Here is a 49941-nt window from a genome sequence, read left to right as displayed (position 1 = left end):
GCGCGGCAGGTAGCAGACGCCCCAGGTGCCGCAGGCGCCCTCCCCGCGGGTCAGATCCGCCCTCAGGCGATCGCGCTCAGCGTGTCCGCCAGCCGTCGGCGGGTCGCCCGGTGGGCCGGGAGGGCGCTCAGGGCGACCGCGCCGAGCACCGTGGCCGTGCCCATGAGCAGCACCACCGGCCAGGACGGGCTGCGGGCGATGCCCGCCCCGATGCCGCTGGAGGTGCCCTGGGCGTCGATCAGCCAGTGGGCCAGGGGCAGCCCCAGAGCCGTGGCCAGCAGGGTCGCGGCCAGGGTGGTGCAGCCGGTCGCGGTGACGGTGACCGCGGTGATCTGCCGGGGCGAGAGGCCGATGGCCTTGAGGGCCGGCAGGTCCCGCTCGCCCTCGCGGACCGTCCCGCCGATCGCGGTGAGCAGCTCGATCAGCCCGATCAGGGCGAGCACCGCGATCAGACCGGCGGCGACCGCCCGCAGCGGTGAGAGACCGTCCGCGGGGTTGGCCACGGGGTGGACGTCCAGGTGGCCCCTTGCCGACTCCGTCAGCTCGGCGGCGACGCTGTCCGGGGCCGCGCCCGGCCGCAGCCGCAGCTGGTACAGGGTCGGCCCCAGACCGGGGTCGTTCTCGCGCAGGGTGTCCAGCGACGTGGAGATGACCCGGCCGGCGTTCTCCGGTTCGATGCTGCGGCCCACGATGTGCAGGATCTGCGGCTGGTCGCCGACCGTCATCCGCACCCAGTCGCCGACGCGCACGTCCAGCAGGTCCAGCAGACCCCGTCCGGCCACCGCCTCGTCCGGCCCGCTCGGCGCCCGGCCCTCGGCGACGGTGTGCGGGTAGGGCTCGTCGGTCGTGCCGAGGCCGCGCAGGGCTATCGTCGCGGTCTGCCCCGGGACCAGCGCCGCCACCTCCACACCGGGGTACACGGTGGCGACCTGCGGGGAGCCCTCCAGCAGGGCCCGGGTCTCCCGGGCGTCCAGTGTCCCGTCGGCGCGTGCGGTGAGCGCCGCGGGCATCCCCACCCGCTCGGGGCTGCTGTGGAAGCGGTCCAGGGTGGTCCACGCGCTCATCGCCACCACGATCAACAGCAGCGGCAGCGCCAGTCGCCCGATCGCGACGGCGCCGCGCGAGCGCCGAGGGAACGCCTTGTGCCAGCCCAGGACCAGCGCGGGCGGCAGCCCCAGCCCGAGGGCCCGGCGCGCCGCGCCCGACAGACGCCCGCCGGCCGGCGCGGCCGGCCGGGGCACCGGCACCGACGGCACCCGCCCCGCCCGCCAGGCCGCGAGCCCGGTCACCGCGCCGATGAACAGCACGGCGGCGACGGGCACCGCGACCAGCGCCGCGGTGTGCCCTGGCAGCCCCTGCCACACCCCGACGGCCTCGCCCAGCCGTCCCGGCAGCCGGGCGCCCAGACCGCGCAGGAGGGCGGCCGCGGCCAGGGCGCCGAGCAGCGCGTACGCCACGTGCTGGAGCAGGAAGATCCGTACCACCTGACCGGGGGTGAACCCGATCGCCTTCAGCACCGAGATGTCCCGCAGGTGTCCGCGGATCCGGGTGCCGATCGCCGCGTGCACGGCGAGACCGGCGGCGAGCAGCGCCCCCAGCCCGAACAGCCCGAGGACCTGGCCCAGCAGCCGGTTGTCGCCCTGCGCCTCGGCCCGCGCCTGCCGCCAGGTGGAGACTTCGCCGACGGTGCCCGCGCCGAGTACGGTGACCGCGCGCTGCACCGCGTAATCGGTGTCCCGGGGATCGGTCAGCCGCAGCCCGATGACCTGCCCTCCCGGGGCGCGCACGGCCGCCGGTGACGCCCAGGCCAGCCCCGGACGCTCGCCCGGGCGGTAGCGGGGTTCGGCGGAGTCGGCGACGCCCACCACGGTCAGTGCCCGGGCCGTGCCGGGAAGGTTCAGGGTGTCGCCGGGCTCGGCCAGCAGCGCCTGGGCCAGGCGGCGCTCCAGCACCACCGCGTCGGGGTCGGCGGCGTCCGGCCAGCGGCCGGAGACCAGCAGCGGCCGCGCGACGGAGGGCTGCCGGTCCGTGGCGCGCAGCTCGACCGCGGCGCGGGCGCCCCGGGAGGCGACGGTGACGGACTCGGTGGGAAAGGGACCGGCGACGGAGTCCACGCCGGCCAGGCCGGTCAGCCTGCCGGTGTCCGCGGACGCGCTGGTGTGCAGCCACACATGGGCGCCGCGGGCCTGGGTGAAGACCCGCTGCCAGGGGTTGGTCGCGTAGCCGAAGAGCGCGGTCGCCAGCAGCAGCGAGGCGACGATGCCCGCGGTGGCGAGCACGATGAACAGCGCCTCGCCACGGTGCGTTCGTAGATCGGAGTGCGCCCAGCGCAGCGTCGCCCGCATCGGTCAGTCCCTCAGCTCCAGCACACCGGAGAGCCCCGTGCCGCGGGTCGGTCTGCCGTCCAGGGCGGCGTCGTCCGCTATTCGCCCGTCGAAGAAGCTGATCACCCGGTCCGCGGCGCTCGCCAGCCGGGCGTCATGGGTGACCAGCAGGATCGTCTGACCGCGTCCGTGGAAGCGGGACAGCAGCCGCATCACCTCGCGGGTGCCCTTGCTGTCCAGGCTGCCGGCGGGCTCGTCGGCCAGCAGCAGCGAGGGGTGGTTGACCAGCGCGCGGGCGAGCGCGACCCGCTGCTGTTCACCGCCGGACAGCTCGCCCGGCATGCTGCGCCCCTTGCCCGTCAGCCCCAGCTCCGCCAGCAGTTCCTCCCGCTCGGCGCGGGCCTTCCTGGGGGAGACGCCGGCCAGCAGTGCGGGCAGCTCCACGTTGTCGGCGACGGACAGGTTGGAGACCAGGTTGAAGAACTGGAAGACGATCCCGATGCGCTTGCGGCGTTCCACGGCCCAGCGCGCCTCCGACCAGGAGTCCGCGCACTCGCCGTCCAGCGTGATCCGGCCCGCGTCCGGCGGCTGCAGCCCGCCGAGCAGGTGCAGCAGCGTGGACTTGCCGGCGCCGGACGGACCGGTCACGGCGACGAACTCGCCGCGCCGCACGCACAGGTCGACGCCCCGCACGGCGTGCGCGGGCGCGCCCTCGCCGTGGTGCGTCTTGACCAGGCCCTCCGCCCTGAGCGCGGGAGGGGCGCTGTCGCTCACTCCAGCTCCTCCAGTTCCTCCTGGCACCGCTCCAGCCAGTCGAGGTCGGCCTGCAGGTGCAGCATCGCGCCCTCGATCAGCAGATGGGCGATTCGGTTGTCCCGGTTCTCGGCCGCGGCCAGTTTCGACAGATCACGCATGGTGTTGAGGTACTGGCGCCGCTGGTGGTTGATCAGGGCGATCTGGTCGGCGAGGCCCGTGCGGGGGGCGAGGGCCAGCTTCATGAAGAACTCGTCCCGTACCCGCGGCTCGTCCGCCGTCTCGTCGAACCAGGCGCGCAGTTCGTCCCGCCCGGCGTCGGTGAGGTGGTAGATCTTCTTGTTGGGGCGGCCGGACTGCTCGATCTCCTCGCCCTCGATGAGCCCCGATTTCTCCAGGCGGCCGAGGGTCACATAGATCTGGCCGATATTGGGCTGAGGGTACGCGGAGCCCAGCAGTTGCTCAAGGTCCTGCTTCAGCTCGTAACCATGGGCGGGGCCACGGGCGAGCAGTGCCAGAAGGGACTGGCGCACTCGTGCTGTCCTCCTCCGGCCTCGTATGGTGCTGTCTGCTCCAGGCCCTAGTATCGCCCATACCTAACAGGTATACATTGCTCTGTCTCCCGGACAAGGGTGCCCGGCGCAGTGTGCTAAGGAGGAACCTATGCGGTGGATACGCGCCGCCGGTAGGGGCCTCCTCGTTCTGCTGGTCGTCCTGACCGGTCATGTGGCCTCCGGCGTACCGGCCGGGGAGGCCGACGACGCCGGCCGGGGCCCGCTGACGCTGGCCACCGCGGGCGATCTCACCGGATATCTCGGCCCCCTCCTGGAGGGCTGGAACCGCGCCCATCCCGACGAGCGGGTCACCCTCGTCGAACTGCCGGACTCCGCCGACGAGACCCATGCGCAGATGGTCACCGACCTGCGCGGCACCGACCGCGGCCGGTTCGACGTCCTCAACATCGACGTCGACTGGACCTCGGAGTTCGCCGCGGCCGGCTGGATCCGCCCGCTCGCGCGCGACCGCTTCCCGCTGGAGTCCTTCCTGCCGCCGGTCGTCGGCACGGCCACCTACGACGGGCGGCTGTACGCCGTGCCGTACGTCACCAACGCCGGGCTGCTGCTGTACCGCAAGGACGTCCTCGCGAAGGAGGGGGTGGCGCCGCCGCGGACCTGGGCGGAGCTGGAGCGGGACGCGAGGACCATCGCGCCGAAGTACGGGCTCGACGGCTACGCGGGCCAGTTCCTGCCCTACGAGGGCCTGACCGTGAACGCGGCCGAGGCGGTGTACTCGGCCGGCGGCAGCATCCTCGGCGACGAGGGCGAGCGCGTCACCGTGAACTCGGCGGCGGCCCGCGAGGGCATCCGGTTCCTGGCGGACGGGGTGCGCGAGGGCTGGATCCCGCGCGAGGCGCTGACGTACAAGGAGGAGGAGTCCAAGCAGGCCTTCCAGGACGGGCACCTGCTCTTCCTGCGCAACTGGCCCTACGCGTACGCCGTCGCCTCCGCCCCCGGATCCGAGGTCGCCGGCAAGATCGGTGCCGTGCCGCTGCCGGGGCCGGACGGGCCGGGCACCAGTGTCCTCGGCGGTTCCAACCTGGCCGTCGCCGAGCACGCCCGGCATCCGGAGTCCGCCGTGCGGCTGATCGCCTACCTCACCGGCGAGGACGTCCAGCGCCAGGTGCTCACCCGGGGCGCGCTGCCGCCCGTACGGGCGGAGCTGTACGAGGATCCGGAGCTGATCCGGGCGTTCCCCTACCTGCCGACCCTGCGCGCCGCCGTCCTGGCGGCCGCCCCGCGCCCCAAGAGCCCGCACTACGACCAGGTGAGCCTGGTGGTGCAGGCGGTGCTGCACGACGCGCTGACCGGGCGCGAGACGCCCGAGAGCGCGGTGCGGCGGCTGGCGCGTGAGCTGGCGGCCGTCGCGCACCGCTAGCGAGCGGTTCGCCGACGATCTTCCCCTAGTTACTTGTTAGGTAACGCGCCCGTCTCATTCATGGTTGATTTGCCCATCAATGACCCGATTCAAAAGGTAAACCGGTCGGTAGTGTACGGCGCACTCGTTGACACCCCCGTGAAACAGATACCTAACATGCATGCATGACAAGCAAGCACCACCCCTGGTGGCGCGACGCCGTGGTCTACCAGGTGTACGTCCGCAGCTTCCTGGACAGCACCGGCGACGGCGTCGGAGATCTGGCCGGCGTCCGGGCCGGGCTGCCGTACCTGAAGAAGCTCGGCGTCGACGGGATCTGGCTGAGCCCCTTCTATCCGTCGCCCCAGCACGACCACGGCTACGACGTCGCCGACTACTGCGACGTGGACCCGCTCTTCGGCGACCTCGCCGAGTTCGACCTGCTCATGGCCGCTGCCCGCCGGCTCGGCATCAGGGTGCTGCTGGACATCGTCCCCAACCACTGCTCCCACGCCCACCCGTGGTTCCGGCAGGCGCTGGCCTCGGCGCCCGGCAGCGCGGCCCGCGCCCGCTTCCACTTCGCCGACGGGCGCGGCCCCGACGGCGACGAGCCGCCCAACAACTGGCACGCCATGTTCGGCGGCCCGGCGTGGACCCGGGTGACCGAGCCGGACGGCCGGCCGGGCCAGTGGTACCTGCACATGTTCACGCCCGAGCAGCCCGACTGGAACTGGCGCGAGGCCGAGGTCCCCGCCGAGTTCGACCGCATCCTGCGCTTCTGGCTTGACCGGGGCGTCGACGGCTTCCGCATCGACGTCGCCGCCGGCCTCTACAAGCACCCCGAGCTGCCCGACTCGGACGACCCCGAGGCGGACGCCCGCACCCGCGACTCGGTCAACCCGCTCGCCTGGAACCAGCCCGAGGTGCACGGCATCTGGCGGCGGTGGCGCTCGATCTGCGAGGAGTACACCGTCCGCGACGGCCGGCAGCGCCTGCTCGTCGGCGAGGTCTCCGTCCCCACCGCCCGCGAGCACGCCCGGTACGTCCGCCCCGACGAACTCCACCAGGCGTTCTTCTTCGACCTGCTGAGCGCCCCCTGGGACGCCGACGCGTTCCGCAAGGTCATCACCGAGGCCATGCAGGACATCGCCGGCACCGGCTCCACGGTCACCTGGGTCCTCAACAACCACGACCAGGTCCGCACCGTCACCCGCTACGGCGAACCTACCCCCGAGGGCAGCGGACTCGGCCCCGCCCGCGCCCGGGCCGCCGCGCTGCTGATGCTGGCGCTGCCCGGAGCCGCGTACATCTACCAGGGCGAGGAACTGGGCCTGCCGGAGGTCGTCGACCTGCCCGACGACGTGCTCACCGACCCCATCTTCCGCCGCACCGGAAGCCGCGCCCGCATCCGCGACGGCTGCCGGGTGCCGCTGCCGTGGTCCGGGCAGGCGTCCCCGTTCGGCTTCACCTCCGGCGCCGAGGGGGCCAAGCCCTGGCTGCCGCAGCCGGACTACTTCGCCGAGTACGCCACCGACCGGGCCCTCGCCGACACCCGCTCCTTCTGGCACCTCTACCGCGACGGCCTGCACCTGCGCAGGGAACTCCCGCAGCTCGGCGAGGGCACCCTGCGCTGGCTGGACACCCCGCCCGGAGTGCTGGCCTTCGTCCGCGGCGACGGACTGGTCTGCGCCGTCAACTTCGGCGCGGCCCCCACGCCCGCGCCGGTCTCCGGCACCCCCCTGCTGTCCAGCGGCCCGTGCCCGCCCGGGGTCCTGCCCGGCGCCACGGCCGCCTGGTGGATCAGCGACGACGCCCACGGCGTCCACTGACCCGCCGACCCACCGATCCGACGTCAGTTCCACCCTCCGAAGGGACATCAACGATGATGCGACGACGTACCACCCTCCTCGCCGGCTGCACCACCCTGGTCCTCGCGCTCACCGCCACCGCGTGCGGCGGCGACGACGTCAGCGCCGGCGGCGGCGACAAGGCCCTCAGCGGCCAGACCGTCACAGTGGCCGGCGTCTGGACCGGCAGCGAGCAGGCCAACTTCCAGAAGGTGCTGGACGCGTTCAGCGAGCAGACCGGCGCCAAGACCCGGTTCGTGTCCACCGGCGACAACGTCTCCACCGTCGTCGGCAGCAAGATCGAGGGCGGCAACGCCCCCGACGTGGTCATGGTCCCGCAGGTCGGCGTGCTCCAGCAGTTCGCCGAGAAGGGCTGGCTCAAGCCGCTGTCCGACACCACCCGCAAGTCCGTGGACGCCAACTACTCCACCGCCTGGAAGACGTACGGCAGCGTCGACGGCACCCTCTACGGCCTCTACTTCAAGGCGGCCCACAAGTCGACCGTCTGGTACAGCCCCGACGCCTTCTCCCGGGCCGGCGTCACACCCCCGAAGACCTTCGACGAACTGGTCAAGGCCGGGCACACCGTCTCCGACTCCGGCCTCGCCGCCTTCGCGGTCGCCGGGCAGGACGGCTGGACCCTCACCGACTGGTTCGAGAACATCTACCTCTCCCAGGCCGGCCCCGAGAAGTACGACGCGCTCGCCGCCCACAAGCTGAAGTGGACCGACGCCAGCGTCGTCCAGGCGCTCACCACGCTGGGCACGGTCTTCAAGGACAAGCAGCTCCTCGCGGGCGGCCAGAAGGGCGCCCTGAACACCGACTTCCCCGGCTCGGTCGAGAAGGTCTTCGGTCCCAAGCCCGAGGCCGGCATGGTCTACGAGGGCGACTTCGTCGCCGGTGTCGCCAAGGACCAGTTCGGCCGGTCGATCGGCGAGGACGCCGACTTCTTCCCTTTCCCTCCGGTCGGCGAGGGCACGGCCCCGGTCGTCAGCGGCGGCGACGCCGCCGTCGTCCTCAAGGACGGCAAGAACAGCGACGCCGGCATGAAGCTCCTGGAGTACCTGGCCACCCCCGAGGCGGCCGCCGTGTGGGCCAAGGCGGGCGGCTTCCTGTCGCCCAACAAGAAGGTCAACCTCGCCTCCTACGGCGACACCGTCACCCGCGCCACCGCCAAGTCCCTGGTCGCGGCGGGCGACTCGGTCCGGTTCGACATGTCCGACCAGGCACCGGCCGCCTTCGGCGGCACCAAGGGCGCCGGCGAGTGGAAGATCCTCCAGGACTTCCTGCGCGACCCCTCCGACCCGGCCCGCACCGCGGCCGCGCTGGAGGACGCCGCGGCCAAGGCCTACCGGGGCTGATCCGCGATGACCGTCATCGAGTTCGCGCGGAAGGAGGGGGCGGGTCCGCCCCCGCCTCCCGACGCCCCCGCCCGGCGCCGGCGTTCCCGGCGCCGGGGCCGGACCACCGCGCTGCTGTTCGTGCTGCCCGCGCTGCTCCTGCTCGGCGCACTCGTCGTCTACCCCGTGCTGTTCTCCGTCGGCCGCAGCTTCTTCGACGCCTCCGGCGACCGCTTCGTCGGCGGCGACAACTACGCCGAGATGTTCCGCGACCCGGCGACCCTCACGGCCGTCCGCAACACCGCGATCTGGGTCGTCGTCGCCCCCACCCTGCTCACCGGGCTGGGCCTGATCCTCGCCGTCCTGGTGGAGAAGGTCCGCTGGGCCACCGCGTTCAAGCTGCTGCTGTTCATGCCGATGGCCGTGTCCTTCCTGGCCGCCGGCATCATCTTCCGCCTCGCCTACGACGAGGACCCCGACAAGGGCGTCCTCAACGCCGCCGTCGTCGCCGTGCACGACGCCGTCCAGGGCACCTCGCCCTATCCGACGGCACGCGCGCGTGAGGGCCAGGGCCTCACCCACCGGGACGACGGCTCGTACCGGACCGACACCACCTTCTCCCCGGGCGACTCCACCGCCCTCGGCCTGGTCGGCGTCGCCCCCGGCGAGCTGCCCCCGGGCGCCTCGCCCGCCGGCGCGGCCGCCACGGCCGAGGCCGGCCCGGACGAGGTCCGCGGCGTCGTCTACCTGGACTTCACCCCGGGCGGCGGCGGCCGCCCCGGCCGGGTCGACCCCCGGGAGAGCGGACTGCCCGCCATGAAGGTGACGGCGATCCGCGACGGCGACACCGTCGCGAGCACCACCACCGCAGCCGACGGCTCCTTCCGCTTCACCGGACTGCGAGCGGGGTCCTACACCCTCGCCCTGCCCGCCTCGAACTTCGCCCCGCCCTACGACGGCGTGTCCTGGCTCGGGCCCACCCTGGTCACCCCCGCGATCATCGGCGCCTACCTGTGGATCTGGACCGGCTTCGCGATGGTCCTGATCGGCGCCGGGCTCGCGACCCTGCCCCGGGACGCCCTGGAGGCGGCCCGGATGGACGGAGCCAACGAGTGGCAGATCTTCCGCCGCATCACCGTCCCCCTGCTCGCACCGGTGCTCACCGTCGTCTTCGTCACCCTGGTCATCAACGTGATGAAGGTCTTCGACCTGGTCTACGTCATCGCCCCCGGACCGGTGCAGCAGGACGCCACCGTGCTCGCCACCCAGATGTGGCTGGTGTCCTTCGGCGGCGGCAACAACCAGGGGCTCGGCAGCGCGCTCGGTGTCCTGCTGCTGCTCCTGGTGATCCCCGCGATGGTCTTCAACGTCCGCCGTTTCCGGAGGAGTCAGCGATGAGTTCAGCGATGAACGCGGTCCGCCGGGGACTGGGCAGCGCCGTGGTGCAGGCCTTCCTCGTGGTCGTCGGCCTGATCTGGCTGACGCCGCTGGCGGGACTGTTCCTCTCGTCCCTGCGGTCGGCCGAGGACACCGCGAAGGGCGGCTGGTGGACGGTGTTCTCCGCCCCCCGCCAGCTGTCCTTCGACAACTACTCGGCGCTGCTGGACAACGCCGGCATCACCCGCGCCTTCTGGAACACCGTGCTGATCTCGGTGCCCACGACCCTCCTGGTCGTCGTGATCGCAGCGCTCGCCGGATACGCCTTCGCCTGGCTGGAGTTCCCCCTGCGGGAGCCGCTGTTCCTGCTGGTGGTGGCCCTGCTGGTGGTGCCCGTGCAGATCGGGCTGCTGCCGGTGGCCAAACTCTTCGGACAGCTCGGCCTGTTCGGCACCATCCCGGGCGTCGTGCTGTTCCACGTGGCCTACGGACTGCCGTTCGCGGTGTTCCTGCTGCGGAACTACTTCGCGGAGATACCCCGGGAGATGCTGGAGGCCGCCCGGATGGACGGCGGCAGCGAGTGGCGCATCTTCACCCGCCTGGTGCTGCCGGTCGGCCGGCCGGCCCTCGCCAGCCTGGCCATCTTCCAGTTCCTGTGGGTGTGGAACGACATGCTGGTGGCACTGCTGTTCGCCGACAGCTCCTCCCAGCCGCTGACCGTGGAACTCCAGTCGCAGATACGGCAGTTCGGCAGCAACGTGGACGTGCTGGCACCCGGCGCGTTCGTGTCCCTGGTGGTGCCGGTCGTGGTGTTCTTCGCCTTCCAGCGCCACTTCGTCCAAGGAGTCATGGCCGGATCGGTCAAGTGACCCGTCCCGGACCGGGGCGGCGGCACCACGGGGGCCGCCGCCCCTTCGCTCAGGGCGACGCCGGCGGGTACAGCGACCGCGGCAGCTGTGCCGCCGCGGCCGTGTCCAGCAGCCACAGGGTGCGGGAGCGGCCGTACGCGCCCGCCGCAGGCGCCTGGATCTCACCGGCGCCCGACAGGGCCATGGCCGCGGCCCGCGCCTTGTCCTCGCCGGCCGCGAGCAGCCAGACCTCGCGGGCCGCGCGGATCGCCGGCAGGGTCAGGGTGATCCGCGTCGGCGGCGGCTTGGGCGCCCCGCGCACCCCCACCACCGTGCGGTCCGCCTCCCGGACCGCCGGGTGCTCGGGGAACAGGGACGCCACATGGGTGTCCGGACCGACGCCCAGCATCAGCACGTCGAAGGTGGGCACCGGGCCGTGGTTGTCGGGAGCGGCAGCCCGGGCCAGTTCCTCGGCGTAGGCCTCCGCCGCCGCCTCCACGTCCGTCCCGTACGGACCGTCCGACGCGGGCATCGCGTGCACCCGCTCCGGGGCCACGGGCACCGCGTCCAGCAGCGCCTCGCGGGCCTGCGTGACATTGCGCTCCGGGTCGCCCTCCGGCAGGAACCGCTCGTCGCCCCACCACAGGTCGATCCGGCCCCAGTCGACGGCGTCCCGGGCCGGCGCGGCGGCCAGGGCGGCCAGCAGGCCGTTGCCGTTGCGGCCACCGGTGAGGACCACCGACGCCCGGCCCCGGGAGGCCTGCGCGTCCACGATCTTCGTGATCAGCCGGGCCGCCGCGGCCCGGGCCATCAGTTCCTTGTCGCGGTGCACGACCAGTTGGGGTGCGTTCACTGCGCGGCCGCCTCCTTCACCGCTTCCGTCGCCGCCTGCGGTGCGGCAGCTTCCGTGGACTCCTCGGCCGGTTCTCCTTTGGCCACCGGTCCCTCCGCGGCGGCCCGCGCGCTCAGCCGCTCCACCCCGAACCGCAGCGCGGACGCGTACGTGTCGTCCGGGTCCAGCCGGCGCAGCTCCTCCGCGATCAGATCCGCCGTCTCGCGGCGCTTGAGCGCCACCGCCCGGTCCGGCTGGCCGTCGATGGACAGCGTCGCCAGCGAACCGTCCGGGCGGTGCAGCACGATCGGCCCGCAGTCGGTGGCCATCCGGACCGCGGTCAGACCGGGCCCGGCGGACGCCGAGCGCCGCACCGGCACACCCAGCCGGTCCGCGAGCCACATCGCCAGCAGCTCGCAGCTCGGGTTGAACGCCTCGCCCTCGACCTCGACCGAGCGCACCGTGCAGGCGACCTGGTCCAGGGCGGCGGCCAGCATCGAACGCCACGGGGTGATCCGGGTCCACGACAGGTCCGTGTCGCCGGGGGTGTACGTCGCGGCGCGCACGCCCAGCTCCCGCACCGGCTCCTCGGCCGCGTACGAGTCGGTGACCCGGCGCTGCGCCAGTGCGCCCAGCGGGTCGTTCGCCGGGTCGTGCGGGGCGCTCACCGGCCACCAGACGACCACCGGGGCGTCGGGCAGCAGCAGCGGCAGCACCACCGACTGGGCATGGTCGACCACCTCGCCGTACAGCCGCAGCACCACCGTCTCCCCGGTACCCGCCTCCGCGCCCACCCGCACCTCGGCGTCCAGCCGGGAGGACGTGCGGTCGCGCGGGCCGCGCGAGACGCGCCGGATGACCACCAGGGTGCGCGAGGGGTGCTCGTGGGAGGCGTCGTCGGCGGCCTTGAGCGCGTCGTACGCGTTCTCCTCGTCCGTGACGATGACCAGCGTCAGCACCATGCCGACGGCCGGCGTGCCGATGGCCCGGCGGCCCCGCACCAACGCCTTGTTGATCTTGCTGGCGGTGGTGTCCGTGAGGTCTATCTTCATGGCCGGCGCCAGCTCCGTCCGTCTCGCTCCAGCATCTCGTCCGCCTCGACCGGACCCCAGGTGCCTGCCGCGTACTGCGCGGGCCTGCCGTGCCGGTCCCAGTACTCCTCGATCGGGTCGAGGATCTTCCAGGACAGCTCGACCTCCTCGGTGCGCGGGAAGAGGTTGGCGTCGCCCAGCAGCACGTCCAGGATCAGCCGCTCGTACGCCTCCGGGCTGGACTCGGTGAACGACTCGCCGTAGGCGAAGTCCATCGACACGTCCCGGATCTCCATCGACGTGCCCGGCACCTTCGAGCCGAAGCGGACCGTGACGCCCTCGTCCGGCTGGACCCGGATGACGATCGCGTTGGAGCCCAGCTCCTCGGTGGCCGTCGTGTCGAACGGGGAGTGCGGGGCGCGCTGGAAGACCACCGCGATCTCCGTCACCCGCCGCCCGAGCCGCTTGCCGGTGCGCAGGTAGAACGGCACCCCGGCCCAGCGCCGGTTGTCGATCTGCAGCTTGATCGCCGCGTAGGTGTCGGTCTTCGACTGCGGGTCGATGCCGTCCTCTTCGAGGTAGCCGACGGCCTTCGCACCGCCCTGCCAGCCCGCCGTGTACTGGCCGCGCACGGTGTCCCGGCCCAGTTTCTTGGGCAGCCGGACCGCGCCGAGCACCTTGGTCTTCTCGGCCGCGAGCGCGTCCGCGTCGAAGGAGGCGGGCTCCTCCATGGCGGTCAGCGCCATCAGCTGCAGCAGGTGGTTCTGGATGACGTCCCGCGCGGAGCCGATGCCGTCGTAGTAGCCGGCCCGGCCGCCGATGCCGATGTCCTCGGCCATGGTGATCTGCACGTGGTCCACGAAGGACCGGTTCCAGATCGGCTCGAACATCGTGTTGGCGAAGCGCAGCGCCAGGATGTTCTGGACGGTCTCCTTGCCCAGGTAGTGGTCGATCCGGAACACCTGGTCCGGGTCGAACACCTCGTGCACGACCGCGTTCAGCTCCTCGGCCGACTTCAGGTCGTGCCCGAAGGGCTTCTCGATGACGGCCCGGCGCCACGACCCGCCACGCTGGTCGGCCAGACCGTGCTTCTTGAGCTGCTGGATGACCACCGGGAAGGCGCGCGGGGGCACCGACAGGTAGAAGGCGAAGTTGCCGCCCGTGCCCTGTGCCTTGTCCAGCTCCTCGATGGTGGAGCGCAGCCGCTCGAACGCCTCGTCGTCGTCGAAGGTGCCCTGCACGAAGCGCATCCCCTGGATGAGCTGCTGCCAGACCTCCTCGCGGAACGGCGTGCGGGCGTGCGCCTTGACGGCGTCGTGGACCTCCTGGGCGAAGTCCTCGTCCTCCCACTCGCGGCGGGCGAAGCCCACCAGCGAGAAGCCCGGCGGCAGCAGACCGCGGTTGGCGAGGTCGTACACCGCCGGCATCAGCTTCTTGCGCGACAGATCGCCCGTGACGCCGAAGATGACCAGGCCCGACGGCCCCGCGATACGCGGGAGCCGTCGGTCCGCCGGGTCACGCAGCGGGTTGCTGCCCGGGAGCAGCGCATTGCTGCTTGACAAGATGTCAGCCCTCCGAGGGGGCGAGGCGCTCCAGCTCCGCCTCGGTCGACTTCAGCAGGTCGTTCCAGGACGCCTCGAACTTCTCGACGCCCTCGTCCTCCAGGAGCTGCACCACGTCGTCGTACGCGATCCCGAGCTTCTCGACGGCGTCGAGGTCGGCGCGGGCCTGCTCGTAGGTGCCGGCGACGGTGTTCCCGGTGATCGAGCCGTGGTCCTCGGTGGCCAGCAGGGTCGCCTCCGGCATGGTGTTCACCGTGTTCGGCGCCACCAGGTCGTCGACGTACAGGGTGTCCTTGTACGCCGGGTCCTTCACGCCGGTGGAGGCCCACAGCGGGCGCTGCTTGTTGGCGCCCGCGGACTCCAGGGCCAGCCAGCGCTCGGAGCCGAACACCTCTTCGTACGCCTGGTAGGCGAGGCGCGCGTTGGCGAGGGCGGCCTTGCCGCGCGCCGCCTTCGCCTCGTCGGTGCCGAGCGCGTCCAGCCGCTTGTCGATCTCGGTGTCCACCCGGGACACGAAGAAGGACGCCACCGAGTGGATCAGCGACAGGTCCAGGCCCTTCTCCCTGGCCTTCTCCAGGCCGGCCAGGTAGGCGTCCATGACCTTGCGGTAGCGCTCCAGCGAGAAGATCAGGGTGACGTTGACGCTGATGCCGTTGCCGATCACCTCGGTGATCGCCGGCAGGCCCGCCTCGGTCGCCGGGATCTTGATCAGGGTGTTCGGGCGGTCCACCAGCCAGGCCAGCTGCCTGGCCTCGGCGACGGTGGCCCGGGTGTTGTGGGCCAGCCGCGGGTCGACCTCGATCGAGACCCGGCCGTCCTGGCCGCCGGTGGCGTCGAAGACCGGGCGCAGGATGTCGGCGGCGTCCCGGACGTCCGCCGTGGTGATCATGCGGACGGCTTCCTCGACGGTGACCCGGCGCGCGGCCAGGTCGGTGAGCTGCTGCTCGTAGCCGTCGCCGGACGAGATCGCCTTCTGGAAGATCGTCGGGTTGGTGGTGACGCCCACGACGTGCTGCTGGTCGATCAGCTCGGCGAGGTTGCCGGACGTGATCCGCTTGCGCGACAGGTCGTCCAGCCAGATCGCGACGCCTTCCTCGGAGAGGCGCTTGAGTGCGTCTGTCATGGAATTACATCTCCTACGTGTCGTATGGGGGGCGTCAGCGCTGTGCGGCCGCGAGGGCCGAAGCCGAATCGAGCGCGGCCCGGGCCTGGTCAGCCACGTTCTCGGCGGTGAAGCCGTACTCGCGGAAGAGCACCTTGCCGTCGGCGGAGGCGCCGAAGTGCTCCAGGGAGACGATGCGTCCGGCGTCGCCGACGTACTTGTGCCAGGTCAGACCGATACCGGCCTCCACCGCGACACGCGCCTTCACCGACGGGGGAAGGACGCTGTCCCGGTACCCCTGGTCCTGCTCCTCGAACCACTCCACGGACGGCATGGACACCACCCGCGTGGGGACGCCGTCGGCCTGGAGCCGCTCGCGCGCCTCGACGGCGACGTGCACCTCGGAACCGGTGGCGATCAGGATGACCTCGGGGTCGCCGCCGTCCGCCTCGAACAGCACGTAGCCGCCGCGCGCGGCGTCGTCGTTCGGCTCGTAGGTCGGCACGCCCTGGCGGGTGAGCGCCAGGCCGTGCGGTGCGCCCTTGCCGAACTCCTTGGTCCAGCGGCGCAGGATCTCGCGCCAGGCGATGGCGGTCTCGTTGGCGTCCGCCGGGCGGACCACGTTCAGACCGGGGATGGCGCGCAGCGAGGCCAGGTGCTCCACCGGCTGGTGGGTCGGGCCGTCCTCGCCGAGGCCGATGGAGTCGTGCGTCCACACGTACGTCACCGGCAGGTGCATCAGGGCCGACAGGCGCACGGCGTTGCGCATGTAGTCGGAGAAGACGAGGAAGGTGCCGCCGTAGATCCGGGTGTTGCCGTGCAGCGCGATGCCGTTCATCTCCGCGCCCATGGAGTGCTCGCGGATGCCGAAGTGGATCGTGCGGCCGTACGGGCTCGCCTCGGGCAGCGGGTTGCCCTCGGGCAGGAAGGACGACGTCTTGTCGATGGTGGTGTTGTTCGAGCCGGCCAGGTCGGCGGAGCCGCCCCACAGCTCGGGGATCACCGCGCCCAGCGCCTGCAGCACCTTGCCGGAGGCGGCGCGGGTGGCGACGCCCTTGCCGGGCTCGAAGACCGGGAGCTTCTCCTCCCAGCCCGCCGGCAGCTCACCGGCGCTGATCCGGTCGAAGTCGGCCGCGCGCTCGGGGTTCTCGTCCCGCCACAGCTGGAACTTCTTCTCCCACTCGGCCTTGGCCTGCGCGCCGCGCTCCAGGGCCTTGCGGGTGTGGGCGATGACCTCGTCGGCGACCTCGAAGGACTTCTCCGGGTCGAAGCCGAGGACGCGCTTGGTGGCCGCGACCTCGTCGTCGCCCAGTGCCGAGCCGTGCGCGGCCTCGGTGTTCTGCGCGTTCGGGGCGGGCCAGGCGATGATCGAGCGCATGGCGATGAAGGACGGCTTGTCCGTGACCTTCTTCGCCTCCTGGACCGCGTCGTAGATGGCGTGCGGGTCGAGGTCGCCGTCCGGCTTCGGGGCGACGCGCTGGACGTGCCAGCCGTAGGCCTCGTAGCGCTTGCAGACGTCCTCGGAGACGGCGGTCTCCGTGTCGCCCTCGATCGAGATGTGGTTGTCGTCCCACAGCAGGACCAGGTTGCCCAGCTTCTGGTGGCCGGCCAGCGAGGACGCCTCGGCGGCGATGCCCTCCTGGAGGCAGCCGTCACCGGCGACGGCGAACACGAAGTGGTCGAAGGGCGACTCCCCGGCCGGGGCCTCGGGGTCGAACAGGCCGCGCTCGTAGCGGGCGGCCATCGCCATGCCGACGGCGTTGGCGACACCCTGGCCCAGCGGACCGGTCGTCGTCTCCACGCCCACGGTGTGCCCGTACTCCGGGTGGCCCGGGGTCTTGGAGCCCCAGGTCCTGAAGGACTTCAGGTCGTCCAGCTCCAGGCCGAAGCCGGCCAGGTACAGCTGGGTGTAGAGGGTCAGGGACGAGTGGCCCGCGGACAGCACGAAGCGGTCGCGGGCGACCCAGTCGGCGTCCGCCGGGTCGTGCCGCATCACCTTCTGGAAGAGGGTGTAGGCGGCAGGCGCCAGGCTCATCGCCGTACCCGGATGGCCGTTGCCGACCTTCTGTACGGCATCGGCGGCCAGGACGCGGGCAGTGTCCACGGCCCGCTGGTCCAACTCGGTCCACTCGAGGTCTGTGGTGGTCGGCTTGGTGCTCACCCTGGGTCAGGGCTCCTCTCCACATGTCGAACGCCGGTGACGGGACGCCTACCGGCCGCTGTCGAGCCTACCCCCGTAGGACGTGCGTTTTTTCGAGCGATTCCACACTGCGGGACGCCTTTGTCATCCGCCTCCCCACCAGCCCGGAACCGCATTCGGCAACTGAATACGGACGCGCTCATCTGACCGCTCAATCGGGTCTTCGTTCGCACGTCGGAGCGGGTCCGCCAACACGACCCCACCCCCGCGAATGTCCGGGTCTGGGCAACGTCTAAAGTGGCGTGGTACGCGCGAGCCTCTCACCCGGAACTCACACAGGGGAGGGCTCGCTGGGATGTCTCTGTCAGGGGTGTGCGTGACGGCCGTCGAATCCCGTCCAGCGGGGGCGCTTGTGACGACCCGGCGCCCGAGCCACCGGCCGTTCGGGGCCCGTGTCAAGGCGTTCGTGGCGCTGACCAAGCCGCGGATCATCGAGCTGCTGCTGATCACCACCGTTCCGGTGATGTTCCTCGCCGAGCAGGGGGTGCCCGACCTCGGTCTGGTGCTGCTCACCTGCGTCGGCGGCTACCTCTCGGCGGGCGGCGCCAACGCGCTGAACATGTACATCGACCGCGACATCGACGCGCTGATGGACCGCACCTCGCAGCGTCCGCTGGTCACCGGCATGGTCAGCCCCCGCGAGTGCCTGGCCTTCGGCATCACCCTGGCGGTGGTCTCCACCCTGCTGTTCGGCCTCGCCGTCAACTGGCTGTCCGCCTGGCTCGCGCTCGGCGCGCTGCTGTTCTACGTCGTGGTCTACACGATGATCCTCAAGCGCCGCACGGCCCAGAACATCGTGTGGGGCGGCATCGCGGGCTGCATGCCGGTGCTGATCGGCTGGACCGCGGTGAAGGACTCCCTGTCCTGGGCGCCGGTCGTCCTCTTCCTGGTCATCTTCTTCTGGACACCGCCGCACTACTGGCCGCTGTCCATGAAGGTCAAGGACGACTACGCGCGCGTGGGCGTGCCGATGCTGCCCGTCCTGGCGTCCAACAAGGTGGTCGCCCGGCAGATCGTGATCTACAGCTGGGTGATGGTCGCGGTCTCCCTGCTGCTGACCCCGCTCGGCTACACCGGCTGGTTCTACACCGCCGTGGCGCTCGCGGCGGGCGGCTGGTGGCTGTGGGAGGCACACGCGCTGCAGAACCGGGCCAGGGCCGAGGTGACGGGCGGGAAACTGAAGGAGATGCGCCTGTTCCACTGGTCCATCACCTATGTGTCGCTGCTGTTCGTGGCGGTGGCCGTGGACCCCTTCCTCCGGTAGGCCCTCCCTCCGGTTCTCCCGGGGTGCCCTTCCTCCGGCAGGCCCTTCCTCCGCCTGCTACCGGCCGGTAGCATTCCGGTCATGGCAGACACGCAGCAGGTTGACGCGAAGGCCGAGCGCACCGCCGCCCGGCTCGCCAAGCACATCGGCGCCTTCTCCAAGGCCCACGGGGGCGCCGAGGGGCAGATCGCCTACATCGGCGAGCGCGGCGCCCGGATCGTCCTCGTCGGTGAGGACGGCGGCTGGGGCGACCTCGTCGCCCCCACGTACGAGATCGCCGAGAAGGCGGTCGAACAGGCCGGCATCACCCGCCACGAGGCCTTCGACGGAGAGTTCGCCGCCAAGGTGACGACCGGCCCGTACGAGTGGAAGCGCATGGCCGGCATCCAGGTCGGCGGCTGAGAAGCGCAACAACCGCCGATCATCCCATCACCGGAAGACCGGTTCACCCGTTAGGCCGTGCGGCACGTCCGCGCCGTCCGAACGGGGAGACCGGGATGATCGACACGCCGTCCCTCGTGGACCAGTACTGCCACGGCGTACTGAGGACCGAGCTGGGCCTCGGCACCTTCGAGGCCCAGCTGTCCCGCACCGAGGGCCCGCCCGCCCCCGGCACCACCCTCTTCGACACCCAGACCGGTTTCGCGGTACGCCGCTGGTGTCCCCCGCTGCTCGGTCTGGAGCCGCACTGCCCGCCCGCCCGCTATCTGGCCCGGCGCCGGGAACTCGGCGTCCTGGAGGCGGGCCGCCGACTGCTGCGCGGCTCCGGCATCACGACGTACCTGGTGGACACCGGCCTGCCCGGCGACCTCACCGGCCCCGACGAGATGGCCACCACGGCCGCCGCCCGGGCCCGGGAGGTCGTCCGCCTGGAGCTGCTCGCCGAACAGGTCGCCGACACCTCCGGCACCGTGGAGTCCTTCCTCGCCAACCTCGCCGAGTCGGTGCACGGCGCCGCCGGGCACGCCGTCGCGTTCACCTCGGTGGCGGGCGTGCGGCACGGCCTGGCACTGGCGCCGGAGCCGCCCGGCCCGGGGGAGGTGCGGGGCGCGGCCGGCCGCTGGCTGGCGGCCCGCCGGGTCGGCGGCGAGCTGACCGACCCCGTACTGCTGCGGCACCTGCTGTGGATCGCGGTCGCGTCGGGGCTGCCCCTGCAACTGCACGCGGGGCTCGCCGAGCCGGGCGCGCGCATCGACCGCACCGACCCGGTGCTGTTGACGGACTTCGTCCGGGCGACCGCAGGGCTGGGCACCGACCTCGTCCTGCTGCACGGCTACCCGTACCACCGTCACGCCGCCCACCTGGCCGGCGTCTTCCCGCACGTCTACGCCGACTCCGGCGCCGCCCTGGTGCGCACCGGCGCCCGCGCCGCGACCGTCCTCGCGGAGATCCTGGAGCTGGCACCCTTCGGCAAGATCCTCTTCTCCAGCGGGGCCGCCGGACTGCCCGAGCTGCACGTGGTCGGCGCCCGCCTCTTCCGGGAGGCCCTGGCGCGGGTGCTGGGCGGCTGGGTGGCCGAGGGCGCGTGGTCCCTGGCGGACGCCCAGCGTGTGGCGGGCATGGTGTCGGCGGGGAACGCCCGGCGGGTCTACGGGCTGACGTGACCCGTGCGGCGCAGGCGGGCGCTCACGCGCGCGTGGGCACCGCCGGCTCGGCCGACGGCCCCGGCACGTCGGGCAGTTCGCCGTCCTCCAGCGGCCGCTCGCGCAGCGCCAGCAGCACCCGCAGCACCCAGATCCACATCACGCACGAGCCGAACATGTGCGCCGCGACCAGCGCCTCCGGCAGGTCCGTGAAGTACTGGACATAGCCCAGCGCCCCCTGGCCCAGCAGGATCAGGAACAGCTCCCGCGTCCGGTCCAGCGGGCCCTTGGGCGCGTCCACCGCCTTCAGCACGAACCACAGGGCGAACGTGAGCGTGACCACGATCCAGGCCAGCACGGCGTGCAGCTTGGCCACCGTCTCCCAGTCCACCTGCATCCGGTCGACCTCGCTGGAGTCACCCGCGTGCGGGCCGGCGCCGGTGACGACGGTGCCCACCGCGAGCAGCAGCACCGTCGCGGCGACCAGGAACCACACCAGCTGGCGCACCGCCGGGCCGACCAGGGGCCGCGGGGCCGCGTCGCCCTCCCGGGTCCGCTGCCACATCACCGTCGCCACGGCGATCAGCGCCGAGGAGAGCAGGAAGTGCCCCGCGACCGTGTACGGGTTGAGGCCGACGAGGACCACGATGCCGCCGAGCACCGCGTTGCCCATGACCACCCAGAACTGCGCCCAGCCCAGCCGGGTCAGGTCGCGCCGGTACGGCTTCTGGGACCGGGCCGCGACGATCGCCCAGCCGACGGCCGCGCACAGCACGTACGTCAGCATGCGGTTGCCGAACTCGATGGCGCCGTGGAAGCCCATCTCGGTGGTCGCGGTGAGCGAGTCGTCGGTGCACTTCGGCCAGGTCGGGCAGCCGAGCCCGGAGCCGGTGAGGCGGACCGCGCCACCGGTGACCACGATGACCACGGACATGACGAGTGCGGCGAGGGCCGCCCGCCGGACCGTCCGGGGATGCGGGGTCCAGCGTTCGGCGACGAAGGCGAGCGGGTTGCGCACGGCGGCTGCGGCGTCGGCGCGGGTCACGTTTGGCACGCCGTCCATCGTAGGCCGCCGCTTGTGCACACTTTCACGAGGGTGGGCCACGGCCTCACTCCCAGCGGAAGAACCGGCCGGCCGCAGCGAGGCCCAGGACCGCCCACCCGGCGAGGATCCCCAGGTCGCCCCACGGCGTCCCGGCGCCGTCGCGCAGCACGTCCCGCAGGCCGTCCGAGAGCGCGGCGATGGGCAGCACGCCGAGGACGTCCTGCGCGGCGGAGGGGAACTCGTCCAGCGGCACGACGACCCCGCCGCCCACCAGGAGCAGCAGGAACACCAGGTTGGCGGCGCCCAGTGTGGCCTCGGCCCTCAGCGTGCCGGCCATCAGCAGACCGAGGCCGGAGAAGGCCGCCGTGCCGAGGAGCAGCAGCAGCGCGACGGCGAGCGGGTTGCCGTGCGGCGACCAGCCCAGCGCGAACGCGATGGCCGTGAGCAGGATCACCTGGAGGATCTCGGTGACCAGCACGGCCGCCGTCTTGGCCGTCATCAGTCCCCAGCGCGGCAGCGGTGAGGCGGCGAGCCGCTTCAGCACCCCGTAGCGGCGCTCGAAGCCGGTCGCGATGGCCTGGCCGGTGAACGCCGTCGACATCACCGCGAGCGCGAGGACGCCGGGGGTGAGGAAGTCGACGGCCTCGCCCTCGCCGGTGTCGACGACGTCCACCGAGCTGAACAGCACCAGCAGCAGCGCCGGGATGATCACCGTCAGCAGCAGCTGCTCGCCGTTGCGCAGCAGCATCCTGGTCTCCAGGGCCGCCTGCGCACCGATCATCCGGGGGAGCGGCGCCGCGCCGGGCTTCGGGGTGTAGGTGCCGGTGGCGGTCACGAGCGCAGCTCCTTGCCGGTCAGCTCGAGAAAGACGTCTTCGAGGGTGTGCCGTTCGACCGAGATGCGGTCCGGCATCACGCCGTGCTGGGCGCACCAGGAAGTGACGGTGGCCAGCAGCTGGGGGTCGACCTGGCCGGTGACCCGGTAGGAGCCCGGGGTCAGCTCGTCGGCCGAGGAGTCGGAGGGCAGCGCCTTGAGCAGGGAGCCGACGTCGAGTCCGGGGCGGCCGGTGAAGCGCAGGGTGTTCTCGGCGCCGCCGCGGCACAGCTGCTCGGGGGAGCCCTGGGCGATGACCTTGCCGGCGTCGATGATCGCCACGTCGTCGGCCAGCTGCTCGGCCTCGTCCATGTAGTGCGTGGTGAGGATGACCGAGACCCCGTCGTCGCGCAGGTCGCGCACCAGGTCCCAGGTGGCCCGGCGGGCCTGGGGGTCGAGCCCCGCGGTCGGTTCGTCCAGGAAGACCAGCTCCGGGCGGCCGACGACCGCCATCGCGAGGGCGAGGCGCTGCTGCTGGCCGCCGGAGAGCCGGCGGTAGGAGGTGCGGCCGCAGGAGCCGAGCCCCAGCCGTTCGACCAGGGCGTCCACGTCGAGCGGGTGGGCGTGCAGCTTCGCCATGTGGCGCAGCATCTCCTCGGCCCGGGCGCCCGAGTAGACGCCGCCGGACTGGAGCATCACGCCGATGCGGGGGTGCAGTTCGGCGGCCTGTCTCACCGGGTCGAGGCCGAGGACGCGGACCGTGCCGGAGTCGGGGCGGCGGTAACCCTCGCAGGTCTCGATCGTGGTCGTCTTGCCGGCGCCGTTGGGTCCGAGGACCGCGGTGACGCCCGCCCGGGCCGTCAGGTCGAGGCCGTCCACCGCGGTTTTCGTCCCGTACCGCTGCACCAGGGCCTGGACCTTGACGACAGGCTCAGTTCGCATGGCTCAAGAGTCTAGGTTCGCGGACGGGGGTCGCGGCGCGGGGGTGCGTGAACCGGTCACCGGGGGCGGTGCAGGGGCAGCCAGCGCTCGGCGTAGGCGACGGCGTCCGCGACCGTGAACAGCCGTACGTCGGCGGCGCCCGCCCTCCCGCGGGCGACCGGCCGGTCCCGTTCGAAGTCGTGGCCGAGCTCGTCGAACCGGTCGAAGCTGATCGACACCTCGGTGACCACCTCCCAGCCGCCGCCCGGGGCCGGGCGCCCGACCTCGGTGAGGGGGCCGTCGATGCGGTATTCGGCGAGGTGGAAGCTGGTGCAGCTGTCGTAGCCGGCGCCGAGCAGCAGCACCCGGGCGCCGAGCTGCTCCAGCCGGGCCAGCGGGCTGCGCTCGCCGAGCCGGCAGTCGGGCGCGTGGCCGTCGGTGATCTGCGCGGCACGCGGTCCGAGGGCGGCGAAGGAGGTGTGCGGGTGGGCGCTGCGCAGGGCGCCCGGCCAGGTCCGGACCGTCTCCGGGATCACGCCGACGCCTCGCGCCGGGGTGATCCGCGGGTCGTAGGCGGGCAGGGTGGCGCGGATGGTCTCCCACCACTGCTCGGGCACCGGCGGACGGCTCCACAGCGCGGGGTCGCTGAGGTCCGCCGACTGGGTCGGGACGACCAGGGTGCCGTCCGGGCCGAGGACGTCGAGCAGGGCCCGGACGACCGCCACGGGGCCGCCGCTGACCCAGCCGAGCGAACGGAGGGAGGAGTGGACGAGGAGGATCTCACCGGCCTCGACGCCCAGCGCGCGCAGCTCTGCGGCCAGGGAGCCCCGGGTGACGAGTGGGCCGGTCGGAGGCGGTGTGGGCATGGTCGGGAGTGTCCCGGACACGGCCGCGCGGCGCCACCCGTTTGATCGATCGGAGATCGTTTCCGCAGGTCGGATTAGGTATACCTAAGTGATGCAGGGCACCGTGGGGTGATCAGGGCGCGGCTTGCCCGCCTCCGAGGAATTACGCAACAATGGCGTTGTGAAAAACGTCGGCGCAGCTCCGCAGGAGGAACTGGCGACCGGGGAGCGGTCCACCCGCAACCGGGTCGCGCGGTCCGTCCTGGACCACGGCCCGTCGACCGTCGCCGAGCTGGCCGGGCGCCTCGGACTGACCCAGGCCGCCGTCCGCCGCCACCTGGACGCGCTGGTCGCCGACGAGATCGTCGAGGCGCGCGAGCAGCGGGTGTACGGCACGCGCACGCGCGGGCGCCCCGCCAAGGTCTTCGCGCTCACCGACTGCGGTCGTGACGCCTTCGACCAGTCGTACGACAAGCTCGCCGCGGACGCCCTGCGCTGGATCGCCGAGCAGGAGGGCGGCCAGGAGGCCGTCGCGGCCTTCGCCCGCGCCCGCGTCGCCGCGCAGGCGAGCGTGTACCGCAAGGCGATCGAGGGCGTGGCCCCCGACAAGCGCGCCGAGGCCCTGGCCAAGGCCCTGAGCGCCGACGGGTACGCTGCCACCGCACGCAGCGCACCCCTCCCGCGCAAGGGCGAGCAACTGTGCCAGCACCACTGCCCCGTCGCCCACGTCGCCGAGAAGTTCCCGCAGCTGTGCGAGGCGGAGACGGAATTCTTCGCCGAGCTGCTCGGTACTCATGTACAGCGGCTGGCGACCATCGCGCACGGCGACGGCGTCTGCACGACGTTCATCCCCGAGATTTCCCCGATTTCCACTGACGCATCTGCAAGCAAGGCCGGGAGGAACCCCGCATGACTCTCCCCACGGAGACTGCCCACCCCGAACTCGAGGGCCTGGGCAAGTACGAATACGGCTGGGCCGACTCCGACGCGGCCGGTGCAGCGGCGAAGCGCGGTCTGAGCGAGGCCGTCGTCCGTGACATCTCGGACAAGAAGTCCGAGCCGGAGTGGATGACGAAGCTGCGCCTCAAGGGCCTGCGGCTCTTCGAGAAGAAGCCCATGCCGAACTGGGGCTCGGACCTGTCGGGCATCGACTTCGACAACATCAAGTATTTCGTGCGCTCCACGGAGAAGCAGGCGGAGTCCTGGGAGGACCTTCCCGAGGACATCAAGAACACCTACGACAAGCTCGGCATCCCGGAGGCGGAGAAGCAGCGCCTGGTCGCCGGCGTCGCCGCGCAGTACGAGTCGGAGGTCGTCTACCACCAGATCCGCGAGGACCTGGAGGAGCAGGGCGTCATCTTCCTCGACACCGACACCGCGCTGAAGGAGCACCCGGAGCTCTTCAAGGAGTACTTCGGCACCGTCATCCCGGCCGGCGACAACAAGTTCGCCGCGCTGAACACGGCCGTGTGGTCCGGCGGCTCCTTCATCTACGTGCCGAAGGGCGTGCACGTCGAGATCCCGCTGCAGGCCTACTTCCGCATCAACACGGAGAACATGGGCCAGTTCGAGCGGACCCTGATCATCGTCGACGAAGGTGCCTACGTGCACTACGTCGAGGGCTGCACCGCCCCGATCTACAAGTCGGACTCGCTGCACTCCGCGGTCGTCGAGATCATCGTCAAGAAGAACGCCCGCTGCCGCTACACGACCATCCAGAACTGGTCGAACAACGTCTACAACCTGGTCACCAAGCGCGCCGTGGCCTACGAGGGCGCGACCATGGAGTGGGTCGACGGCAACATCGGCTCCAAGGTGACGATGAAGTACCCGGCCGTCTACCTGATGGGCGAGCACGCCAAGGGCGAGACGCTGTCCATCGCCTTCGCGGGCGAGGGCCAGCACCAGGACGCCGGCGCCAAGATGGTCCACATGGCCCCGAACACCTCGTCGAACATCGTCTCCAAGTCGGTGGCGCGCGGTGGCGGCCGCACCTCCTACCGTGGTCTGATCGAGATCGGTGAGGGCGCCCCGGGGTCCAAGTCCAACGTGCTGTGCGACGCACTGCTCGTCGACACCATCTCGCGGTCCGACACCTACCCGTACGTCGACGTCCGCGAGGACGACGTGTCCATGGGTCACGAGGCGACCGTCTCCAAGGTCTCCGAGGACCAGCTCTTCTACCTGATGAGCCGCGGTCTGAGCGAGGACGAGGCGATGGCGATGATCGTGCGCGGTTTCGTCGAGCCGATCGCGAAGGAACTGCCCATGGAGTACGCGCTGGAGCTCAACCGGCTGATCGAGCTGCAGATGGAAGGCGCGGTCGGCTGAGTCCGCCCCTCCCGTCGCCAGCACCCGCCTTACTCAGAAAGAGAGCACTACGACAGCCATGGCTGAGGCCCAGAACTCCCCCACGCTCGGCTCCGCTCGCGCGGGTGGACCCCCACCGGTGGGCTCCACCACCGCCGGGTCGATCGCGGTCGCCGCGGAGTCGACCGTCGTCTCGCGCATGAGCGCCCCGCCCTCCTTCGACGTCGCGGACTTCCCGGTCCCGCACGGCCGTGAGGAGGAGTGGCGGTTCACCCCGCTGGAGCGCCTGCGCGGCCTGCACGACGGCACCGCGACCGGCGGCGGTTCGATCAAGGCGGAGTTCTCCGCGCCCGACGGCGTCACCATCGAGACCGTCGGCCGCGACGACGCCCGGCTCGGCCGCACGGGCAAGCCGGTGGACCGGGTCGCGGCACAGGCGTACTCCTCCTTCGAGAAGGCCACGGTCGTCACCGTGCCCAAGGAGACGGTCCTGGACGAGCCCGTCCGGCTCGCCCTGCACGGCGAGGGCGGGGTGACCTACGGGCACACCGTCTTCGAGCTCGGCGCCTTCGCCGAGGCCACCGTCGTCATCGACCACACGGGCGACACCGTCCGCGCGGCCAACGTGGAGTACGTCGTCGGCGACGGAGCCAAGCTCACCGTCGTCACCGTCGTCGACTGGGACGACACCGCCGTCCACGTGGCCCAGCAGTCCGCCCTGGTCGGCCGGGACGCGGGCTTCAAGCACATCGTCGTCACCTTCGGCGGCGACCTGGTGCGCATCCACCCGCGCGTCACCTACGCGGGCCCCGGCGGCGAGGCGGAGCTGTTCGGCCTGTACTTCACCGATGCCGCCCAGCACCACGAGCACCGCCTGCTGGTCACCCACAACACCCCCCACTGCAAGTCCAACGTCGTCTACAAGGGCGCGCTCCAGGGCGAGGACGCGCACGCCGTGTGGATCGGTGACGTGCTGATCGAGGCCGCGGCCGAGGGCACCGACACCTACGAGATGAACCGCAACCTGGTGCTGACCGACGGCGCGCGCGTCGACTCGGTGCCGAACCTGGAGATCGAGACCGGTGAGATCGTCGGCGCCGGCCACGCCTCCGCCACCGGCCGCTTCGACGACGAGCAGCTCTTCTACCTGATGGCCCGCGGCATCCCGGAGCACGAGGCCCGCCGCCTCGTGGTCCGAGGCTTCTTCGCCGAGCTGGTCCAGCAGATCGGTGTCCAGGACATCGAGGAGCGCCTGCTCGCCAAGATCGAGGAGGAGCTGGAGGCGTCGGTCGCATGACCTTCGTACGAGCCTGCGGGCTGAGCGAGCTGGAGGAGGACACCCCGAAGCGGGTGGAACTCGACGGCACGCCCCTGTCCGTCGTGCGCACCGAGGGCGAGGTGTTCGCGATCCACGACATCTGCTCCCACGCGAACGTCTCCCTCTCCGAGGGCGAGGTCGACGACTGCCACATCGAGTGCTGGCTGCACGGCTCGCGCTTCGACCTCCGCTCCGGAAAGCCCGACAGTCTTCCGGCGACGCGTCCCGTCCCCGTATACCCCGTAAAGATCGAAGGGGACGACGTGCTCGTCTCCCTCTCCCAGGAGTCCTGAGGCACCCATGGCAACGCTTGAAATCCGAGACCTGCACGTCACCGTCGAGGCCGACAACGCCACGAAGGAGATCCTCAAGGGCGTCGACCTCACCGTGAAGCAGGGCGAGACGCACGCCATCATGGGCCCCAACGGCTCCGGCAAGTCGACCCTCGCCTACTCCCTCGCGGGTCACCCCAAGTACACGATCACCGACGGCACCGTCACCCTCGACGGCGAGGACGTCCTGGAGATGTCCGTCGACGAGCGCGCCCGCGCCGGCCTGTTCCTGGCGATGCAGTACCCGGTCGAGGTCCCCGGCGTCTCGGTCTCCAACTTCCTGCGCACCTCCGCCACCGCCGTCCGCGGCGAGGCCCCCAAGCTGCGCACCTGGGTGAAGGAGGTCAAGGAGGCCATGCAGCGCCTCAACATGGACCCCGCCTTCGCCGAGCGCAACGTCAACGAGGGCTTCTCCGGCGGCGAGAAGAAGCGCCACGAGATCCTCCAGCTGGAGCTGCTCAGGCCGAAGGTCGCGATCCTCGACGAGACCGACTCCGGCCTGGACGTCGACGCCCTGCGCATCGTCTCCGAGGGCGTCAACCGCGTCCGCGAGACCGGCGAGGTCGGCACCCTGCTGATCACGCACTACACGCGCATCCTGCGCTACATCAAGCCCGACTACGTCCACGTCTTCGCCGGCGGCCGCATCGTCGAGTCCGGCGGTGCCGAACTCGCCGACCAGCTGGAGGCCGAGGGCTACGACAAGTACGTGAAGGGCGGCGTATCCGCGTGACCCCTGACCGCCATGGGCTCCCGGGCCTCCTCGACGCCGAGGCCCTCCGCAAGGACTTCCCCATCCTGGACCGAGTGCTCCACGACGGGAAGAAGCTCGTGTACCTGGACAACGCGGCGACCTCGCAGACGCCGCGCCAGGTGCTGGACGTACTCGCGGAGTACTACGAGCAGCACAACGCCAACGTCCACCGTGGCGTGCACGTCCTCGCCGAGGAGGCCACGGCGCTGTACGAGGGCGCGCGCGACAAGGTCGCGGAGTTCATCAACGCGCCGAGCCGCGACGAGGTGATCTTCACCAAGAACGCCTCCGAGTCGCTCAACCTGGTGGCGAACATGCTGGGCTGGGCCGACGAGCCCTACCGCGTGGACTCGGACACCGAGATCGTCATCACCGAGATGGAGCACCACTCCAACATCGTGCCCTGGCAGCTGCTGGCGCAGCGCACGGGCGCGAAGCTGAAGTGGTTCGGCCTCACGGACGACGGCCGCCTCGACCTGTCGAACATCGACCAGGTCATCACGGAGAAGACGAAGATCGTCTCCTTCGTGCTGGTCTCCAACATCCTGGGCACCGTCAACCCGGTCGAGGCGATAGTGCGGCGCGCCCAGGAAGTCGGCGCGCTGGTCTGCATCGACGCCTCCCAGGCCGCTCCGCACATGCCGCTGGACGTCCAGGCCCTGCAGGCCGACTTCGTGGCCTTCACCGGCCACAAGATGTGCGGCCCGACGGGTATCGGCGTGCTGTGGGGCCGCCAGGAGCTGCTGGAGGACCTGCCTCCGTTCCTGGGCGGCGGCGAGATGATCGAGACGGTGTCCATGCACTCCTCGACGTACGCCCCGGCACCCCACAAGTTCGAGGCGGGCACCCCGCCGATCGCTCAGGCGGTCGGCCTCGGGGCGGCGATCGACTACCTCGACTCGATCGGCATGGACAGGATCCTCGCCCACGAGCACGCGCTCACCGAGTACGCCGTGCGCCGGCTCGCGGACGTTCCCGACCTGCGGATCATCGGCCCGACCACGGCCGAGGACCGCGGAGCGGCGATCTCATTCACCCTGGGTGACATCCACCCGCACGACGTGGGCCAGGTCCTCGACGAGCAGGGCATCGCCGTGCGCGTCGGCCACCACTGCGCGCGGCCCGTGTGCCTCCGGTACGGAATTCCCGCGACCACGCGAGCGTCGTTCTATCTGTACTCCACACCGGCCGAGATCGACGCACTGGTCGACGGCCTGGAGCACGTACGGAACTTCTTCGGCTGAGAGGCGTGCAGAAGGTGAAACTGGACTCCATGTACCAGGAAGTCATCCTGGACCACTACAAGAACCCGCACGGGCGTGGTCTCAGGGATGGCGACGCCGAGGTGCACCACGTCAACCCGACCTGCGGCGACGAGATCACGCTCCGGGTGAAGTACGACGGCACGACCATCGAGGACGTCTCGTACGAGGGCCAGGGCTGCTCCATCAGCCAGGCGTCGGCCTCCGTGCTGAACGAACTGCTGGTCGGCAAGGACGTGGCGGAGGCGCGGAAGATCCAGGAGACCTTCCTGGAGCTGATGCAGTCCAAGGGGAAGATCGAACCCGACGACGCCATGGAGGACGTCCTGGAGGACGCGGTCGCGTTCGCCGGGGTGTCCAAGTACCCGGCCCGGGTCAAGTGCGCCCTCCTCAGCTGGATGGCGTGGAAGGACGCGACGGCTCAGGCGCTGGGCGGAGCCGACGCCGAAAGGAAGACGGCATGAGCGACACCGTGGAGATGAAGCCGGCCTCGGAGGAGGAGCTTCGCGAGGCCCTGATGGACGTCGTCGACCCGGAGCTGGGCATCGACGTCGTCAACCTCGGCCTGATCTACGGCATCCACGTCGACGAGTCCAACATCGCGACCGTCGACATGACCCTGACCTCGGCGGCCTGTCCGCTGACCGACGTCATCGAGGACCAGGCCAAGTCCGCCACGGACGGCCTGGTCAGTGAACTGCGCATCAACTGGGTCTGGATGCCCCCGTGGGGCCCCGACAAGATCACCGACGACGGCCGTGAGCAGCTGCGGGCGCTCGGGTTCAACGTCTGAGCACACCCACCGCACGAGCGAGGGCGACACCCCGTCAGGGGTGTCGCCCTCGCTCGTTGCCGCACGACGTCTCAGCTCAGCGCCGTCACGAACCGGAACGCCGAGTCCGCCAGGTAGAGGTCGCTGTGCTGGTAGGGGTCCAGGCGGATCTGGAACGACTGGTGGCGAAGGAAGCGGCCCGGGTAGTTCGCGGACTCCAGCATCACGGCACCGGAGTGCGGTGAGGGGCGGGAGCAGAACGTGGCGTCCTGCGCGAACAGGGCGGACCCGTCGTGGCGGTCGGCGCGCAGCACGAACTGGCGGTGGCGCAGATAGCGGCCGTCGGAGGTGGCGAAGGAGTAGCAGGACGCGTCGGTCAGTCCGGGCACCACCGTGAAGGAGGCGTCCGCGCGGAACTCCGAGCCGCCCGGCCGCTCCAGCTTCACCGGACCGCCGCTCACATGCCAGTACCGGTCGGGGTAGTTCACCGAACGTACCGAGCGGCGGTAGGACTCGGGGTCGGCCGGCCGGTCCGGGGTGGGCTCGGCCGCCGGGGACGCCGAGGCCGAGGCGGTCGTGGGGGAGGCGGCGGGGGAGCCGCCGCTGTGCGCGGTGGGACGTGCCGACGAGGCCGAGGCCGTCGGTGTGGCGGAGGTGGGGGGCCGGCTCCCCGAGGCCTCGGCCGTCGCTGAGGGACTGGCGAAGGAGATCAGACCCGGCCCGTCACGGGTGTCTGCCGCGGACGGGCCCGGCGTGGCGCGGGCCGACGTCTCGTCAGCGGGCCTGTCGTTCAGGGCTATCGCCGTCACGCAGGCCACCACGGTGGCCACGGCGAGGGCTCCGGCCAGCCACAGACGGCGGGTTCCGGGCGCCCTTGAGCTGTCCGGTGTCCAGCCGTTCTCCCAAGGTCTGTCCTGCGGGGGCCGGGGTTCGTTCTCAGGCATGCGGCTGTTCCTCCAGCGGCGCGCGTGAGGGCGCCGCGGCTGTGGGGGGCCCGGTATGTGAACGCTGAAACAGTAGAGGAACCAGTGACGTGCCAGCAGCCCTTTCGGGAGGGCTTTCGATAACGCTTTCTCATCGCGCCGCGGCCGCACTCATGACAGACCCGAGCGCCGTTATGTACGCTCGTACACATGGGTTACCTGACGCTCGCCGGCGCCATCGCCGCCGAGGTGGCCGCCACCACCGCGATGAAGTACAGCGACGGCTTCAGCCGACTGTGGCCCTCCGCCCTGACCGCGGTCGGCTACCTGGTCTCCTTCCTGCTGCTCGCGCAGACCCTGAAATCCCTTTCCATCGGCACCGCCTACGCCATCTGGTCCGGCGTCGGCACCGCCACCATCGCCGTCCTCGGCCTCGCGCTCTTCGGCGAGGGGCTGGGCACCGCCAGGGTCGCCGGGATCACGCTGATCATCGCGGGCGTGGTGGTGCTGAACCTCGGGGGTGCCCACTGATGCCCCGGCGCCACGACCCCGAGCGGCGGCAGCGGATCATCGACGCGGCGATCCGGGTGGTGGGGCGCAAGGGGCTCGCCGGTCTGAGCCACCGCAGCGTCGCCGCCGAGGCGGACGTCCCCCTCGGATCGACGACGTACCACTTCGAGACCCTCGACGACCTGATGGTCGCCGCGCTGCGGCAGGCCGGCGAGGGCTTCGACAAGGCACTCGCGGCACATGACCGGCTCGACGACACAGGCAGCGACCTGGCCCGCGAACTCGCCGCGCTGCTGGGGGAGTGGCTCGGCGGCGAACGCACGGGTGTCGAGCTGGAGTACGAGCTCTACCTCGCCGCGCTGCGCCGGCCTGCCCTGCGCCCGGTCGCCGCCGAGTGGGCCGGGGCGTTCGCCGGCCGACTGGCCCGCCGCACCGACGCCGTCACGGCCCGGGCCCTGGTGGCCCTGGTGGACGGCATCTGCCTGCAGGTGCTGCTGACGGACGAGCCGTACGACGAGGAGTACGCGCGGGAGGCGCTGGCGCGGGTCGTCGCCGCACCGCCCCGAGACGCCTGACGTGCGCCGGCGCGGCCTCGACGCTCCCCGCGACGTCCGACACCGGGTACCGCACCTCCCGGACCACCCCCTCCCGTCCACCCGCTCCCGGGCCACGACCAGCGTCGGAGCCGCTTCAGCCGGCTCGTGCCCGCCGCGCGGAACGTCGGCGGGCGCAGCGCGGCGATCAGGGACAGCTCCGCGTCGGAACGCAGCGGGAAACCCAGCCCCTCGTGTTCGGCGAACGCCCGCTGCTCGTCCGGGCGTCGGGTGGACACGCCGTACACCGTCGCGCCCGCCGCCGTGAACTCGGCCAGCCGCTCGCGGTAGGTGCGCGACTCCAGGGTGCAGCCTGGTGCTCCGGGGATGTCTCCCCAGCCGGGCGGGTAGGCGTCGGCGCGCGCGCAGGCGCCGGGGAAGCAGCACAGGACGGTGCACGGCGTGCCGGCGGCGGCCGGGTCGCGCCACTCGCCCCGGTCGTCGCGCAGCCGCAGCTCCTGCAGCCGCGTCCCGGCCGGCGCGTGCACCCGCTCGGCCTCGGTCGACTCCGCAGGGCCGTGGCCGTCGTACCGCCGTCGCCCAGCACCCAGGCCTCCGCCCGGTCGGAGGGGGAGCGGGCCAGTGCTCAGCGTGCGACGCACGGCGTCGGCCGTGCCGGTCGGCGGGCCGGCCGTGTACCGTTCCGGGGCCGGGATCACCGGAGGTGACGAGGGGCGAACCCCCTGGCCCGCCCGCCACCTGAGACGCGCCCCGGCTGGTTCGCGTCCACGGCCCCCCGCCGGTTAGGTTGCCCTCATGACCGACACGACTGCACCTCGTACCACCGGGGCGGTGGCCGCCGGCCTCGCCACGATCGCCGCCGACGGCACCGTCCTCGACACCTGGTTCCCCGCCCCCGAGCTGGTCGCGGAGCCCGGCCCGTCCGGCACCGAGCGGCTGTCCGCCGAGCGGGCGGCCGAGCTGCTGGGCGGCGGCGCCACCGCGGCGACCGGACCGGACGCCCGCCGGGGCGTCGAAGTGGTCGCGGTCCGCACGGTCATCGCCTCGCTCGACGAGAAGCCGATCGACGCGCACGACGTCTACCTCCGGCTGCACCTGCTCTCGCACCGCCTGGTCAAGCCGCACGGCCAGAGCCTGGACGGCATGTTCGGCTTCCTCGCCAACGTCGCCTGGACCTCGCTCGGCCCGGTCGCCGTCGACGACATCGAGAAGGTCCGCCTCAACGCCCGCGCGGAGGGCCTGCACCTCCAGGTGACGTCCATCGACAAGTTCCCCCGCATGACGGACTACGTCGCCCCGAAGGGCGTCCGGATCGCTGACGCGGACCGGGTCCGCCTCGGCGCGCACCTCGCCGAGGGCACCACCGTGATGCACGAGGGCTTCGTCAACTTCAACGCGGGCACGCTCGGCACGTCGATGGTCGAGGGCCGCATCTCGGCGGGCGTCGTGATCGGCGACGGCTCCGACATCGGCGGCGGCGCGTCCACGATGGGCACGCTGTCCGGCGGCGGCAACGTCATCATCTCCGTCGGCGAGCGCTGCCTGGTCGGCGCCGAGGCGGGCGTCGGCATCGCGCTCGGCGACGAGTGCGTGGTCGAGGCCGGCCTGTACGTCACCGCGGGCACCCGGGTGACCATGCCCGACGGCCAGATCGTCAAGGCCCGCGAACTCTCCGGCGCCTCCAACATCCTCTTCCGCCGCAACTCGGTCACCGGCACAGTGGAGGCCCGCCCGAACAACGCGGTGTGGGGCGGCCTGAACGAGATCCTGCACAGCCACAACTGATCACTCGCCGCCTCGATTCCGCGGCCGGCCGACGACTCTTCCGACTCCCTGACGAGCTGTCGGCGGTTGTCGACGTCGGCCACCATCGAGCGCCCTCCCGCGGCCGGACGACCGCCTGGGAGGGCGCACGTGGTGCGCACAGGGACCTGCCCGAGACCGGGACTCGGCGAGACGAGGTCGTCCTCGGCGAGGGGGTGCAGGGGCAGACTGTCGAACAGATCCAGCAGACCGCCGCCCCGCACTGCCGCGCAGTCGGGTCGGGACGCGTGCCGACGGCCCGACACCCGGGACACCGACGGACTGCGAACGGACGCTGCCCCCGGCCAGGCCCGGCGACCGACTCGGCGGGCGCCCGCGGGGCACGAGGGCGCCGCAGCCGTGTGGGGATGTGGGGGCGGGGTGCGGATGTGATCCTGGAGGGGGCGGCTGGGCGGAGGGGCCGACCATGGGTTCTGAGACTGAGAGTGACACCGGCGATGCCGCCCGCATACGCCTGCCCGGTGTCCCGCGCCTGCGCCTGATCGCCGCCGCGCTGCGGCACGGCACACGTTCCTCGGCGAGCACAGGCCGACGAGCCGTTCGGGTGACGCTGTCAGCCGTCGCCGCCTTCTACATCGGCCTCTACGGCCTGCACGAGCCCGTCACCGCCACATACGGCCTGTTCGCAGCGGTGGCGATGGCAGGTCTCTCCCGCATTCCCGGCACCGGGCGCCAGCGCGCCGCCGTCGTCGTCCGGGTACTTCCTGTCGGCTGGTTCCTGGTTACGGCCGGGACCCTGCTCGCGGTACACACCTGGACCGCGGTGGCGGGGATGCTGGTGATCGGTTTCCTGCTCTCGTACGCGGCGGTGGCCGGTCCGCGAATGGCCGGGGCAGCTCCGGGCCTGCTCCTGCTCTACATCCTGCCGTGCTTCCCTCCGTACGCGCCGCAGACACTGGGTGAGCGGCTGAGCGGGACGACACTGGGCATTCTGCTGCTCTTGCTCGCCGAGACCCTGCTGCTGCCCGACCCGCCCACCACCTCCTACCGCGCTCTGTCGGCGGACGCGGCCATGACCGCGGCGCGCCTCGCAAGCGAACTGACGCACCCGCCGTGGCTGCTGTCGACCGGGGCGGGCACAGCAGCGCGGTCGGCCGGTGAGGCGCTGCGCCCCTCGCGGGTACAGGAGTCGGAGCGTCCCGCCGGACCGGGGCGGAAGGAGCGAGCGCTCGCTCACACCGGTATGGCCGGCCGTCTCCTGCTGGCCAGGCTTCAGGAGTTGGCGGAGCCGGGTGCGCGGGAACCCCGCCCCCAGTCCCTCGCGCTGCTCGACGAGGTCGCGGCGTCGGCCCGGAGGACGTCGGTCGCACTGCGTACCGGACGCCCGGCCGGCCCGGGACGGCTGGTGGACGTCCTGGTCGTCCATCGGCGGCTGCGCACGGTGTCGATCAAGGAGGCGACGTCCGGGAGTACAGCCTTCGCCATGCAGCGTCAGGCGATGCTCCTGGAGACCGCCTACGCCTGCGCGACACTCGCCACCGCAGCCGACCTCGCCCTGGGACGGCGCCCGGGGCCCGCCGAGGCGCGAGACGGCAGCTTCTGGTACGCGCGGGAGGGCACTGTCCGCCTGTGGGCGCGGCGGCTGTCGGCACACCTGACCGTGCGCTCGGTCTACTTCCAGAACGCCGTACGCGTCGGCCTCGCGCTGGCAGCCGCTCGTACCGTGGCCGGACTCGACTCCCTGCCTCACGGGTTCTGGGCCATGCTGGCCGCTCTCACCCTGATCCGCACCACTGCTGAACAGACGAGTGCCGCGGTGGCCCGGGCGCTCGTCGGTACGCTGCTGGGCGCACTGGCCGCCGCCGCCATGCTGGTCTTCGCCCATGGAAGTACCACGGCCTACGTCGTGGTACTTCCGGTGATCATGTTGGCCGCCTTCTGGATCGGGCCGACGCGCGGCGTGGGATGGGCACAGGGTCTGTTCACCCTGGCCGTGTCCGCCGTCTTCGCCCTGCTCGCCCCGGTCACATGGCAGCTGGCCGAGTTCCGCTTCCTCGACGTCCTCGCCGGCAGCGCGATCGGTCTGGTCTTCGGCCTGCTCGCCTGGCCACGAGGTGCCCAGAAGGAACTGCGCCGAGACGTTGCGGCCCTCCTTCGCGCCATCGGCGCGACCATCGCCTCGACCACATCGGTCCTCACTGAGGTTCCCGTGCGGGGGCAGCCCGGCCGGCCCTCGCTGCCGGGCGCCCTGACACTGGCGGAAGCGTCCTTCGCGCAGTACCAGAGCGAGCCTCAGCGGCCCGGCACGCCGTCGGTGGACTGGCATGCGGCGCTGATGGCGGGGCATCACGCCTTGCGCGGGTCCCGGCACCTGCCGCATGCGGGGGACCTGGCCGGGAGCCGGCCGCTCGCGCCTGCGTGCCGGGCGAAACTGGCCCGGGACAGCGACGTGCTGGTCCAGCACTACGAAAGGGCCGGCGCTCTCCTCGAGGACGCACGGCGGGCACCGCCGAAAGCCCTCCCGCCGGTACCCGACGAGACCGCTGACAGCCGGCCGCCCGACGACCCGGCACCGCCGGTCTACTACGACGCCGAGGCGTGGCTGCGGGCACTTGCGGCCGATCTGGACCACATCGCCAGGACCACCGCCGCAGCCGGACCTTCCCCGAAGGACCGGTCGTGAACCGCCGGGATCTCGTCGCGGCACCGGGGCACCGCCGGTGCCGGCCCTCCACGTGGCGATGGTGCCGATCCTGCACAGAATGCCCTGTCACCGGCTTCGACCGTGACGGCCAGGGGGCGACGGTCTCGACCGCGCGGGGAGAAACGCCTCCGCCGAAGCGCGGACGCCGGCACCCGGAGCCAGGCTTGCCCCGCGGGTGGTCCTCACACGAAAGGCGGTGACGGGTCGCGTCCTTCCACCCCGGGTGCCAGTCTGGGTTCGAAGTCGGCGACCACCTCTGCCGGGCGCCTGACGAGCAGCACGCTCGAAAGGAGCTGCGCCTCCATGATTCCCGTCACCGCCTCAGCCGTGCGTATCGAGGCGTCTCTCGATCCTCGTCTGTCCCGATGGATGTGGCTGGTGAAATGGCTTCTCGCCATTCCGCACTACATCGTGTTGTTCTTCCTGTGGATCGCGTTCATGCTGGTGACCGTCGTCGCGTTCTTCGCGATCCTGATCACCGGCCGGTATCCGCGGTCCCTCTTCGAATTCAACGTCGGCGTGCTGCGCTGGAACTGGCGTGTCAGCTACTACGCCCATACGGCGCTCGGCACGGACCAGTACCCGCCATTCACCCTCAGCGACGTGCCGGACTACCCGGCACGCTTCGACGTCGTCTATCCCGAGCGCCTCTCCCGCGGTCTCGTCCTGGTGAAGTGGTGGCTGCTGGCGATCCCTCAGTACGTCGTCGTCGGGATTCTCGTCGGTGGCTGGGGCAATGACGACAGCTGGCTCTACAGCGGTCTCATTCCCTATCTTTCGCTGGTCGCGGTCGTCATCCTGGCGTTCAGGGCCCGCTATCCGGAACCCCTCTTCGACTTCCTGCTCGGTCTCGTCCGCTGGGCCGCCCGGGTCGCCGTCTATGCCGCGTTGATGACCGACCAGTACCCGCCGTTCCGGTTGGACATGGGCGGGCCGGAGCCGGTGCCGGTGTCCGCGACGACGCCCTGACGCACACGCGTGTCGATCCGGGCACGGCCGGGGTCATCCCGGGCCGCCGGACGCGGGCTGCTGCCCGCCACCGGGCTCGAACCCTGCCAGCATCTGTTCCAGCGCGGCTTGGTCAGGCCCCACGAACGCCGTTTCCCGGGGTGCCGAGCCCAACGTGTCGATCATCGACCCGGTGACTCCCGGTGCCGGCGGCAGATGGGTGGACAGGACGAGTTCCGGCTCTCTGTCCCGCAGCGTCTGGAAGGTGTCGAGGAACTTCTGGACATCCACGTTGTGCACCCAGGGGCTGTCGACCGTGGCCCACAGGAGCTGCGCGGCCCGCAGCTCCTCCCGGCCGATCGCACCGACGTCGTCTGCGTGTGCCAGTTCGGCACTGGGCAGCGGTGCACCGAAGCAGTCGGCGCTGAAGCAGACCCCCGACCGGTCGTCGAAGAGGCCGACGGTGGCCGGGTTGTCGAACAGCGGCGGCCTGAACCCCGTGAGGGTGCGGTCGCCGACATCCAGGGTCTGTCCCGGATTGAACAAGTACAGGCGGTCGAGTGGCAGCGGCCTCTCACAGGACATGAGGCCGGCGGAAAGGTACGTGGTCACGACGCGAGCCTCGGGCGCCGCGGCCAGGAGATCGAATATCCCACCTGTGTGATCACGGTCCGGGTGCGTCAGCCAGATCCACCGCACATCGGCGGGGTCCAGCACGGAACCGACCGCCTCCAGGAAGTTCCTGTCGGGTAGCCCGAGTCCGGTGTCGATGACGACGGGCTGAGAGGCGAGCAGTACGAAGGCGTTCACCGGGAGGTGCCCGATCCCGGGCACCTCAAGGCTGTCGTTCAGGACGCTGATGTCCGGGTGGACCTTGTGAACCGGCATGTCACATCTCCATGCCCCCGGGGTGGTGATCGCGTCGCGGCCTACTCCTCCATCATCGGCCCCTCCCCCCGGGTGCCGCATCCCGGCCGCGGCACCCGGCACAACGAGATCGGACGGGGCACATGGCAGCACAGGGCCGCGGGGCGGGGGTCACGGGTCACGACGGCTGTGTCAGGTGGTCGTACGCCCTGGCCAGGTCGTCGACCGTCCGCGCGTCCGCCGGGCGCAGGGGCGGGCGGACCGGGCCCGCGGGGAGGCCGAGGGTGGTGAGGAGGGCCTTGGCGGTGACCGTGCCGGGGAGCCCGCCGGCCGTCATCGACTCGATGAGGTCCATGGCCCGGTGCTGGAGACGGGTAGCGCCGGCGGTGTCGCCCTCGTCGAACCGGTCGAGGATCTCCCTGATGTGGCGCGGGGCGGCGCTGCCTCGGAGGCGCCGCCGCCGACCGTACCCCGGAGCCCGGCCCCCCGGCGGCTCGCCGCGGGGCCGGGCTCCGGTGATCCGTGGGCCGGTTGCTTGCCGTTTACGGCCGGAACCTCAGCACCTGCGGGTCGTGGTCGCTGATCTGGTCGTGGAACTCGGCGTTGATGTGCACGCTGTCGTAGTCGAAGCAGTGGCGCCGGATCGACGGGCTGACCAGGATCTGGTCCAGGGTCTGGGCGTTGCCCTGGTAGACGTACGAGTAACGCTCGCTGCGGGGCAGCGACTTGATCGCCGACCACAGGGCGCCGTCGGACTCCAGGATCTTCGCCGTGCCGGAGAACTCGAAGTCGTTCATGTCGCCCAGGGCGACGACGTCCGCGTTCCGCTGCTTGGCGAGGATGTCCTTCACGAAGGAGTTGACGGCCACCGCCTGCGCGTGACGCTGGATCTCCGAGCCGCGCGCGGGCGGCTGGTACTGGGCGGTCAGGGACTGGTCGCCGCCCTTGGAGGCGAAGTGGTTGCTGATCACGAAGACCGTTCTGCCGCGGAAGACGAACTCGCCTACCAGCGGCTTGCGGCTGTCCTCCCAGGCCGCGTTCTGCGGGTCGAGGCGACCGGGGGAGACCGTCAGGGCCGCCTTGCCGCGCACCTTGGTGACGCCGGTGGCGGTCGTGGCGTCGCCGCCCGCGCGGTCGGTGAAGGAGACCCGCCGCGGGTTGAAGAGGAACACGTTGCGGATGTTCCCGCCGGGCTGGCCGCCGTCCGTCTTGTCGGCCGGGTCGATGGAACGCCAGTCGTAGCGCGGTCCGCCCGCCTCGACGATCGCGTCGATCAGCTTGTTCACCGTCACGTCGGCGGCGACGGTGCCGTCGTCCGTGGCGCCGTTGTTGTCCTGGATCTCCTCCAGGGACAGGATGTCGGGCGACTTCAGGTTGTCCACGATCGCCGCGGCGTGCGCGCCGAAGCTGTCGTCGCCCGGGTCGAGGTTCTCGACGTTGTAGGTGGCGATCGCCAGCTCGTGCCGGCCCTGCGGCCGGGTCGTCTCCCGGGTGAGGCCGGCCGCCTCCACCGTGCCGATCTCGTTGGCGACCAGGGTGTAGCCGCCGTACTGGTTGTAGTCCAGGGGGCCGGTGGTGGTGCCGGTGAGCGTGTCGCCGACGTCCACGGTCGGGTACGCGGAGACCGGGCCCAGCGACTCGATCTGGAGCCGGCCGGTGTTCTGCGAGTCGTAGGAGCCGTAGACGGTGGCGCCGCGCCGGGAGGCGTGCTCGTGCGGCTTCACCGTGACCCACAGCTCGTGGTACTTGTTGCTGGCGCCGACCACGCGGGTGTCGGTGACCTGGACGTTCATGCCCTCCAGCGACTCGTAGTGATCGAGGGCGTACGTGGTGGGGTCCAGGGGCAGGGCGTTGATCGAGCCGTCGGCGGCCGGGTCGCCCTGCGGGGCGTACGCGTCCGGGACGGATGCCGCGTCGATGACCGTGGCGGCCGGGACCTCGTTGCCGCTGGACACGACCGTGACCGTGGCGCGGGTGAGTTCGGTGACCGCCTGGTTGCCGGACGAGGTGCCGCCGGGGACGTACTCGGAGACCGTGCCGGTGACCGTCACGGAGTCACCGACCGCGACCTTCGGGGCGGAGCCGGTGTAGACGAAGACGCCCTCGCTGGTGGCCGGGTCGCTGTCCGGGTCCGGGTCCTGCATCCAGAATCCCTTGGACGAGCCGTAGCCGCGCACACCAGTGACGATGCCGGTCACGTCGGTGACCTGCCGGCCCGCGTACGGGGAGGTGCGGGTGGTGCCCTGGATGTCGTGTATGCGTACCGAGTCGGCGTGCGCCGGTGTGGTCAGGACGACGGTGGAGGCCGCGGAACAGACGGCGGCGACGGTGAGCGCGGCGAGGCGCGCGGAGGACTTGCTCGGCAACGGATCCCTCCGGGGACGTGTGTGAGCGCCGGGACGAGGGGCGGAACCTCGCGGCCATGCCTGGCGGCCTTGAGGTGTACTTGACACGCGTAGAACCGAGTGAACAGTTGTCCCCCCAACTTCTACGCGCGTCAATCTCCTTCGTCTCCCGGCCACTTGTCAAGGTTTCGGCCATGTACGGCGGCCGTCGAGGAGATGAACCGGGCGGCATGGGTGGAAATCCGTCTAGGCTGAGCGGCTGAGCCGTGACGCGTACGGCTCTTGAGGTGCCCTAGGAGAACGTCCGATGTCAGACAGCTCCCCCCTGCCGCCGGTGCGGCTGACCTCCGAAGCGGAGCTGGCGCGCGACGCGCTGTCCACGCCCCTGCTCGCCCGGGCCGCGAGGCTGGCCCGCTGGGCCGGGCCGGAGACCCGGGTGGACGCCGGCGGCGGCCTGGTCGACGAACAACTGCCCGCGGCCGCCGAGGTGCTCGGCCTGACCGGTGACGACGCCGCCGCCCTCGCGAGCGAGGCCTGGCGGGTCGCCGTCGACACCGGACTGGTGGAGGTGGCCGACGACGAGACCGGCACGGTCACCACCGGCGAGGACCTCGCCCTGCTGACCGGCGGCTCCCCGCACGACGTCCTCGCCGTCTGGCAGAACGCCCTGGAGACCGTGCTCGCCGACGCGAGCGTGCCCGACCTCGACGACCTGGTCGACGCGCTGGACGCCGAGAACCCGGCCGGCCTCGACCTCTCCGCGCTCGACTGGGACCCCGAGGCGGAGGCGGAATTCCTCGACGGCGTCCTCGCCAACCTGTACCTCCTCACCGTCAGCGAGGACGGCCCCGGCGACGGCCCGGTGCCGCTGCCCGCGCTCGCCGCCTCGATGATCGTCCCCGGCGACATGGGCGAGCCCACCAACGACGTCCTGGAGCAGGTCTCCGACGCGATGATGCGCCTCGACGACCAGTTCCGGGTGCTGGAGCCGATCGGCCTGGTCGAGTACCAGCCGGTCGACGAGGCGCTGATGGCCGACGCCGGTGAGGTCACTGACGCCGGTGAGGTCACTGACATCGGCGCGGCGGGTGACGCCGGTGAGGCCTCTGGCGCCGGTGAGGCTCCGACGGCCGGCGCCGGCACGGAGCCCGCCCCTGTCGACGACACCGACGTCTCCCGCTACGGCATGGTCCGCCTCACCCCGCTCGGCCTGCACGGCCTGCGCACCCGGCTGATGGAGGCCGGCTTCACCGCCCCCGTCGTGGGCGCACTCGCCGACAAGGGTGCCGACGCGCTGCTCGACGGCAGCGCGCACTACGGCTCCCGGGCCGCCCGCGCGGAGACCGAGCTGTGGCTCGACCGGCGTGAACCCCTGGCCGCCGCACGCGAGTTGCTCGCCGCCGCGCGCGGCTCCGACTCGGGTGCGCCGCTGCGGCGGCTGCGCTGTCAGCAGGCGCTGTCGCTGGTCGGCGCCCCCGCCGAGCCGGCCCTCCGGGAGGTCCTCGACGACGCCGAGCTGGGCGGTCTCGCCCGGGTCTGGCTCACCGAGCACGGCGCGGCGGACGTTCCGCCGCCCTCGCCGGACCTGGTGTTCTGGCTGACCATCGACACGGTCGCCGCCCAGCTGGCGGCCGAGGGCAACTCCGAGGAGCTGCAGGCACTGGTCGAGGGGCTGGCGGCCCAGCACGACGGCTTCTTCGCGGAGGCCTGGCGGGTCGGGCATCCCGCGACGGCGGACGTGCTGGAGGCGATGGGGCGGCTGCACCCCGACAAGAAGGTGGCCAAGGCAGCACGGAAGGCGGCGTTCAAGGCGCGCTCGCAGCGGGGCGCTTGACGGTGTCCTCGCCGCCCGCGGAGGTCGGCTTCCGGGTGGGGAGTGGGCCCGGCGGGTGGCGTGGGGTGTCCTGGCTTGCGGGGGTACCGGTGGGCGCGTGACGGCGGTGCCGGCCGGGTGCCGTCCTGGCCGGTGCTGTCGCTGGAGAACCCTTCCGGCCACAGCAGCGGGGGCCGTCCGGGGTGTTGGCCGATCCGGCCACAGCAGCGGGGGCCGTCCGGGGGTGTTGGCCGATCCGGCCACAGGGGCGGCGGGTCCTCAGCGAGCGTTGGCCGGGTTCCGGCGCACGGGGTGCCTTGACGGGGGCCTCCGCCGGGCCTGGTTTCCGCCGGTGGAGCGTGGGGCCGGGGCGGGTGCGCGCCGGGGCGGGCCGAGCGCGCAGTTCCCCGGGCACCTCACGGGGCTTCGCCCCGTGTTCAAGCGGGGTTCACGCCCGGCCGGGAGCGTGGCGGCGACTGAGATCCGCCACCTCCCACGGCACCTTCACCGCTCAGGAGACAGCATGTCTTTCACCCGCAGGGACTTCGCCAGGACGTCCGCGATCACCGGTGCCGGGGTCGCGCTGGCCGGCAGTGTCGGGGCGCTCGCCACGGCACCGAACGCGCTCGCGGCCACGGAGGTCGAGAGCGGCCAGGACCGTCATGGCGGCGTCGGCTACGGCCCGCTGGTCCCCGACCCGGACGGGATCCTCGCCCTGCCCGCCGGCTTCAAGTACCGGGTCATCACCTACAGCGGCCGGACGAAGCTGGAGTCGGGTGAGTTCACCCCGCAGAAGCACGACGGCACGGCCGCCTTCGACGGCCCGCGCGGCGCCACCCTGCTCGTCAACAACCACGAACTGAAGGGCCCGCGCTCGAAGTGGGAGCACCCCGTCCCGCTCACCGAGGGCCTCGTCTACGACCCCGCGGCCGCCGGCGGCTGCACGGTCGTCGAGGTGCGCCGCGACGGGCAGGTCGCCGAGTGGGTCGGCATCGCCGGCACCTCCACCAACTGCGCGGGCGGGCGCACCCCCTGGGGCACCTGGCTGACCTGCGAGGAGAACTCCGACAAGGCCGGCGTCAACGGCATGACCAAGGACCACGGCTACGTCTTCGAGGTCGACCCCTGCGACCGGCGCGCCAACCGCGACCCCAAGCCGCTGAAGTTCTTCGGCCGCTACGCCCACGAGGCCGTCGTCGTCGACCCCGGGCGCGGCCACGCCTACCTCACCGAGGACGCCGCCAACCCCAACGGCCTGCTGTACCGCTGGACCCCTCCCCACGGCTTCGAGTACGGGCACGGCCGGTTCCGCGCGCTCGCCGACGATGCCGGTGTCCTCCAGGCGCCCCGCTGCTACGACTCCGGCGGCCGCTTCGTCGACGACCTCTCGCGCGCCACGAGGATCGGCACCGTCTACGGCGTCGACTGGGTCGACGTGCCGGACCGGGACGCGCGCGACACCCCCGTGCGTGAGCAGTTCGGCGGCGACGAGGTCACCCGGGCCCGCAAGCTGGAGGGCATGTGGTGGGGCGACGGCGGCGCCTACATCGTCTCCTCCTTCGCCCGCGCGGAGAGCCCGGTCCAGCACGACGGCCAGGTCTGGTTCTACGACCCGAAGCGCCGCACCCTCACCCTCAAGGTGCTGCTCGGGGTGAACCCCGACCCCGCCGCCGACGGCGCCTTCGACGGCCCCGACAACATCACCGTCTCCCCGTACGGCGGCCTGGTCATCGCCGAGGACGGCGACGGCGTCCAGCACCTCTTCGGCGCCACCGACAGCGGCCGCACCTACCCCATCGCCCGCAACGAGCTGAACATCGGCACCGAGGAGGAGCCCGAGTACAGCGAGTTCGCCGGCGTCACCTTCTCGCCCGACGGCCGGACCCTGTACGCCAGCATCCAGACGCCCGGCATCATGCTCGCCATCACCGGCCCGTGGAAGCGGCACAAGCGCGGCTGAACCTCCTTACCGGGGCCGGGACCCGGATCTCGTGGGAGAACTGAGCGCGGCCCCGGCAGGCGGGCGGCGCGCGCCGGGCACGGAGATCCGTCGGGAGGAGCCTGGCGCGCCTGTCGGCGTGCGCCCCGCCGACGGGTGTGATCCGGCCCGGATACAGTGCGCATGACGTGCGGGGCCCTTCTCCCGCGGAGTTCCGTCAGGAGGGCCCTGGCGGGGAGCCGTGCGCCAGGCGGAGGGAGGACCGGATGACGCGGGCCAGACCCATGCGCGCGGACGCCCGCCGCAACCACGAGCGACTGCTGACGGCCGCCGTGGAGGCGTTCGCGCGATACGGGGAGCGGGCGTCGCTCGACGACATCGCCAAGCGGGCGGGCGTCGGCTCCGGCACCCTGTACCGGCATTTCCCGACCCGGCAGGCGCTGCTGGAGGCCGCCTACACCGACCGCGTCGAGGCGCTCGCCGCCCGCGCCGACGACCTCGCGCGGCGGCTGCCGCCGGGGGAGGCGCTGCGGGAGTGGCTGTACGAACTGTGCGCCGGCAGCGTCCAGGTGCGCGGCCTGAAGTCCCTGCTCGGCTCCGCCGTCACCGACGGCGGCGGACCGGTGGACTCCCCCTGCGGCACCGCCGTCACCGGCGCGGCGGCCCGGCTCCTCGACGCGGCCCGCCGGGAGGGCACCGTACGTGCCGACCTGACACCCGTCGAACTCCTGCGCCTCGCCCACGCCGTCACCACGGCCTGCGAGCTCGGCCACGGGGAGCCCGGCGCCGTCCGCCGCTATCTGACCCTGGTGACGCAGGGGCTGGGGCCGACCGCCGCGCGGGGCTGAGAGCCGCCCGCCCGAGACATGGCCCCGCGCCTGGAGGGGGGCGGGGATCGGCGCGCACTGATCGCATTTCGTGGTGCCGGGGGAGAGTGCGGCAGGGGCGCCCCGGCCCAGGGCGCCCCTGCCGTAGGGAGGACTACAGCGCCTCCGCCGCCGGCTTCACCATGTTGCGGACCGTGCGGGCCTTCACGAAGTCGCCCATCGCCGTCATCTCCCACTCGCCGGAGAACTGGCGGATGAGCTTGGCCATCATGACGCCGGTCTGCGGCTCGGCGTTGGTGAGGTCGAAGCGGACCAGTTCCTCGCCGGTGGTGGCGTCGAGGAGGCGGCAGTAGGCCTTGGCGACCTCGGTGAACTTCTGGCCGGAGAAGGAGTTGACGGTGAAGACGAGGCCGGTGACCTCCTGGGGGAGGCGGCCGAGGTCGACGGTGATGACCTCGTCGTCGCCGCCGCCCTCGCCGGTGAGGTTGTCGCCGGAGTGGCGCACGGCGCCGCCGACGATGCTCAGCTTGCCGAAGTAGCAGCTGTCGACGTGGTTGCGCTGCGGGCCGTACGCGATGACCGAGGCGTCCAGGTCGATGCTCTTGCCGCGGTACGCCGGCTCCCAGCCGAGGCCCATCTGGACCTGGGAGAGCAGCGGGCGGCCGCCCTTGACCAGGGACACCGTCTGGTTCTTCTGGAGGCTGACGCGGCCCTTGTCCAGGTTGATCTTCCCCGCTCCCGGTGCGGGCGGTGCGGGCGGCATGGGCGGCATGGGCGGGGTCACCGGCGCCTGGGCCGCCGGCGGGGCGGGGGGCGCCGCGGGCTGCGCGGCCGGCTGGGCGGCCGGTTCCTCGACCGTCACGCCGAAGTCGGTCGCGATGCCGGCCAGGCCGTTGGCGTACCCCTGGCCGACCGCGCGTGCCTTCCAGACGCCGCCCCGCAGATAGATCTCCACGACCACCAGCGCGGTCTCGGCGCCCAGTTGCGGCGGCGTGAACGTGGCCAGCACGCTGTTGTCGGCGGCGTCGCGGATCGTCGCCGTCGGCTCGACGCCCTGGAAGGTCTGGCCGGCCGCGTCCGGGCTCGCCGTGACGACGATCTTCTCGATGCCCGGGGGCACGGCCGACGTGTCGACCGTGATCGCGTCGGGGGCCGTGCCGCCGCCCGAGCGGTAGGTCACGCCGGGGCCGGTCGGCTGGTTGTAGAAGATGAAGTCGTCGTCGGAGCGCACCTTGCCGTCGGCGGTGAGCAGCAGGCCCGATACGTCGAGCCGCACCGGCGCGGCGACGTCCACCGTCACACGCGCGGCGGAGAGAGGGATGTTCGAGCCGGGGGTCATAGCTGTCATGACCCGAGAACGACTGAGCCCGCTTTACCGTTCCCTTACCGTCCGCCGATCGGGCGCCCGCCCATATTCCGCCTGCCGGGGCTTGTTCCGGCACTCGTCGGGCGCCTAGGGTCCTCCCTGGCGGGCAAGCGCTTTCTACGCTTTGTCCCCGACCGACGCAGAACCGCCCGAGGAGCGCCGCATGCCGTTGCCCCCCGCCCGTCGCCGTGCCGCCGTCATCGGCACCGGCGCCATCGTCGCCGGCAGCCATCTGCCCGCGCTCGCCGCGCACGCCGACCGGGTCGAGCTGGTCGCCGCCGTCGACGTCGACGAGGACCGGCTGGACGCCTTCCGGGCCCTCGCCGCCGAGCAGGGGCAGCGGGTCGCCGGGTTCACCGCCACGGACGCCATGCTGGACGCCGTACACCCCGATCTCGTACTGATCGGCACACCGCCCGCCCTGCACCGGGAGCAGACCGTCGCGGCGCTGGCGGCCGGGGCCTGGGTGCTGTGCGAGAAGCCGCTGTGCCTGTCGCTCGCCGAGTACGACGAGATAGCGGCGGCCGAGGAGTCCTCCGGGGCGTACGCCTCCGTGGTGTTCCAGCACCGCTACGGCTCCGGCGCCGTCCACGCGCGCGAGCTGATCGCGAGCGGCGAGCTGGGCGCGCCGCGGGTCGCGCACTGCCAGACCACCTGGCACCGGGACGCCGGCTACTACGCCGTACCGTGGCGCGGCCGGTGGGCCTCCGAGGGCGGCGGGCCGACCATGGGGCACGGCATCCACCAGTACGACCTGATGCTGCACCTGCTCGGCGAGTGGGAGGAGATCCGCGCCATGGCCGCGCGGCTGGTCCACGACACCGAGAGCGAGGACGTCTCCACCGCCCTCGTCCGGTTCCGCGGCGGCGCGCTCGCCACCGTCGTCAACAGCGTGCTCTCCCCGGACGAGGTCAGCCGGATCCGCGTCGACTGCGCCGACGCCACCGTCGAGCTGACCCATCTGTACGGGCACACCGACGACGACTGGGTCTACACCCCCGCCCCGCACGTCGACGCCGCACGCGCCGCGGCCTGGCGCCGCCCCGGACCCGGCGTGCCCAGCTCGCACGCCGCCCAGCTCGGCGCCCTCCTCGACGCCCTCGACGCCGGCGTACGACCGCCCGGCAGCGGCCCCGAGGCCCGCGCCACCCTGGAGTTCGCCGCCGCCCTGTACAAGGCCGCGTTCACCGGGCAGCCGGTCCGCGCGGGGGAGATCGGGCCGGGCGACCCGTTCCACCGCGCCATGCACGGCGGCCACCCCGACTGGGCACCCGGGGCCGGCCGGGAACCCGTCGGGGAAGGCAGGGCCGCATGAGCATCCGCGTCACCCACGTGCACGGCGAGCACCTCGCCGTCGCCGCGGCCGGAACCGAGATCCTCCGCTACGTCTACCGCCCCGACCCCGACCCCTTCGAGTCCCGCAAGCCGTACGCCCACCCGCTGCGCACCCTCGCCGGGCACACGGTCACCGGCTACCGGCCGAACGACCACCGCTGGCACAAGGGCCTGCAGATGACCGCCAGCCACCTGTCCGGGCAGAACTTCTGGGGCGGCAACTCCTACGTCCACGGGCGGGGCTACCTGCGGCTGCCCGAGCGGGTCGGGTCGATGCGGCACGACGGGTTCCCGGTCCTCGCCGCCGAGGACGACCGGCTCACCGTCGCCGAGGACCTGGTGTGGGTCGCCCACGGCGGCCGGGAGTGGGCGCGCGAGGAGCGCGGCATCGTCGTGCACTCCGTCGACGAGGAGGCCGGCTCCTGGGCCCTCGACTGGTCGATCCGGCTCACCAACCTGCGCTCCGAACCGCTCGTCTTCGGCTCCCCGACCACCGCGGGCCGCGAGATGGCCGGGTACACGGGGCTGCAGTGGCGCGGGCCGCGCGACTTCACCGGGGGCGACGTGCTCGCCCCGGGGTCCGGCTCCGGCGCCGGGGAGCTGATGGGCAGCCAGAGCCCGTGGCTCGCCTTCACCGCCGAGCACGACGACGTCGACGCCCGCTCCACCGTCGTGTTCGCGCACGCCCCCGAGAACCTCGACCCGGCGCACGCCGTCCACGCGTCGCACTGGTTCGTGCGCTCCCGGCCCTTCCCGACCGTCGCGTTCTCCTGGGCCTTCTTCGAGGAGTTCCGGCTGCCGCCCGGGGCGTCCTTCGACTACCGCTACCGGGTGGTGATCGCCGACGGGGCCTGGGACGAGGAGCGGATCGCCGCCCACCTGAAGGGTCTGGCGTGGTGAGCGGGCTGCCCCATCCGCTGCCCGGCGCGGTCGGGCTGTCCCACCTGACCGCCTACCCGTGGGAGGCCGCCGACGGGGTCTGCGGCGGCAGCCCGCACCTGCACCTGGTGTGCACCGAGGCGTACGTCGTCACAGGCGGGCGGGGCGCGGTGCAGACGCTGAGCCCGGACGGCTACCGCGACATCCCGCTGGCGCCGGGCTCGGTCGCCTGGTTCACTCCGGGCACCGTCCACCGCATGGTGCGGGGCGACGGGCTGCGGATCACCGTCCTGATGCAGAACAGCGGGCTGCCGGAGGCCGGGGACGCCGTGTTCACCTTCCCGCCCGAGGTGCTCGCCGACCCGCGGTGGTACGCGGCCGAGGCGGCCCTGCCGCCGGGCACCGGCCCCGGCACCGAGGCGGCGGCCCGGCGGCGCAGGGACCTCGCCGTCGAGGGCCATCTCGTGCTGCGCGAGGCCCTGCTGGACGGCGACACCGGCCCGCTCCTCGGCTTCCAGCGCGCCGCGGCCCGCCTCGTGCGCCACCGGGTGCCCACCTGGCGGGCGCTGTGGCGGGCGGGCGCCCTGGCCGCCGCCGAGCGCACCGGCGCGCAGCTCGACGCGCTGGCGGCCGGCGAACCGGCGTACCTCGCCGACGCCACCGCCCACGAGGCCACACCCACCCGCCTCGGCGGCTACGGCATGTGCGGCCGGCGCGACGAGTACGCGCTGCCGGGGACGACACTGCCGTACGGGGCCCCTGAGCCCTGACCCGCCGCGGCACTCTGTCGCAAGGGCCGTGGAACTCTGTCGGAAGGG

Annotated in this window: 43 protein-coding genes and 2 pseudogenes; 27 read left to right on the top strand and 18 right to left on the bottom strand. The window is 72.1% G+C overall.

What is annotated here, in order from left to right; all coding sequences use genetic code 11:
* Positions 1-62 precede the first annotated feature (62 nt).
* Genes ACSLTV_RS31640 through ACSLTV_RS31630 form a run of 3 tightly spaced genes read right to left on the bottom strand, consistent with a single transcriptional unit; the run spans position 63 to position 3610 of the window.
* Positions 63-2345: an FtsX-like permease family protein gene (locus tag ACSLTV_RS31640; RefSeq protein ID WP_435613343.1), complete on the bottom strand. Its 2283-nt coding sequence runs from the start codon at positions 2343-2345 to the stop codon at positions 63-65.
* Positions 2346-2348: 3 nt separating this feature from the next.
* Complete coding sequence (locus ACSLTV_RS31635) at positions 2349-3098, bottom strand: ABC transporter ATP-binding protein (RefSeq protein WP_432139302.1); 750 nt, start codon at positions 3096-3098, stop codon at positions 2349-2351.
* Positions 3095-3610 carry a PadR family transcriptional regulator gene (locus tag ACSLTV_RS31630; protein WP_432139303.1) on the bottom strand — a complete coding sequence of 172 codons (516 nt, stop codon included), beginning with the start codon at positions 3608-3610 and terminating at the stop codon, positions 3095-3097. Before ACSLTV_RS31630 ends, ACSLTV_RS31635 begins: the two co-directional genes overlap by 4 nt.
* 130 nt (positions 3611-3740) lie before the next feature.
* On the opposite strand from ACSLTV_RS31630, the gene ACSLTV_RS31625 reads away from it, so the two are divergent.
* The 5 genes from ACSLTV_RS31625 (at position 3741) to ACSLTV_RS31605 (ending at position 10424) form a co-directional block, all read left to right on the top strand.
* On the top strand, positions 3741-5012 hold the full coding sequence (locus ACSLTV_RS31625; RefSeq protein WP_432139304.1) for an ABC transporter substrate-binding protein: 1272 nt from the start codon (positions 3741-3743) through the stop codon (positions 5010-5012).
* Between the two features lie 164 nt (positions 5013-5176).
* On the top strand, positions 5177-6820 hold the full coding sequence (locus tag ACSLTV_RS31620; RefSeq protein ID WP_432139305.1) for a glycoside hydrolase family 13 protein: 1644 nt from the start codon (positions 5177-5179) through the stop codon (positions 6818-6820).
* A 53-nt stretch (positions 6821-6873) separates the two neighbouring features.
* Entirely contained in the window at positions 6874-8199 is a 1326-nt protein-coding gene (locus tag ACSLTV_RS31615) for an ABC transporter substrate-binding protein (protein WP_435613342.1), read from the top strand.
* Between the two features lie 6 nt (positions 8200-8205).
* Positions 8206-9576, top strand: a complete 1371-nt coding sequence (locus ACSLTV_RS31610; protein ID WP_432139307.1) for an ABC transporter permease subunit — start codon at positions 8206-8208, stop codon at positions 9574-9576.
* Positions 9577-9584: 8 nt separating this feature from the next.
* Positions 9585-10424 carry a carbohydrate ABC transporter permease gene (locus ACSLTV_RS31605; protein ID WP_432139348.1) on the top strand — a complete coding sequence of 280 codons (840 nt, stop codon included), beginning with the start codon at positions 9585-9587 and terminating at the stop codon, positions 10422-10424.
* Positions 10425-10473: 49 nt separating this feature from the next.
* Here ACSLTV_RS31605 and pgl read toward each other — a convergent pair whose 3' ends face one another.
* The 5 genes from pgl to tkt are packed head-to-tail and all read right to left on the bottom strand — an operon-like array spanning position 10474 to position 17091.
* Positions 10474-11256, bottom strand: coding sequence for a 6-phosphogluconolactonase (pgl, locus tag ACSLTV_RS31600; protein ID WP_432139308.1), 783 nt, complete (start codon positions 11254-11256; stop codon positions 10474-10476).
* Positions 11253-12287: a glucose-6-phosphate dehydrogenase assembly protein OpcA gene (gene opcA / locus ACSLTV_RS31595; RefSeq protein ID WP_435613341.1), complete on the bottom strand. Its 1035-nt coding sequence runs from the start codon at positions 12285-12287 to the stop codon at positions 11253-11255. Before opcA ends, pgl begins: the two co-directional genes overlap by 4 nt.
* On the bottom strand, positions 12284-13828 hold the full coding sequence (gene zwf / locus ACSLTV_RS31590; RefSeq protein ID WP_432139310.1) for a glucose-6-phosphate dehydrogenase: 1545 nt from the start codon (positions 13826-13828) through the stop codon (positions 12284-12286). The genes opcA and zwf overlap by 4 nt, the downstream gene beginning before the upstream one ends.
* 4 nt (positions 13829-13832) lie before the next feature.
* Positions 13833-14951 carry a transaldolase gene (gene tal / locus ACSLTV_RS31585; RefSeq protein WP_432139311.1) on the bottom strand — a complete coding sequence of 373 codons (1119 nt, stop codon included), beginning with the start codon at positions 14949-14951 and terminating at the stop codon, positions 13833-13835.
* A 34-nt stretch (positions 14952-14985) separates the two neighbouring features.
* Positions 14986-17091: a transketolase gene (gene tkt, locus ACSLTV_RS31580; protein ID WP_432139312.1), complete on the bottom strand. Its 2106-nt coding sequence runs from the start codon at positions 17089-17091 to the stop codon at positions 14986-14988.
* Positions 17092-17440: 349 nt separating this feature from the next.
* Between tkt and ACSLTV_RS31575 the strand changes: the two genes are divergently transcribed.
* The 3 genes from ACSLTV_RS31575 (at position 17441) to ACSLTV_RS31565 (ending at position 19998) form a co-directional block, all read left to right on the top strand.
* Positions 17441-18394, top strand: coding sequence for a heme o synthase (locus ACSLTV_RS31575; RefSeq protein WP_432139349.1), 954 nt, complete (start codon positions 17441-17443; stop codon positions 18392-18394).
* 81 nt (positions 18395-18475) lie between these two features.
* Positions 18476-18796, top strand: a complete 321-nt coding sequence (locus ACSLTV_RS31570; RefSeq protein ID WP_432139313.1) for a hypothetical protein — start codon at positions 18476-18478, stop codon at positions 18794-18796.
* Positions 18797-18891: 95 nt separating this feature from the next.
* Positions 18892-19998 (top strand): amidohydrolase family protein, encoded by a 1107-nt coding sequence (locus tag ACSLTV_RS31565; protein ID WP_432139314.1) that lies wholly within the window; start codon positions 18892-18894, stop codon positions 19996-19998.
* Positions 19999-20020: 22 nt separating this feature from the next.
* Here the strand turns inward: ACSLTV_RS31565 and ACSLTV_RS31560 are convergent, their stop codons facing one another.
* The 4 genes from ACSLTV_RS31560 to ACSLTV_RS31545 are packed head-to-tail and all read right to left on the bottom strand — an operon-like array spanning position 20021 to position 23622.
* Positions 20021-21040 (bottom strand): COX15/CtaA family protein, encoded by a 1020-nt coding sequence (locus tag ACSLTV_RS31560; protein ID WP_432139315.1) that lies wholly within the window; start codon positions 21038-21040, stop codon positions 20021-20023.
* Between the two features lie 46 nt (positions 21041-21086).
* Positions 21087-21803 carry an ABC transporter permease gene (locus tag ACSLTV_RS31555; RefSeq protein WP_432158747.1) on the bottom strand — a complete coding sequence of 239 codons (717 nt, stop codon included), beginning with the start codon at positions 21801-21803 and terminating at the stop codon, positions 21087-21089.
* A gap of 50 nt (positions 21804-21853) precedes the next feature.
* Positions 21854-22777, bottom strand: a complete 924-nt coding sequence (locus ACSLTV_RS31550) for an ABC transporter ATP-binding protein (protein WP_432139316.1) — start codon at positions 22775-22777, stop codon at positions 21854-21856.
* Positions 22778-22833: 56 nt separating this feature from the next.
* Complete coding sequence (locus ACSLTV_RS31545) at positions 22834-23622, bottom strand: aminoglycoside N(3)-acetyltransferase (protein WP_435613340.1); 789 nt, start codon at positions 23620-23622, stop codon at positions 22834-22836.
* A 160-nt stretch (positions 23623-23782) separates the two neighbouring features.
* On the opposite strand from ACSLTV_RS31545, the gene ACSLTV_RS31540 reads away from it, so the two are divergent.
* The 8 genes from ACSLTV_RS31540 to ACSLTV_RS31505 are packed head-to-tail and all read left to right on the top strand — an operon-like array spanning position 23783 to position 30370.
* Positions 23783-24514, top strand: a complete 732-nt coding sequence (locus ACSLTV_RS31540) for a helix-turn-helix transcriptional regulator (protein WP_432139318.1) — start codon at positions 23783-23785, stop codon at positions 24512-24514.
* Positions 24511-25932 (top strand): Fe-S cluster assembly protein SufB, encoded by a 1422-nt coding sequence (sufB, locus tag ACSLTV_RS31535; protein ID WP_432139319.1) that lies wholly within the window; start codon positions 24511-24513, stop codon positions 25930-25932. The genes ACSLTV_RS31540 and sufB overlap by 4 nt, the downstream gene beginning before the upstream one ends.
* Before the next feature lie 58 nt (positions 25933-25990).
* On the top strand, positions 25991-27208 hold the full coding sequence (gene sufD / locus ACSLTV_RS31530; protein ID WP_432139320.1) for a Fe-S cluster assembly protein SufD: 1218 nt from the start codon (positions 25991-25993) through the stop codon (positions 27206-27208).
* Positions 27205-27522 carry a non-heme iron oxygenase ferredoxin subunit gene (locus ACSLTV_RS31525; RefSeq protein ID WP_432139321.1) on the top strand — a complete coding sequence of 106 codons (318 nt, stop codon included), beginning with the start codon at positions 27205-27207 and terminating at the stop codon, positions 27520-27522. The genes sufD and ACSLTV_RS31525 overlap by 4 nt, the downstream gene beginning before the upstream one ends.
* 7 nt (positions 27523-27529) lie before the next feature.
* On the top strand, positions 27530-28294 hold the full coding sequence (gene sufC, locus ACSLTV_RS31520) for a Fe-S cluster assembly ATPase SufC (protein WP_432139322.1): 765 nt from the start codon (positions 27530-27532) through the stop codon (positions 28292-28294).
* Positions 28291-29559, top strand: a complete 1269-nt coding sequence (locus ACSLTV_RS31515; protein ID WP_432139323.1) for a cysteine desulfurase — start codon at positions 28291-28293, stop codon at positions 29557-29559. Before sufC ends, ACSLTV_RS31515 begins: the two co-directional genes overlap by 4 nt.
* 14 nt (positions 29560-29573) lie before the next feature.
* Positions 29574-30041 carry a Fe-S cluster assembly sulfur transfer protein SufU gene (sufU, locus tag ACSLTV_RS31510; protein WP_432139351.1) on the top strand — a complete coding sequence of 156 codons (468 nt, stop codon included), beginning with the start codon at positions 29574-29576 and terminating at the stop codon, positions 30039-30041.
* Positions 30038-30370, top strand: coding sequence for a metal-sulfur cluster assembly factor (locus ACSLTV_RS31505; protein WP_151783435.1), 333 nt, complete (start codon positions 30038-30040; stop codon positions 30368-30370). Before sufU ends, ACSLTV_RS31505 begins: the two co-directional genes overlap by 4 nt.
* Positions 30371-30441: 71 nt before the next feature.
* Here the strand turns inward: ACSLTV_RS31505 and ACSLTV_RS31500 are convergent, their stop codons facing one another.
* Entirely contained in the window at positions 30442-31293 is an 852-nt protein-coding gene (locus tag ACSLTV_RS31500) for an AbfB domain-containing protein (RefSeq protein ID WP_432139324.1), read from the bottom strand.
* Between the two features lie 189 nt (positions 31294-31482).
* Here ACSLTV_RS31500 and ACSLTV_RS31495 point away from each other — a divergent pair, with 189 nt between their 5' ends.
* Both ACSLTV_RS31495 and ACSLTV_RS31490 read left to right on the top strand, forming a co-directional pair.
* Positions 31483-31803: a DMT family transporter gene (locus tag ACSLTV_RS31495; RefSeq protein ID WP_432139325.1), complete on the top strand. Its 321-nt coding sequence runs from the start codon at positions 31483-31485 to the stop codon at positions 31801-31803.
* The gene (locus ACSLTV_RS31490; protein WP_432139326.1) at positions 31803-32357 is read left to right on the top strand and encodes a TetR/AcrR family transcriptional regulator; all 555 of its coding nucleotides are present in this window, start codon (positions 31803-31805) and stop codon (positions 32355-32357) included. Before ACSLTV_RS31495 ends, ACSLTV_RS31490 begins: the two co-directional genes overlap by 1 nt.
* On the opposite strand, the pseudogene ACSLTV_RS31485 reads toward ACSLTV_RS31490, so the two are convergent.
* Positions 32350-32940 (bottom strand): annotated as a pseudogene (locus ACSLTV_RS31485) (redoxin domain-containing protein); the annotation flags it as partial. The gene ACSLTV_RS31490 and the pseudogene ACSLTV_RS31485 overlap by 8 nt on opposite strands.
* A 191-nt stretch (positions 32941-33131) precedes the next feature.
* On the opposite strand from ACSLTV_RS31485, the gene dapD reads away from it, so the two are divergent.
* The 3 genes from dapD (at position 33132) to ACSLTV_RS31470 (ending at position 37773) form a co-directional block, all read left to right on the top strand.
* On the top strand, positions 33132-34121 hold the full coding sequence (gene dapD / locus ACSLTV_RS31480; RefSeq protein WP_432139327.1) for a 2,3,4,5-tetrahydropyridine-2,6-dicarboxylate N-succinyltransferase: 990 nt from the start codon (positions 33132-33134) through the stop codon (positions 34119-34121).
* 445 nt (positions 34122-34566) lie between these two features.
* On the top strand, positions 34567-36783 hold the full coding sequence (locus ACSLTV_RS31475) for an FUSC family protein (protein WP_435613339.1): 2217 nt from the start codon (positions 34567-34569) through the stop codon (positions 36781-36783).
* Between the two features lie 324 nt (positions 36784-37107).
* On the top strand, positions 37108-37773 hold the full coding sequence (locus ACSLTV_RS31470; protein WP_435613338.1) for a DUF4389 domain-containing protein: 666 nt from the start codon (positions 37108-37110) through the stop codon (positions 37771-37773).
* Positions 37774-37806: 33 nt separating this feature from the next.
* On the opposite strand, the gene ACSLTV_RS31465 is transcribed toward ACSLTV_RS31470, so the two are convergent.
* The 3 genes and pseudogenes from ACSLTV_RS31465 to ACSLTV_RS31455 all read right to left on the bottom strand — a co-directional run bounded on the left by ACSLTV_RS31465 (position 37807) and on the right by ACSLTV_RS31455 (position 40985).
* Positions 37807-38640 carry an MBL fold metallo-hydrolase gene (locus ACSLTV_RS31465; RefSeq protein ID WP_435613337.1) on the bottom strand — a complete coding sequence of 278 codons (834 nt, stop codon included), beginning with the start codon at positions 38638-38640 and terminating at the stop codon, positions 37807-37809.
* Between the two features lie 157 nt (positions 38641-38797).
* Positions 38798-39061, bottom strand: a pseudogene (locus ACSLTV_RS31460) (dihydrodipicolinate synthase family protein); the annotation flags it as partial.
* 100 nt (positions 39062-39161) lie between these two features.
* Complete coding sequence (locus ACSLTV_RS31455) at positions 39162-40985, bottom strand: endonuclease/exonuclease/phosphatase family protein (RefSeq protein WP_432139331.1); 1824 nt, start codon at positions 40983-40985, stop codon at positions 39162-39164.
* A gap of 286 nt (positions 40986-41271) precedes the next feature.
* Between ACSLTV_RS31455 and ACSLTV_RS31450 the strand changes: the two genes are divergently transcribed.
* From ACSLTV_RS31450 to ACSLTV_RS31440, 3 genes are all read left to right on the top strand, one after another.
* The gene (locus ACSLTV_RS31450) at positions 41272-42798 is read left to right on the top strand and encodes a hypothetical protein (protein WP_435613336.1); all 1527 of its coding nucleotides are present in this window, start codon (positions 41272-41274) and stop codon (positions 42796-42798) included.
* Positions 42799-43300: 502 nt separating this feature from the next.
* Positions 43301-44737 (top strand): alkaline phosphatase PhoX, encoded by a 1437-nt coding sequence (locus ACSLTV_RS31445; RefSeq protein WP_432139333.1) that lies wholly within the window; start codon positions 43301-43303, stop codon positions 44735-44737.
* Between the two features lie 245 nt (positions 44738-44982).
* Positions 44983-45564, top strand: a complete 582-nt coding sequence (locus ACSLTV_RS31440) for a TetR/AcrR family transcriptional regulator (RefSeq protein WP_432158854.1) — start codon at positions 44983-44985, stop codon at positions 45562-45564.
* Positions 45565-45697: 133 nt separating this feature from the next.
* Here the strand turns inward: ACSLTV_RS31440 and ACSLTV_RS31435 are convergent, their stop codons facing one another.
* Positions 45698-46882: a TerD family protein gene (locus tag ACSLTV_RS31435; protein WP_432139352.1), complete on the bottom strand. Its 1185-nt coding sequence runs from the start codon at positions 46880-46882 to the stop codon at positions 45698-45700.
* Between the two features lie 190 nt (positions 46883-47072).
* Between ACSLTV_RS31435 and ACSLTV_RS31430 the strand changes: the two genes are divergently transcribed.
* The 3 genes from ACSLTV_RS31430 to ACSLTV_RS31420 are packed head-to-tail and all read left to right on the top strand — an operon-like array spanning position 47073 to position 49893.
* Complete coding sequence (locus ACSLTV_RS31430) at positions 47073-48224, top strand: Gfo/Idh/MocA family protein (RefSeq protein ID WP_435613335.1); 1152 nt, start codon at positions 47073-47075, stop codon at positions 48222-48224.
* Positions 48221-49144 (top strand): PmoA family protein, encoded by a 924-nt coding sequence (locus tag ACSLTV_RS31425; protein ID WP_432139336.1) that lies wholly within the window; start codon positions 48221-48223, stop codon positions 49142-49144. The genes ACSLTV_RS31430 and ACSLTV_RS31425 overlap by 4 nt, the downstream gene beginning before the upstream one ends.
* Complete coding sequence (locus ACSLTV_RS31420) at positions 49138-49893, top strand: cupin (RefSeq protein ID WP_432139337.1); 756 nt, start codon at positions 49138-49140, stop codon at positions 49891-49893. Before ACSLTV_RS31425 ends, ACSLTV_RS31420 begins: the two co-directional genes overlap by 7 nt.
* Positions 49894-49941 lie beyond the last annotated feature (48 nt).

Source organism: Streptomyces sp. bgisy159 (genome assembly GCF_965341775.1).
Classification (GTDB): Bacteria; Actinomycetota; Actinomycetes; order Streptomycetales; family Streptomycetaceae; genus Streptomyces.
Note: the sequence above shows the minus strand (reverse complement) of the source record. Positions and strands in the feature narration are given on the sequence as shown.

Bases quoted from the DNA above. Each gene is read 5' to 3' on its own strand.
- ACSLTV_RS31555 (WP_432158747.1), bottom strand. From the start codon at position 21,803: ATGATCGGTGCGCAGGCGGCCCTGGAGACCAGGATGCTGCTGCGCAAC.
- ACSLTV_RS31610 (WP_432139307.1), top strand. From the start codon at position 8,206: ATGACCGTCATCGAGTTCGCGCGGAAGGAGGGGGCGGGTCCGCCCCCG.
- ACSLTV_RS31565 (WP_432139314.1), top strand. From the start codon at position 18,892: ATGATCGACACGCCGTCCCTCGTGGACCAGTACTGCCACGGCGTACTG.
- ACSLTV_RS31425 (WP_432139336.1), top strand. From the start codon at position 48,221: ATGAGCATCCGCGTCACCCACGTGCACGGCGAGCACCTCGCCGTCGCC.
- ACSLTV_RS31435 (WP_432139352.1), bottom strand. From the start codon at position 46,882: ATGACCCCCGGCTCGAACATCCCTCTCTCCGCCGCGCGTGTGACGGTG.
- ACSLTV_RS31495 (WP_432139325.1), top strand. From the start codon at position 31,483: ATGGGTTACCTGACGCTCGCCGGCGCCATCGCCGCCGAGGTGGCCGCC.
- ACSLTV_RS31620 (WP_432139305.1), top strand. From the start codon at position 5,177: ATGACAAGCAAGCACCACCCCTGGTGGCGCGACGCCGTGGTCTACCAG.
- ACSLTV_RS31475 (WP_435613339.1), top strand. From the start codon at position 34,567: ATGGGTTCTGAGACTGAGAGTGACACCGGCGATGCCGCCCGCATACGC.
- ACSLTV_RS31545 (WP_435613340.1), bottom strand. From the start codon at position 23,622: ATGCCCACACCGCCTCCGACCGGCCCACTCGTCACCCGGGGCTCCCTG.
- ACSLTV_RS31640 (WP_435613343.1), bottom strand. From the start codon at position 2,345: ATGCGGGCGACGCTGCGCTGGGCGCACTCCGATCTACGAACGCACCGT.
- dapD (WP_432139327.1), top strand. From the start codon at position 33,132: ATGACCGACACGACTGCACCTCGTACCACCGGGGCGGTGGCCGCCGGC.
- ACSLTV_RS31625 (WP_432139304.1), top strand. From the start codon at position 3,741: ATGCGGTGGATACGCGCCGCCGGTAGGGGCCTCCTCGTTCTGCTGGTC.
- ACSLTV_RS31450 (WP_435613336.1), top strand. From the start codon at position 41,272: ATGTCAGACAGCTCCCCCCTGCCGCCGGTGCGGCTGACCTCCGAAGCG.
- ACSLTV_RS31570 (WP_432139313.1), top strand. From the start codon at position 18,476: ATGGCAGACACGCAGCAGGTTGACGCGAAGGCCGAGCGCACCGCCGCC.
- ACSLTV_RS31490 (WP_432139326.1), top strand. From the start codon at position 31,803: ATGCCCCGGCGCCACGACCCCGAGCGGCGGCAGCGGATCATCGACGCG.
- ACSLTV_RS31605 (WP_432139348.1), top strand. From the start codon at position 9,585: ATGAACGCGGTCCGCCGGGGACTGGGCAGCGCCGTGGTGCAGGCCTTC.
- sufC (WP_432139322.1), top strand. From the start codon at position 27,530: ATGGCAACGCTTGAAATCCGAGACCTGCACGTCACCGTCGAGGCCGAC.
- ACSLTV_RS31470 (WP_435613338.1), top strand. From the start codon at position 37,108: ATGATTCCCGTCACCGCCTCAGCCGTGCGTATCGAGGCGTCTCTCGAT.
- ACSLTV_RS31430 (WP_435613335.1), top strand. From the start codon at position 47,073: ATGCCGTTGCCCCCCGCCCGTCGCCGTGCCGCCGTCATCGGCACCGGC.
- ACSLTV_RS31440 (WP_432158854.1), top strand. From the start codon at position 44,983: ATGACGCGGGCCAGACCCATGCGCGCGGACGCCCGCCGCAACCACGAG.
- opcA (WP_435613341.1), bottom strand. From the start codon at position 12,287: ATGAAGATAGACCTCACGGACACCACCGCCAGCAAGATCAACAAGGCG.
- ACSLTV_RS31525 (WP_432139321.1), top strand. From the start codon at position 27,205: ATGACCTTCGTACGAGCCTGCGGGCTGAGCGAGCTGGAGGAGGACACC.
- ACSLTV_RS31445 (WP_432139333.1), top strand. From the start codon at position 43,301: ATGTCTTTCACCCGCAGGGACTTCGCCAGGACGTCCGCGATCACCGGT.
- ACSLTV_RS31500 (WP_432139324.1), bottom strand. From the start codon at position 31,293: ATGCCTGAGAACGAACCCCGGCCCCCGCAGGACAGACCTTGGGAGAAC.
- ACSLTV_RS31505 (WP_151783435.1), top strand. From the start codon at position 30,038: ATGAGCGACACCGTGGAGATGAAGCCGGCCTCGGAGGAGGAGCTTCGC.
- tal (WP_432139311.1), bottom strand. From the start codon at position 14,951: ATGACAGACGCACTCAAGCGCCTCTCCGAGGAAGGCGTCGCGATCTGG.
- ACSLTV_RS31560 (WP_432139315.1), bottom strand. From the start codon at position 21,040: ATGGACGGCGTGCCAAACGTGACCCGCGCCGACGCCGCAGCCGCCGTG.
- ACSLTV_RS31550 (WP_432139316.1), bottom strand. From the start codon at position 22,777: ATGCGAACTGAGCCTGTCGTCAAGGTCCAGGCCCTGGTGCAGCGGTAC.
- ACSLTV_RS31465 (WP_435613337.1), bottom strand. From the start codon at position 38,640: ATGCCGGTTCACAAGGTCCACCCGGACATCAGCGTCCTGAACGACAGC.
- sufD (WP_432139320.1), top strand. From the start codon at position 25,991: ATGGCTGAGGCCCAGAACTCCCCCACGCTCGGCTCCGCTCGCGCGGGT.
- ACSLTV_RS31615 (WP_435613342.1), top strand. From the start codon at position 6,874: ATGATGCGACGACGTACCACCCTCCTCGCCGGCTGCACCACCCTGGTC.
- sufB (WP_432139319.1), top strand. From the start codon at position 24,511: ATGACTCTCCCCACGGAGACTGCCCACCCCGAACTCGAGGGCCTGGGC.